The organism is Prevotella sp. HJM029, assembly GCF_000599605.1.
Taxonomy (GTDB): Bacteria; Bacteroidota; Bacteroidia; order Bacteroidales; family Bacteroidaceae; genus Prevotella.
Genome location: NZ_KK082672.1, coordinates 53,968 through 111,638 on the forward strand (window position 1 = coordinate 53,968; position 57,671 = coordinate 111,638).

At 48.3% G+C, this 57,671-nt stretch carries 50 protein-coding genes and 1 pseudogene (1 of these 51 running past the window's edge); 20 read left to right on the forward strand and 31 right to left on the reverse strand.

What is annotated here, in order from left to right; genetic code table 11:
• Positions 1-198 (forward strand): annotated as a pseudogene (locus X919_RS17145) (hypothetical protein); the annotation flags it as partial.
• Between the two features lie 30 nt (positions 199-228).
• On the opposite strand, the gene X919_RS16670 reads toward X919_RS17145, so the two are convergent.
• Both X919_RS16670 and X919_RS16675 read right to left on the reverse strand, forming a co-directional pair.
• Complete coding sequence (locus X919_RS16670; RefSeq protein WP_155949718.1) at positions 229-477, reverse strand: hypothetical protein; 249 nt, start codon at positions 475-477, stop codon at positions 229-231.
• A 184-nt stretch (positions 478-661) separates the two neighbouring features.
• Complete coding sequence (locus tag X919_RS16675; RefSeq protein ID WP_155949719.1) at positions 662-919, reverse strand: hypothetical protein; 258 nt, start codon at positions 917-919, stop codon at positions 662-664.
• Between the two features lie 269 nt (positions 920-1,188).
• Between X919_RS16675 and X919_RS0111225 the strand changes: the two genes are divergently transcribed.
• Positions 1,189-3,678 carry a YfhO family protein gene (locus X919_RS0111225; RefSeq protein ID WP_028900192.1) on the forward strand — a complete coding sequence of 830 codons (2,490 nt, stop codon included), beginning with the start codon at positions 1,189-1,191 and terminating at the stop codon, positions 3,676-3,678.
• Positions 3,679-3,847: 169 nt separating this feature from the next.
• On the opposite strand, the gene X919_RS0111230 is transcribed toward X919_RS0111225, so the two are convergent.
• Both X919_RS0111230 and X919_RS0111235 read right to left on the reverse strand, forming a co-directional pair.
• Positions 3,848-4,648: a GSCFA domain-containing protein gene (locus X919_RS0111230; RefSeq protein ID WP_028900193.1), complete on the reverse strand. Its 801-nt coding sequence runs from the start codon at positions 4,646-4,648 to the stop codon at positions 3,848-3,850.
• Between the two features lie 99 nt (positions 4,649-4,747).
• Positions 4,748-5,344, reverse strand: a complete 597-nt coding sequence (locus X919_RS0111235; protein WP_036917932.1) for a hypothetical protein — start codon at positions 5,342-5,344, stop codon at positions 4,748-4,750.
• Between the two features lie 335 nt (positions 5,345-5,679).
• Between X919_RS0111235 and X919_RS0111240 the strand changes: the two genes are divergently transcribed.
• On the forward strand, positions 5,680-6,381 hold the full coding sequence (locus X919_RS0111240; RefSeq protein WP_028900195.1) for a CPBP family intramembrane glutamic endopeptidase: 702 nt from the start codon (positions 5,680-5,682) through the stop codon (positions 6,379-6,381).
• Between the two features lie 643 nt (positions 6,382-7,024).
• On the opposite strand, the gene X919_RS0111250 is transcribed toward X919_RS0111240, so the two are convergent.
• Entirely contained in the window at positions 7,025-8,041 is a 1,017-nt protein-coding gene (locus tag X919_RS0111250) for an aspartate-semialdehyde dehydrogenase (protein WP_028900196.1), read from the reverse strand.
• A 143-nt stretch (positions 8,042-8,184) separates the two neighbouring features.
• On the opposite strand from X919_RS0111250, the gene X919_RS0111255 reads away from it, so the two are divergent.
• Genes X919_RS0111255 through X919_RS0111295 form a run of 9 tightly spaced genes read left to right on the forward strand, consistent with a single transcriptional unit; the run spans position 8,185 to position 17,100 of the window.
• Positions 8,185-9,066, forward strand: coding sequence for a CvfB family protein (locus X919_RS0111255; RefSeq protein WP_028900197.1), 882 nt, complete (start codon positions 8,185-8,187; stop codon positions 9,064-9,066).
• A 25-nt stretch (positions 9,067-9,091) separates the two neighbouring features.
• The gene (locus X919_RS0111260) at positions 9,092-9,886 is read left to right on the forward strand and encodes a polysaccharide biosynthesis/export family protein (RefSeq protein ID WP_172642736.1); all 795 of its coding nucleotides are present in this window, start codon (positions 9,092-9,094) and stop codon (positions 9,884-9,886) included.
• Complete coding sequence (locus X919_RS0111265) at positions 9,886-11,475, forward strand: GumC family protein (protein WP_253270138.1); 1,590 nt, start codon at positions 9,886-9,888, stop codon at positions 11,473-11,475. The genes X919_RS0111260 and X919_RS0111265 overlap by 1 nt, the downstream gene beginning before the upstream one ends.
• A gap of 9 nt (positions 11,476-11,484) precedes the next feature.
• A complete protein-coding gene (locus X919_RS0111270; protein WP_028900200.1) occupies positions 11,485-12,645 on the forward strand; it encodes an EpsG family protein in 1,161 nt (386 codons plus the stop codon).
• Between the two features lie 2 nt (positions 12,646-12,647).
• A complete protein-coding gene (locus tag X919_RS0111275) occupies positions 12,648-13,940 on the forward strand; it encodes an oligosaccharide flippase family protein (protein ID WP_028900201.1) in 1,293 nt (430 codons plus the stop codon).
• Positions 13,937-14,695 carry a glycosyltransferase family 2 protein gene (locus tag X919_RS0111280; protein WP_028900202.1) on the forward strand — a complete coding sequence of 253 codons (759 nt, stop codon included), beginning with the start codon at positions 13,937-13,939 and terminating at the stop codon, positions 14,693-14,695. Before X919_RS0111275 ends, X919_RS0111280 begins: the two co-directional genes overlap by 4 nt.
• A complete protein-coding gene (locus X919_RS0111285; protein ID WP_028900203.1) occupies positions 14,692-15,564 on the forward strand; it encodes an alpha-1,2-fucosyltransferase in 873 nt (290 codons plus the stop codon). The genes X919_RS0111280 and X919_RS0111285 overlap by 4 nt, the downstream gene beginning before the upstream one ends.
• Complete coding sequence (locus X919_RS15345; protein ID WP_371212594.1) at positions 15,512-16,492, forward strand: glycosyltransferase family 2 protein; 981 nt, start codon at positions 15,512-15,514, stop codon at positions 16,490-16,492. Before X919_RS0111285 ends, X919_RS15345 begins: the two co-directional genes overlap by 53 nt.
• Complete coding sequence (locus X919_RS0111295; protein ID WP_051502519.1) at positions 16,489-17,100, forward strand: sugar transferase; 612 nt, start codon at positions 16,489-16,491, stop codon at positions 17,098-17,100. Before X919_RS15345 ends, X919_RS0111295 begins: the two co-directional genes overlap by 4 nt.
• Before the next feature lie 279 nt (positions 17,101-17,379).
• On the opposite strand, the gene X919_RS0111300 is transcribed toward X919_RS0111295, so the two are convergent.
• The 5 genes from X919_RS0111300 to X919_RS0111325 all read right to left on the reverse strand — a co-directional run bounded on the left by X919_RS0111300 (position 17,380) and on the right by X919_RS0111325 (position 25,253).
• Positions 17,380-19,434 (reverse strand): RagB/SusD family nutrient uptake outer membrane protein, encoded by a 2,055-nt coding sequence (locus tag X919_RS0111300; RefSeq protein WP_028900205.1) that lies wholly within the window; start codon positions 19,432-19,434, stop codon positions 17,380-17,382.
• A 10-nt stretch (positions 19,435-19,444) separates the two neighbouring features.
• Positions 19,445-22,675, reverse strand: coding sequence for a SusC/RagA family TonB-linked outer membrane protein (locus tag X919_RS0111305; protein ID WP_028900206.1), 3,231 nt, complete (start codon positions 22,673-22,675; stop codon positions 19,445-19,447).
• Positions 22,676-23,057: 382 nt separating this feature from the next.
• Entirely contained in the window at positions 23,058-23,936 is an 879-nt protein-coding gene (locus X919_RS0111310) for a DUF6261 family protein (RefSeq protein ID WP_028900207.1), read from the reverse strand.
• A gap of 678 nt (positions 23,937-24,614) precedes the next feature.
• Positions 24,615-24,926, reverse strand: a complete 312-nt coding sequence (locus X919_RS0111320; protein WP_028900208.1) for a HigA family addiction module antitoxin — start codon at positions 24,924-24,926, stop codon at positions 24,615-24,617.
• 9 nt (positions 24,927-24,935) lie between these two features.
• Positions 24,936-25,253 (reverse strand): type II toxin-antitoxin system RelE/ParE family toxin, encoded by a 318-nt coding sequence (locus X919_RS0111325; protein ID WP_028900209.1) that lies wholly within the window; start codon positions 25,251-25,253, stop codon positions 24,936-24,938.
• 137 nt (positions 25,254-25,390) lie between these two features.
• Here X919_RS0111325 and X919_RS0111330 point away from each other — a divergent pair, with 137 nt between their 5' ends.
• Positions 25,391-26,140: a polyprenol monophosphomannose synthase gene (locus X919_RS0111330; RefSeq protein ID WP_028900210.1), complete on the forward strand. Its 750-nt coding sequence runs from the start codon at positions 25,391-25,393 to the stop codon at positions 26,138-26,140.
• 68 nt (positions 26,141-26,208) lie between these two features.
• Complete coding sequence (mfd, locus tag X919_RS0111335; protein ID WP_028900211.1) at positions 26,209-29,661, forward strand: transcription-repair coupling factor; 3,453 nt, start codon at positions 26,209-26,211, stop codon at positions 29,659-29,661.
• 607 nt (positions 29,662-30,268) lie between these two features.
• On the opposite strand, the gene X919_RS0111340 is transcribed toward mfd, so the two are convergent.
• The 9 genes from X919_RS0111340 to lysS form a co-directional block, all read right to left on the reverse strand.
• Positions 30,269-30,808, reverse strand: a complete 540-nt coding sequence (locus X919_RS0111340; protein WP_028900212.1) for a 2-oxoacid:acceptor oxidoreductase family protein — start codon at positions 30,806-30,808, stop codon at positions 30,269-30,271.
• Between the two features lie 14 nt (positions 30,809-30,822).
• The gene (locus tag X919_RS0111345) at positions 30,823-31,590 is read right to left on the reverse strand and encodes a thiamine pyrophosphate-dependent enzyme (RefSeq protein ID WP_028900213.1); all 768 of its coding nucleotides are present in this window, start codon (positions 31,588-31,590) and stop codon (positions 30,823-30,825) included.
• Positions 31,583-32,674: a 3-methyl-2-oxobutanoate dehydrogenase subunit VorB gene (locus X919_RS0111350; protein ID WP_028900214.1), complete on the reverse strand. Its 1,092-nt coding sequence runs from the start codon at positions 32,672-32,674 to the stop codon at positions 31,583-31,585. The genes X919_RS0111345 and X919_RS0111350 overlap by 8 nt, the downstream gene beginning before the upstream one ends.
• Before the next feature lie 14 nt (positions 32,675-32,688).
• Positions 32,689-32,919 carry a 4Fe-4S dicluster domain-containing protein gene (locus X919_RS0111355; RefSeq protein WP_028900215.1) on the reverse strand — a complete coding sequence of 77 codons (231 nt, stop codon included), beginning with the start codon at positions 32,917-32,919 and terminating at the stop codon, positions 32,689-32,691.
• Between the two features lie 42 nt (positions 32,920-32,961).
• Positions 32,962-33,141, reverse strand: a complete 180-nt coding sequence (locus X919_RS0111360; protein ID WP_004380147.1) for a tetratricopeptide repeat protein — start codon at positions 33,139-33,141, stop codon at positions 32,962-32,964.
• Positions 33,142-33,255: 114 nt separating this feature from the next.
• Entirely contained in the window at positions 33,256-33,996 is a 741-nt protein-coding gene (locus tag X919_RS0111365) for an HAD family hydrolase (RefSeq protein ID WP_028900216.1), read from the reverse strand.
• Positions 33,993-35,342 carry a glucose-6-phosphate isomerase gene (locus tag X919_RS0111370; RefSeq protein WP_028900217.1) on the reverse strand — a complete coding sequence of 450 codons (1,350 nt, stop codon included), beginning with the start codon at positions 35,340-35,342 and terminating at the stop codon, positions 33,993-33,995. The genes X919_RS0111365 and X919_RS0111370 overlap by 4 nt, the downstream gene beginning before the upstream one ends.
• Before the next feature lie 40 nt (positions 35,343-35,382).
• Positions 35,383-36,378, reverse strand: a complete 996-nt coding sequence (locus tag X919_RS0111375) for an NAD(P)H-dependent glycerol-3-phosphate dehydrogenase (RefSeq protein ID WP_028900218.1) — start codon at positions 36,376-36,378, stop codon at positions 35,383-35,385.
• Positions 36,371-38,110 carry a lysine--tRNA ligase gene (gene lysS / locus X919_RS0111380; RefSeq protein WP_028900219.1) on the reverse strand — a complete coding sequence of 580 codons (1,740 nt, stop codon included), beginning with the start codon at positions 38,108-38,110 and terminating at the stop codon, positions 36,371-36,373. Before lysS ends, X919_RS0111375 begins: the two co-directional genes overlap by 8 nt.
• A gap of 420 nt (positions 38,111-38,530) precedes the next feature.
• On the opposite strand from lysS, the gene X919_RS0111385 reads away from it, so the two are divergent.
• Positions 38,531-38,770 carry a hypothetical protein gene (locus tag X919_RS0111385; protein WP_028900220.1) on the forward strand — a complete coding sequence of 80 codons (240 nt, stop codon included), beginning with the start codon at positions 38,531-38,533 and terminating at the stop codon, positions 38,768-38,770.
• On the opposite strand, the gene X919_RS0111390 is transcribed toward X919_RS0111385, so the two are convergent.
• Together X919_RS0111390 and X919_RS0111395 are read right to left on the reverse strand one after the other, a co-directional pair.
• Positions 38,722-39,810 carry an AI-2E family transporter gene (locus X919_RS0111390; protein WP_028900221.1) on the reverse strand — a complete coding sequence of 363 codons (1,089 nt, stop codon included), beginning with the start codon at positions 39,808-39,810 and terminating at the stop codon, positions 38,722-38,724. The two genes, X919_RS0111385 and X919_RS0111390, sit on opposite strands and share 49 nt — an antisense overlap.
• 12 nt (positions 39,811-39,822) lie before the next feature.
• On the reverse strand, positions 39,823-40,404 hold the full coding sequence (locus X919_RS0111395) for a thymidine kinase (RefSeq protein WP_028900222.1): 582 nt from the start codon (positions 40,402-40,404) through the stop codon (positions 39,823-39,825).
• Between the two features lie 200 nt (positions 40,405-40,604).
• Between X919_RS0111395 and rsmI the strand changes: the two genes are divergently transcribed.
• Positions 40,605-41,315 (forward strand): 16S rRNA (cytidine(1402)-2'-O)-methyltransferase, encoded by a 711-nt coding sequence (gene rsmI, locus X919_RS0111400; protein ID WP_028900223.1) that lies wholly within the window; start codon positions 40,605-40,607, stop codon positions 41,313-41,315.
• A gap of 5 nt (positions 41,316-41,320) precedes the next feature.
• Positions 41,321-42,175: a Cbp1 family collagen-binding glycoprotein adhesin gene (locus X919_RS0111405; protein ID WP_028900224.1), complete on the forward strand. Its 855-nt coding sequence runs from the start codon at positions 41,321-41,323 to the stop codon at positions 42,173-42,175.
• A gap of 207 nt (positions 42,176-42,382) precedes the next feature.
• Here X919_RS0111405 and X919_RS0111410 read toward each other — a convergent pair whose 3' ends face one another.
• Both X919_RS0111410 and X919_RS0111415 read right to left on the reverse strand, forming a co-directional pair.
• The gene (locus tag X919_RS0111410; RefSeq protein ID WP_028900225.1) at positions 42,383-44,305 is read right to left on the reverse strand and encodes a heavy metal translocating P-type ATPase; all 1,923 of its coding nucleotides are present in this window, start codon (positions 44,303-44,305) and stop codon (positions 42,383-42,385) included.
• Between the two features lie 6 nt (positions 44,306-44,311).
• Positions 44,312-44,527 (reverse strand): heavy-metal-associated domain-containing protein, encoded by a 216-nt coding sequence (locus tag X919_RS0111415; protein WP_028900226.1) that lies wholly within the window; start codon positions 44,525-44,527, stop codon positions 44,312-44,314.
• Between the two features lie 202 nt (positions 44,528-44,729).
• Between X919_RS0111415 and X919_RS0111420 the strand changes: the two genes are divergently transcribed.
• The 3 genes from X919_RS0111420 to X919_RS0111430 are packed head-to-tail and all read left to right on the forward strand — an operon-like array spanning position 44,730 to position 46,970.
• Positions 44,730-45,290, forward strand: coding sequence for a LemA family protein (locus tag X919_RS0111420; RefSeq protein WP_004380170.1), 561 nt, complete (start codon positions 44,730-44,732; stop codon positions 45,288-45,290).
• Between the two features lie 4 nt (positions 45,291-45,294).
• A complete protein-coding gene (locus X919_RS0111425; RefSeq protein ID WP_028900227.1) occupies positions 45,295-46,305 on the forward strand; it encodes a M48 family metallopeptidase in 1,011 nt (336 codons plus the stop codon).
• The gene (locus X919_RS0111430; RefSeq protein WP_051502520.1) at positions 46,305-46,970 is read left to right on the forward strand and encodes a GDSL-type esterase/lipase family protein; all 666 of its coding nucleotides are present in this window, start codon (positions 46,305-46,307) and stop codon (positions 46,968-46,970) included. The genes X919_RS0111425 and X919_RS0111430 overlap by 1 nt, the downstream gene beginning before the upstream one ends.
• Here X919_RS0111430 and X919_RS0111435 read toward each other — a convergent pair.
• From X919_RS0111435 to dnaE, 8 genes are all read right to left on the reverse strand, one after another.
• Complete coding sequence (locus X919_RS0111435; RefSeq protein WP_028900229.1) at positions 46,967-48,190, reverse strand: anaerobic sulfatase-maturation protein; 1,224 nt, start codon at positions 48,188-48,190, stop codon at positions 46,967-46,969. The genes X919_RS0111430 and X919_RS0111435 overlap by 4 nt on opposite strands.
• Positions 48,191-48,519: 329 nt before the next feature.
• The gene (locus tag X919_RS17385; RefSeq protein ID WP_256380404.1) at positions 48,520-48,651 is read right to left on the reverse strand and encodes a hypothetical protein; all 132 of its coding nucleotides are present in this window, start codon (positions 48,649-48,651) and stop codon (positions 48,520-48,522) included.
• A gap of 225 nt (positions 48,652-48,876) precedes the next feature.
• Positions 48,877-50,436, reverse strand: a complete 1,560-nt coding sequence (locus X919_RS0111440) for a sulfatase family protein (RefSeq protein WP_028900230.1) — start codon at positions 50,434-50,436, stop codon at positions 48,877-48,879.
• Entirely contained in the window at positions 50,429-51,526 is a 1,098-nt protein-coding gene (locus X919_RS0111445; RefSeq protein WP_028900231.1) for a TerC/Alx family metal homeostasis membrane protein, read from the reverse strand. Before X919_RS0111445 ends, X919_RS0111440 begins: the two co-directional genes overlap by 8 nt.
• 4 nt (positions 51,527-51,530) lie before the next feature.
• A complete protein-coding gene (locus tag X919_RS0111450; protein WP_028900232.1) occupies positions 51,531-52,601 on the reverse strand; it encodes a Wzz/FepE/Etk N-terminal domain-containing protein in 1,071 nt (356 codons plus the stop codon).
• Between the two features lie 33 nt (positions 52,602-52,634).
• On the reverse strand, positions 52,635-55,097 hold the full coding sequence (locus X919_RS0111455) for an SLBB domain-containing protein (RefSeq protein ID WP_155949720.1): 2,463 nt from the start codon (positions 55,095-55,097) through the stop codon (positions 52,635-52,637).
• A gap of 255 nt (positions 55,098-55,352) precedes the next feature.
• A complete protein-coding gene (gene trxA, locus X919_RS0111460; protein ID WP_028900234.1) occupies positions 55,353-55,667 on the reverse strand; it encodes a thioredoxin in 315 nt (104 codons plus the stop codon).
• A gap of 99 nt (positions 55,668-55,766) precedes the next feature.
• Positions 55,767-57,671, reverse strand: partial view of a DNA polymerase III subunit alpha gene (dnaE, locus tag X919_RS0111465; RefSeq protein WP_028900235.1) — the 3' portion only. It continues 1,803 nt past the right edge of the window; the window shows 1,905 of its 3,708 coding nt (coding positions 1,804-3,708); its start codon lies off the right edge, out of view — the gene reads right to left on this strand; its stop codon occupies positions 55,767-55,769.

The following is a 57,671-nucleotide window of genomic DNA, read 5'->3' on the forward strand; positions in this document are numbered from 1 at the left end:
AAATGTATAACGGAGTTTGGTAGGGGCGGTGCCTATGTGCCCGCCCGTGTCGCCCCACAAGGGCGCATCCATCGTTCATCCCCCGCACACAATGCGTGTATTGGTTGGTATGGAAACGCCGCTACGCGGACGTTCGGGCGGGCACGCAGGCGCCGCCCCTACGGTTTCGTTTGGGTGGATTGCATGTGGGAGGGTTGATTTCGTTTGGGGTGAATTGCGTGTAAATGGTCATTTTATTTGTGTGGGATTGCGTGGAAAATTATGATGGAGTTGGGTAGGGGCGGTGCCTGTGTGCCCGTCCGTGTCGCCCCATAAGGGCGCATCCATCGTTAAATTCCCCACGCACAATGCGTGTATTTTTGGTATGGAAACGCCGCTACGCGGACGTTCGGGCGGGCACGCAGGCGCCGCCCCTACGGTTCCGTTTGGGTAGATTGTGTGTAGATGGTTGATTTCGTTTGGGAATGGATTGTGCATGGCCTACGCATTTCGTTTGGGTGGATGATGTGTGCGAATGCCCTTAACCCGCGTGTGCAAATGGTTGTGGGGAGAACCAAGCCTGTAGGGCTTGTACTTTTGATAGCCCAGGGTTGGCGACGATAGGAGCCTACCCTGGGTAAAGTCGTGGAGGGGAACCTATGCCATCGGCATTGTACTTTCTTTAAATCCATTTGCGTGCGGGGCAATCATCCGTTCGTTGCGAGTGGTAATAGTAATAGCGTGTGGCAAAAGAAAGTACAACCCACGTTGTGGGTAGCCCCCTCGTTTGCATTGTTACCCAGGGTAGGCGCGTTGCACTTGCCAACCCTGTGCTATCGAAAGTATAACCCCGATGGGGTAGGGGCACACCGCACGGTTTGATGGAGATGGGTAGGGGCGGTGCCTGTGTGCCCGCCCGTGTCGCCCCATAAGGGCGCATCCATCATTCATTCCCGCACATAATGCCGTGTATTTTTGGTATGGAAACGCCGCTACGCGGACGTTCGGGCGGGCACACAGGCACCGCCCCCTACGCATTTTGCTTGAGAGAGTTGCGCGTGGGTGTCCGCCTCTACGCAAGATTGTCCATCAAGGGCGCATTTGTTGCTATCTCTGTGCAGGGGTGGCACTTTCATTTGGCGTGGAAAAGGTGGTTTTCATTTTTATTTGTATCTTTGCAAGCAATAAAAATGTAAATCAAGAACAGTCATGGAACGTATAAAGACTTATTGGCCCGACGTGTTGGTTGTGGTGCTCTTTGCTGTCATCTCGTTTGCCTATTTCTTTCCGGCCGACTTAGATGGTCGCATTCTCTATCGGCACGATGCTTCGGCAGGGCGCGGTGCCGGTCAGGAGGTGTCGGAATATCACGAGCGGACGGGCAAGGTGTCGCGTTGGACGAATGCCACGTTTAGCGGTATGCCCACTTATCAAACGGCGCCTTCGTATCAGAGCACGGGTGTGCTGAACCAGGTGATGAAGGCCTATCACCTGTGGTTGCCCGAGAATGTGTGGTATGTTTTTGCCTATTTGTTGGGCTTCTACATTTTGCTGCGCGCTTTTGATTTCCGCTGGCATTTGGCTGCATTGGGTGCCATCGTGTGGGCCTTCTCGTCGTATTTCTTCATCATCATTGCCGCAGGCCACATTTGGAAAGTTATGGCGTTGGCCTATCTGCCGCCGCTGATAGCGGGGTTGGTGTTGGCCTATCGAGGAAAGTTGTTGCGCGGGTTCTGCGTGACGGCACTTTTCTCGGCCTTTGAGATTGATGCCAACCATGTGCAGATGACCTATTATTATTTGTTTGTGATTGCGGCCATGGTGATTGCCTATGGCGTGGATGCTGTGCGACGCGGGCAGTGGAAAGGCTTCTTGTGGGCTACGGGCGTGTGTGCTGCGGGCGCTTTGATAGGCGTTCTGCTCAATCTTTCGAATCTTTATCACACCTGGCAGTACGCACAGGAAAGCATGCGTGGCAAGAGTGAGTTGGTGAAAAAGAATGTAACCAACCAGACCAGTAGCGGTTTAGATCGCGATTATATCACGCAATGGAGTTATGGCATCGATGAAACGTGGACGTTGCTCGTGCCCAATGCCAAGGGTGGTGCGTCGGTTCCGCTGGCTGCCAATGCCAAGGCAATGGAGAAAGCCGACCCCAACTTTATGCAGATTTATCAGCAGATGGGGCAGTACTGGGGCGACCAGCCCGGTACGAGCGGCCCGGTTTATGTGGGCGCTTTTGTGCTGATGCTGTTTGTTTTGGGGCTCTTCATTGTGAAAGGACCGATGAAATGGGCGTTGCTGGGTGCCACTGTGCTGAGTATTCTGCTGTCGTGGGGCCACAACTTTATGCCTTTCACCGACTTCTTCTTGGACTATGTGCCCATGTATAGCAAGTTCCGCACGGTGGCTTCTATCCTTGTCATCGCCGAATTTACCATTCCCTTGCTGGCAATGCTGGCGCTGAAGCGCTTGGTGGATGAACCCGATTTGATGGGCAAGCAAATGCGGTGGGTGTATGTGAGCTTTGGCCTCACGGGTGGCATTGCGCTGCTGTTTGCATTCATGCCAACGGTGTTTTTCAGTGATTTCATTTCGGTTGCGGAATTAGAAGCACTGAAAGGTATTCCTGCCGACTATCTTGCTCCGTTAGAAAGCAATCTGCGCAGCATTCGCGAAGGCATTTTTGTGGCCGACTGCTGGCGCTCGTTCTGGATTATAGCCATCGGCATGGCGTTGCTGTTGCTCTATCGTTATCGCAAATTGAAGGACGAATACATGGTGGGTGCCATGGTGTTGCTGTGCCTCATCGACATGTGGCAAGTGAATAAACGCTATCTCAACGATAGCATGTTTGTTGAGAAATCGGCGCGCGAACAGGCACAGCCCATGTCCGAAACCGACCGACTGATTTTGCGCGATAAGGACTTAGATTATCGGGTGTTGAATTTAGCTTCTAACACATTCAACGAAAACGAGACGAGCTATTATCACAAGAGCATTGGCGGTTATCATGCTGCCAAGCTGCGTCGCTATCAGGATTTGATTGACAACTATATTGTGCCTGAAATGCAACAGCTCATGTCTGCGTTGGCAAAGGCTGGCGGCGACATGACCAAAGTTAAAGGCGATAGCATCTTTCCGGTGCTCAACATGCTCAATGCGAAATATTTTATCGTGCCGCTTCAAAACAACAAGACCGTGCCCATTCAAAACCCTTATGTGTTGGGCAATGCGTGGTTTGTCGACAAACTGAACTATGTGAACAACGCCAACCAAGAACTTGAGGCGTTGGGTAAGCTCAATTTGCGCCACGAAGCTGTGGCCGATACGCGGTTTAAAACTGTGTTGGGCGAGGCTACACCGCAAGATAGTACGTCGGTAGTGAAATTAACAGCCTACGCCCCCAACCAACTTACGTATGAGGTGAAGAGTGCAACGGGCGGCGTGATGGTGTTTTCGGAGATTTATTATCCCGAATGGACCGCCACAGTTGATGGCAAACCCGTTGAGATAGGACGTGCCGACTATGTGTTGCGTGCTTTGAAAGTGGATAAAGGACAACACCAAGTGGTGCTCACCTTCGATCCCAAGAGTGTGAAACAAACCGAAACCGTGGCCTATGCTGCCTATGTTGTGTTGTTGCTTGTGGTGCTCTTCGGGCTCTATGCAGAGTGGAAACGCAAGCAAAAATCGTAACCCTTACGGTTGCTAAAAATCAGCATCGGCGCACAACAGCAAAGTATGTTGTGCGCCGATGTTCTTTTGTTGTGTGGCAAACGCTTTTTGTTTTGCGGTTTAAGGTGCTACGATGGTACAGCCATTTCTGTTGCTGCTATCGCCATGCAGAAGCGCGTTGTTCACTCTTTTAACCTTTCCATTTCTTGAGAAAAGCCTGCTTTTGTTCTTCTGCTTTTGCTCGGAATGCTTTGTATGCGTCGCTTTCGGCATCAAAGGGACGATGGTTGAGTGCAGCTTTGATGGGCTGCCATTCACGCAAGTAGTCATGTGTCTTTGCGCTGAAATAAGCCTTGCTAAAGGCTTCCCAAATATAGTTCACGGCTTGTCGGGTGGGATGGAGCATATCTTCGGCATAAAACCGATAGTCGCGCAAAGCATCATTCATGATTTCATAGGCAGGAAAATAGTCTGCCTTCCCAACTTTCACTAATTCATGCGTTGCCAAAAGCAAAGTGGCTTTGCTCAATTGGCTTCCGTGAAAACCATACTTTTGATAGCGAATGGGGCTTACCGTGAGCACGATTTTCGCGTTGGCGTTGCGATTTTTCACCTGTTGAATAGCCTCTTCCAAAGCCTTGGCGCAGTCAGCGACGCTCAATTCCTCTTCCTGAAACCAACTTTGTGGTTGTTTTTTGCAGTTGTCTACAATCTCTCCCGTACGTTTCAGCCGATAAACATGGTTAGTACCCAACGTGAGTATCAACACATCAGGTAGCACTGTTGTGTCGGTTAGCCATTGTGTAAGGCTGTGTAAAATGCTTATGGGATTATACATCACACCATAAGGGTTGCAAGTTATAGAGAACAGGGCCTCCTCAAACTTCCGTCCTATATTGTCGGCAAAACACGAACCTATGCATAGGATGTTATCGGTTGGTGCAATCTTCCAGGCGGAGGAGTTGATTTCTACGGGAGTATACCATTCCATAAGCTAAATTTTGAGTTAAAAAATAAAGGGGCAAATCGTTTTGTCGACTTTGCCCCTCCATGTTCTTTGTAAAATCTGAATGCTGCGATTAGCGAGATATTACTTTGCAACAGTAAACTTAGTAGCCTTGCTAATAGCTTCTTTCGCAGTCTTCATTTCGCTGCGCAAATAATCAATAGCTTGGCGTGCAGCGTCAATCTTTGCTTTGTAAGCGTCTTGCTCTTGAGCCAATTTGTTCTTGTTTGCTTCAGCCTCTTGCGCTAATTTAGCCTTGCTTGCTTCCTGAGATTGACTCATTTGAGTCTTATACTTCTCAGTTACTTGCGCCATTTGTGCCTTGCAATTTTCGATTTCCTGTTGGAGACTTGCAATCTTTGCTTTGTAGGTGTCCAACTCTTTTGTCATTTGTGCTTGGTTTGCTTCTTGCTCCTGTGCAATCTTAGCTTTGCTTGCCTCCTGAGATTGGCTAATCTTAGCTTTGCTTGCTTCGAGAGACTGGCTCATTTGCGTCTTGTAAGTCTCAATCATTTGATTGAGCTGAGCAATTTTAGCTTCACCTGCATCTAAATCATAAGTTACACCTTTTGCAGTGTGTTTGATTACAATACCCTTTACATCAGTCGAATCTGCTGCCGTTGCAGCAAAGGCCATAGCTGCTGAGCAAACTAAGGCTAAAGTCAGAAAAACTTTTTTCATATTCTATAATTATTTTGTGGAGTTATAAATCCTGCTGCAAAATTAGTCTTTTTTTAAAGATATAACAAGTTTTTGCGCAAATCTTTTCTCTTTCCTCCATAAAAAGGGGGGTATATTCATTGAAATCGCCATTTTCTCAAACCTCTGTTTATATTATAGATGGATTAGGAGGTATGATTACTTCAAATAAAATAGGTTTAGTGTTTAATGACCGGTTTGGATTAAAAAGAAAGTTTGTGAGGGGAGATTTTAAATAATTTCCAACAAAGTCTATAATAACCACCTTTTTTGTATCTTTGCAACAAGTCTATAACAATCGAAGCGTTAAAAGGGAAATGGCGAATATAAAGGAACTGCTGAAGCGTAAGGGGCTACCTATCCTTCTTTTCTATCTTTGTGCTGTTGCATGCAGAAGCATAGCTGTTTATGTGTTACCTGCAATAGTTCCTGATGGTCTACATTCTTTATGGCAGCAGCTCTGTGAAGGATTAGGCCCCACGTTAGGGGCTTTAGTCGTTATGTGTTTCTTTAAAAAGGAATTATTTTGTAGTATCATGGGAGCTTCACCGAAGCGTAGTGTTTTCTGTATTCTTTTTCCTATTTTGTTATTACTCCTGTTTGATAGAACGAACGGCCTTAAAGGTGCCTTTATATTTTTAGGTTGTGTGTCCTATGCCTTTCTTGAAGAATTTGGTTGGCGTGGTTATCTAATGGGGGAGCTTGCTAACTGGAAGCGCCCCTGGCGTATTCTATTTATGACAACACTTTGGTTTTTTTGGCATGTAAATGTGCCTTTAGGCATCAATGGCTGCATCTTCTTTGCGATTCTGTTGTTGTCTTCGTGGGGATTGGATCAATTGGCTAACGATACCCATTCTCTTGTTCTTTGTGCCTGCCTCCATGGTGTTTTTAATCTATTCAAACACAATAATGGCCTTTTAGATTATAGGCTAACAATCGTCCTCCTTGCTATTTCTATCCTATCTTGGTTTGTCGTTTGGTATTATCCTTTTCATAGGCAGAATACGCAGCCGTAATCTTTAAGCCTTTTACTTGTGAATAGGGAACATCACCAAAAGTTGTAATCCTTATCATATATTTTATTCGATTTATTGGATTGTTACGTTGTAAATATTGTGTGTTTTTATGGGTGAGGCTTATAAAATATGTATCTATTCGCTCTTTGTTGTATAATAAGTGTTAAAGAAGTACGTTTTCTTATAGAATTATTTGGAAGTATAGTCTGTATCACATATCTTTGCATCGTGTTTTTCATGGTATTAGATTTAAGGTTAACAAAGATTGGGACTCAGCGGAGCCCCTTTTTTTATGCTCTTACTTTTTCGAGCCTTCTGTGTAACTTCAAATCTGTATCTCCAATCCTTTGTAAAGTGAAGAGATTGCAATGGCTGCGTCAGTTGCATGAATATTGAGGGAGGAAATGGGCATTTCCTTTTTTATCTCTTGCTTTATTCTCATTCCACTTATTCCAAAAATCCCTTTCCTCAAGCGTCCTTTTGCGTAGAAAGCACCGCAAATTAGGAGGGTATGTGATTGTTTTTAACTGAAAACAAAAGCGGGTATACTTCATGAGGCATACCCGCTTTTCTTATCCTAAACAAGATATTTCCGAGGATAACATTCTAAAGCATGAAATGACCTTTCAGAAATTGATTCGTATTATTTCTTTATGGCCTGTTGTTTCACCAAATACTCGGCTATTTGCACAGCATTTAATGCCGCACCTTTACGTATTTGGTCGCCTGTAAGCCACAGCGTGTTGCCATAGTCATCGGCCAAATCTTTACGCACACGACCCACGTAGACATCATCTTTCCCTGCACTTTCCAACGGCATGGGGTAGATATAATGCTGCGGATCGTCAACCAAAGTCACACCGGGAGCAGCCTTTAAGGCCTCGCGGATGGCCTCTACATTCAAGGGCTCAGCTGTTTCAAACCACACACTCTCACTATGTGAGCGCAAAGAACTCACACGAACGCAGGTGGCACTCGTACGAATGTCGCTGTGCATAATCTTGCGTGTCTCGTTAAACATCTTCATTTCCTCCTTCGTATAGTCATTCTCCATCATCTTATCGATTTGTGGAATCACATTATAAGCCAACTGATGGGGGAACTTTTTAATCGTTTTAACTTCACCCTCATCCACCAATTCGCGATATTGTTGCTCCAATTCGGCCATCGCAGCAGCCCCAGCTCCACTGGCACTTTGATAGCTTGCGATGTGCACTTTTTTAATATGACTCAGCTCTTCGATAGGCTTCAACACCACAACCATCATGATAGTGGTGCAATTGGGGTTGGCAATGATGTGACGAGGGCAATGCAAAGCGTCCTCAGCATTCACTTCGGGAACCACCAATGGCACATCGTCGCACATGCGGAACGCACTGGAGTTGTCAATCATCACCGCTCCATATTGGGTAATGGTCTTTGCAAATTCCTCAGAAACACCTGCTCCAGCCGAGGTTAATGCGATGTCAACATCCTTAAAATCGTCATTATGTTGCAATAATTTCACCTCATATTCTTTACCCTTAAACGTATATTTCTTTCCTGCACTGCGTGAAGAACCAAATAAAACCAATTCATCTAAGGGGAAATTACGCTCATCAAGAATGCGCAATAATTCTTGGCCAACGGCACCACTGGCACCAACAATCGCAACTTTCATTGTTTATTTTCCTGTTTAATGTTATTTAATTCACACAAAATTAATATATTCCACGCAATAAAGGCAAGAATAAGGGGAAAAATTCAAGATATGTAGGCAAATTGATTAACTTTGCATCTATAAAGATAAAGAGCAAAGAAAAAATGGCTAACGATATTAAATTAGGTGATTATAATGTGCTCCGTGTGAAAGAATTGGCACGACGCGAAGGTTATGGCGAAGTGTTTGGACTCTATTTAGATGGCGGTCGCGAGGGAGATATCCTCATGCCGCAGAAATATGTGCCCGAACATGTTCGTGTAGGCGACGAGATAACTTGTTTCATCTATTTAGACCAAGAGGAGCGTCCCATTGCCACTACCGAGCAACCCCTTGCAAAGGTTGGCGACTTCGCTTATTTAGAATGTGCCTGGGTTAACGAATATGGCGCCTTTTTGCACTGGGGCTTAACGAAAGATTTGTTCTGTCCGTTTCGCGAACAGAAGCGAAAGATGGAGATTGGCAATCGCTACATTGTGCATGTCCACATTGATGAAGAGAGCTATCGCATTGTGGCCAGTGCAAAGGTTGAACGCTATCTCAAGGAAGATATGGCCGCAAAACATTTCAAACGCAATGAAGAAGTTGACATTTTAATCTGGCAGAAAACCGAATTAGGTTTTAAAGTCATTGTCAACAACCAATATCCCGGGCTCATTTACCAAGATCAAATCTTTAAATCTATCCACACTGGCGACGGCATGAAAGCCTATGTGGCACAGCTTCGCACGGATGGAAAGCTCGATATTACCCTGCAACCCACGGGCATTGCCGCTGCTGAAGACTTCTCGTCGGTGCTCCTCCGCTATTTAAAAGAGAATAATGGCTATTGCGTTTTGGGCGACAAGAGCGCCCCCGAAGCCATTAAACATCAGTTTCAAGTAAGCAAAAAGGTCTTTAAAAAGGCTATTGGCGACCTCTATAAAAAACACCTTATCACGATAGAGGCCGATGGCTTGCACTTAGTTTCGCCAACAAATGTATAATTTCTCGCATCTTAGAACAGCTAAAATGATACAACTGCAAGTGAAGAAACGCAATACCTTCCAACATATTTTAAGCTATAGCCTCGCCGTGATAGGGGCGATCCTGTTGTTCGCCAGCTGCAAGACCCCTCGCAACCTCACCTACATGCAAGGTGCTTTTGATGCACAGCAGTCTGCCGCCACGCACAGCATCCGTCTGATGGCTGATGATAAAGTTTCGATTTTTGTAAAAAGTCGCGATGAGGTGCTCACCCAACATTTCAATATTTCGCTGCCCAATATGCAGCAGGTGCTCACCTATACGCTCGACAATCAAGGCAATATCGATTTCCCGATGTTAGGAAAGGTAGCACTTTTGGGGCTCACCCGTGCGGAAGCTGCACAGCGCATTAAGAGCCGTTTGGTGCAGGAATTTGGCGCAAAGGATGTGGTTGTCACCGTCGACTTTAGCAAACTCACCTTTTCTGTGTTGGGCGAAGTGAATAAAGCAGGTAATTTTGACATCACCAAAGATCGCATCACTATTTTCGATGCTTTAGGGATGGCGGGTGATATGACCATCTATGGACAGCGCGATAGCGTGAAAGTGTTTCGCGAAGTCGATGGAAAGCCTGTTGCCTACACGCTGAATTTGGCTTCAGCTCCTCAAGTTCTGCAGTCGCCAGCCTATTATTTGCAACAGAACGACGTGGTTTATGTGCCTGCCAATCGCACCCGTCAACGGCAAGCTACCATCAATGGCAACACACTTCAGTCCACTTCTTTTTGGGTTTCAGTCGCCTCATTGCTCGCCACGGTTGCAGTTTTAATCTTTAAATAATGCCGTTGCTCATGTCTACCACCACACCAGGTTTCACACTCCGTCAATATCTTGCTTTCTGTCGGCAAGCAAAGAAATGGTTTTTCATCTCCGTTGCGTTTTGCATGGCTGCTGCTTTAGGCTATCTTATGCTCAAAAAACCTGTTTATGAGCGTAGCACACAACTCATGGTGCGTGAAGATGCAACGCCCAGTTCAAAACTCACTGCCGGGCTAAGCATGATACAAGGCTTGGGAGGTATGTTGGGAGGGAGTGCCAATGTCAACAATGAGCTGCTTGCACTCACTACACCTTATAATATAGTAGAAGCCATCAAGCGATTGCATTTGGATGATACCTACACCGAAGGCAACCTCTTTCATCGCACCACCTTATATGGTTCTTCGCTGCCTATTCGGATAGATGCCAGAGGACTAATGCCCGAAGACAAGCTACAGATGGAGATAAAAATAGCGCAAGGCAACATCGAACTCTCTCATATCAAACGAAATAAAACAGCTTTCGATGGTACCTTTCGCGGACAAGTGAATGGCATTATTCATACACCCATTGGCCTTGTGGCTATTCTCCCCACACGGGTTTACACGGGAAAAGAAAGTCAAACGATAACTTTTCGCCATACACCGCCCGTTGAAGTGGCCGATGCCATGACCAAAAAACTTGATGCAGGTATCGCCGAAGAATTGGGGTCGGTGATTGATTTGCGCTATGAGGATGTCCTTCCGCAACGTGCAGAGGACTTTCTTCGTATGCTTGTAGCCGTTTATAACGAGCGATGGATGGGCGATGAAAATCAATTAAATGCTTCAACCACACGTTTTATCGACAACCGTATTGCAGAGATTACAACCGAGTTGGGCAAATCAGAGACGACCATCACGGCCTATAAAACCAAGCACAACCTGCCCGATGTGGTCGAAACGACCAAGTTGGCCATGGAGACCTCGACAAAGATGAGCAGCGAGTTGGCCACCCTTCGTGGACTTAGGGCTGCGGCAAGTGATATGGAACGGTTCTTGAATCAGCATGCAAACGCGAACCAAACGTTGCCCGTTAATCTGCTGAACAACGATAAAACGCTTGCCATGCAGGTGGAAAACTACAACCAGTTGCAGTTAGAACGCAATCGGGTAGCGGCCAATAGCAATGCCTCAAACAGCATTGTGCAGGGCATGGATAAGCAATTAGCGGCACTTCGGTCGTCAATCCATGCGAGTTTGCGCACCAATATGCAGCAAATTGATCAGCAAATTGCTACCTATTACCAGCTGAAAGGAGCTAATGATGCACAAACAAAGTCGAGCCCACAGCAAGCAAAGTTCTTGCTTTCGGCCGAGCGACAGCAGAAAATCCAGGAACAGCTCTATATTTTTATGTTGCAAAAGCGCGAAGAAAACATCCTCTCTCGTGCCTTTACACCCTATAAAGTGCGGGTGCTTTCGCCCCCTATGGGCAGTTTGAAACCCGTGAAGCCCCATAAACTGATGGTGCTGGTGTTGGCACTTCTCATGGGGTGTTGCATCCCTTTGTTTGTGATTTTCCTGCGCATGAATGTGCAAATGCTGTTGCACGACGAAGCTCAATCCTAACCATTCATCATGCTTGTTGTCGTTCTCTATGCGCTGTTGTTTCCTCTTGTGAGCCTCACCTCCAAGGTGTTTGTGCACGTCCGCACGCAGAAAGTTTTCCAAATGCTGTTGTGTTTCGTGCTGCTCTTTGGCTTTTTTGGCTTTCGCGACATCACAGTGCTGAACGACACGCCGCATTATTATGGCTTCTACTACCTCAAATCGCTTTACACAAGCTATCGGAATGAGTCGATATTTGCATTTCATTTGAGCGACAAGTTTGAGTATGGCTTTCAAGTGTTGGTGCATTTCCTCATCAAATATGTTTCAAGGTCTCCCTATACAATCATTATCTTCTCGGCCTTTGTCATCACTATCAGCAACTTATGGTTTATTCAACGTAAGACACAAAATGTGGCAATAACCTGCTTTTTCATGCTGATAGGTTATGTCTTTTTCATGCAATATTGTGTCATTCGGCAGGCTTTTGCCATCGCTATCTTCTATGTGGCCTATTGTTGCTATCTTGAAAAAGGGCGGAATAAAGGCTATTGCCTGCTCATATTGCTTGCTACGTTGTTTCATACCTCGGCACTTGTGCTGCTGTTGCTTCCACTGCTCAAATGCATTCGCCCCACAAAGCACCACACTCTGTTGCTGTTGGCCGGTGCTTTGTTGCTTACCCTGTGCCTTTTCCAACTGCTTTCGCTTTTCGGGTTGCAAGATAGTGTTTATTATAAGGTGGCGCTACAAAAAGAAACCCTCTCCATCTTTGGAATGATTGAATTAGCCATTATGGGAACAACTGTGGGCACTTGCTATGGACTTCATCGGCGCATGCATTGCAAGGCAGTTGATCGAAATGTGTATGCTGTATTCGTTTTAGCACTCAGTGTGGCCATCATGCTGCCGGTATTCAGTTTCTTTTCGCGCATCAATGACTATCTTTGGCCACTGATCATTGTGATTTTTTTGCGCTATGTGCACTCCCAGGCCATTGGTTCTGTGGCTGTTTCTCATCCTCAATACCACTTGGCACAGCGCGTGGCGGTGCTTTTTATCGGCTGTGTTTTTGTAGCTCGCATCGCCGTTGTCAGCACTTTTCGTCCCGAATGGCTGCACTTGGTGCCCTATCGGTTTTATGATTTCAGCAATCATTACCATTATTATCATCTTTATCCGCAGAAATAACCATGAGAAAGGGGCGTTTAACAGCATTCCAATCTGACCTTGCGCGGCGCATGTTCCATGGTGCATTTTGGTCGTTTTCGGGTACGGCAATGGGGAAATTGTGCCTGCTGGTGGCGGGTATTCTTTGTGCACATCTCTTGAAACAAGAGGTGTTTGGGCAGTTGGGCATGATTCGTTCCACTCTCAATATCTTTATCGTTTTTGGTGCATCGGGCATTGGTGTGACCGCCACGAAGCTGATTTCCACCTATCGAACCAACGACATTCCGCGCCTGCTGCGTATGACCCGACTGACATTTCAATTGGCTTGGGTGATGGCTTTGGTGCTCATGGTGTTTTGTTTTGTTTTGGCTCGACCGATTGCACGGCACATACTCCATGCCGAACACCTCACGTTTGAACTACAAATTGCCAGTGTGTTGTTGCTGTTTTCTATCTTATACGGCGTGCAAAATGGTGTTCTTACGGGGTTAGAACAATTTAAAATCATGGCGCGTAACACGTTTGTTGGGAGTTTGTTAGAGGCTGTTTTGATGGTTGCTGGTGCCTATTTCTGGGGACTGATGGGGGCTATTGTCGGTTTAGGCATAGGCCTTGGAGCACTCTTTTGGGTCAATCGGCTGTCGATTAAAAAGCACTATGCGCAATATGTTGTTGACGAAATACATTCCCCTCACACGCCAAATGATTGGTCAATGCTACTGAACGATTGCATACCAGCTACTCTATCGGCGTTAATGGTGACCCCCACCTTTTGGGGAATACGCACCATCTTGCTACAACATGACGGTTACAACAGTTTGGCTTTGTTTGAGGCGGCCGATCAATGGAAAGTGATGATGCTGTTCATTCCCACAGCTATCAGCCAGATTGTATTACCCATTTTGACGAGCATTCGGCAACAGCGGCAGCAATTTCGTCATGTCCTGTTGGCCAATATAGCGCTCATTGTGGGCATCTCATCCATGATAACGCTGGTGGTTTTGCTCTTGGGTGGTCCCATTATGCAACTCTATGGCAAGGGCTTTTCAGACAAAATGCCATTGGTTTATTTGGCACTCTCCAACATTTTCTCGGCCTATTCGAACATCATAGAGATGTCAATCTACAGCAAAAACAAGATGTGGCAGGCCTTTGTAATTAATCTTTTCTGGGCCATAGCCTTATTGATTTCAGCCTATGGGTTGGTTGAACGCGGGCTGAATGCCACCGGAATAGCGTTGGCTGTGCTGATAGCCTATGGTTTAAAGTCGATACTGGCGACCCTTTATCTCACGTTGTTTTTAAAAAGATGAAAGATTTTTCGGTTGTCCTTCCCACCTATAATCATGTTGCTTTGGCGCGGCAAGTCATCGTTTCTGTGTTGAGGCAGCGCCATGTGAGCATAGAATTGATCGTTACAGACGACTCGGATGATGATGCCATTGCGCAGTTATGTGGCGAATTTCAGTCGGCAAACATTCGTTATTTTAAGCATCAGCGCACGGGCAATGCGGTGGAAAATTGGAATGCGGGGCTGCAAAAAGCGCAGGGAAAATATGTGGTGTTGCTTCACCACGATGAGGCTTTTGTGAGTGATGACCATTTGTATCGGGTGAAAAAAGCATTTGAGCAACAGATGCAGGTGGTGGTGACGAATATCCAAGTGGAGGTCGGAGGTCGGCGAAAGAACCGTTTTCTTCCGAACCTTATCAAGCGTTGTAGCCTGCATCATCCCACATTACTTTTTGCTTGTAACACCATTGGACCATGCGCTTGCGTAGCAGTGGTGCGCGAGTTGCTGCCGATGTTGGATGAAAAGCTTACGTGGTTGGTGGATGTGGAATGGTATTTTCGGTTGCTCAGGCATGCAAAAGTTACTTATCTGCCCGCATGCTTTGTACGTTCTCAGCATGGACATGCGGAGCAAATTACATCCAAAATAGACATTATGCAGGCTTTGCGACAAGACCAAACCACCATCAAACAGAAGGACTATTACAACCGATGGATAGGCTGGGCGTTAGGAATGCAATGCTGGCTGCAACGTTTTAAAACGCAAAAGCAATGAAAATCGTGAGAATTATCGGTGGATTGGGCAATCAAATGTTTCAGTATGCGTTGGCTTTGGCATTGAAGCGACGGCATGGAAACGAAGAGGTGAAGCTCGACCTCTCGGCCTTTCGAGGCTACGAGAAGCACGGAGGCTTTCAATTGGTGCAATGCTTTGGCACCACTTTGCCCGCAGCCACATGGCAAGAGGTAGCGCAGTTGGCGTGGTATTATCCGCATTATCAGCTGTGGCGCATAGGGCATCGTGTGCTGCCTGTGCGCAAAACGATGGTGAAGGAACCAGAAAATGACGCTTTTTTGCCTGAAGCCTTGCAAAGAAAGGGTGATGCTTATTATGAGGGTTATTGGCAGGATGAGCGCTATTTCAGCCACTGCCGCCCGGCCATCTTACAAGCATTCACATTCCCTGCATTTACAAATCCACGGAACTTAGCCGTGCAGCAGCAGATAAACACCACGGAGAGTGTGGCGATACATGTGCGACGAGGCGATTATTTGCACGATGTGCTGTTTCGAGACGTATGTGGGCTGACTTATTATCAGCGTGCGATAGCTACCATTTTGCAGCATGTTGTGCATCCTGTGTTCTATCTTTTTTCAGATGACATGGCTTGGTGTCGGCAGCATATTCAACCGTTGTTGCAAACCAACGAAGCCGTTTTTATAGACTGGAATAGTGGGAGTGCCAGCATTTGCGACCTGTACCTGATGACCCTTTGTCGGCATCACATCATCGCTAATTCGTCTTTTTCATGGTGGGGCGCCTGGCTTTCGTCACATCAAGCGGGCTGGATTATTGCGCCAAAACGATGGTATGCGCAGGACGGAAAGGTGTCGCCAGCTGCTGAGAGCTGGTTTAAATTATGAATTTCATCATGGTACTTTTTCAATAAAAACATCTATCTTTGCAACTACATCTGGTGTCGTTATGTCCTTTTCTGTTTTAATAGCCGTTTACAACCAAGAGCAACCCCATTTTCTACAGCAAGCTTTAGAGAGTTTGTTGCAACAGACATGGTTACCCAACGAGGTGATTGTAGTGGAAGATGGACCGCTGACCTCCGCTTTAAATGAGGTGTTGGCACACTTTCAGCGGCAATATAAAGCGTGCAAACGCATTGCGAAACCGCGGCAAGAAGGGTTGGGATTGGCATTGAATGAGGGGCTGAAACATTGTCAACATGACGTGGTGGCGCGCATGGATAGCGATGATATTTGCATGCCACAACGTTTTGAAAAGCAGCTGTCTTATTTGCAAACTCATCCAGAGGTGGATGTCGTGGGGAGCTGGGTGGCCGAGTTTTCAACCACACCCGCGCAGGTGATTTCGGTTCGTTGTGTGCCCGAAACCCACCAAGCGATTTGGCAATTTGCACATTTTCGCAATCCCATGAACCATCCTACCGTGATGTTTCGTAAAGTAAAGGTGGTGCAAGCAGGTGGCTATCGCCATATGCCAGCTTTTGAAGATTATGACCTTTGGGCGCGCATGTTGCAGCAAGGGGCGTGCTTTCATAATTTGCAAGAGTGTCTGTTGTGGTTTCGTCTTAATGCGAATACGTTTCGTCGGCGAGGAGGAGTAAACTATATTGCTGCAGAAATGCACTTCCAGAAAGGCTTGGTTCGCCTGCGATTTCTCACGCCAGTGCAGGCTTTTGGTAATATGATGATGCGACTTGGCGTGAGGCTCCTACCTGCTTTTTTGAGGAAGAAGTTCTATCTGGCACAGCTTCGTATAGCAGCTTCGACAGTTGTTTGTTCGCCAGATATGGTGAAGAAAGGAGGGGATATATGACTATTTCCGACGCATCATCTCGCATGAGCATCTTCCTAAAGCGGCTTTTCGATATTTTTCTTGCGCTCTCGATGCTCATCGTCTGCATACCACTACTGCTTTATTGCTATTGGTTGGTGTGGCATGAACATGATGGTAGCGTGTTTTTCAAGCAAGAACGCATCGGCCGTTATGGAAAGCCCTTTATGATGTATAAATTTCGTAGTATGACAATGGATGCCGAATATCAAGGTCCAGCGCTCTATCAACCAGGAAAAGATACTCGGCTCACGATGGCAGGAGCCTTTCTACGTGCCCACCATCTTGATGAATTGCCACAACTTTGGAATATTCTGTGTGGTGACATGAGCTTTGTGGGGCCGCGACCTGAACGGCAATTCTATATTGATAGAATAATGATTAGAGACCCACGCTATGCACAATTATATGCTATCCGCCCAGGAGTGACGAGCTATGCCACGTTACACAATGGCTATACCGACACCATGGAGAAGATGCTCATGCGCTTGAAATGGGATTTATATTACTTGCATCATCGCAGCTGGCGGCTCGATTTTCACATCCTCTCTACAACTTTTCGCTATATGCTTGTTGGAAAAAAGTTTTAACCCTGCAGGGGAGTATTCAACTGCAAGTTCTTTTTATGAAGCGCATGGCACCCAAACTTTTTGTCACACTTATTGGTATCGAGTTGATTGGCGTGATTTAGACAGATTACTCTCCTGGGGCTCAAATGATTATCAAACTTAAGAAGTATCCATTCTGAAGCTCAGAATGGACGCCAAATAAAAAAAACAGACATTCCGATGCATCGGAATGTCTGTTTTTTTTATTCATAGGATGCATCGTTGTTATACGTGCATCTGTGAACTTAAATTCTTACACCTTTATTGTTCGGCTGGCGAATTGGCCGTTGTAGGCCAGTAAAGATTCTGATAGAGATAGCTATTTTCAACCGTTCCGTCAGGCGAGCAGAGCCTCATCTCTTCAACAGAGAAGGGAGCAAGGTAGTGTGCCTTGTAGAAGGTATACCCATTGTAGAGATTGTAGCTGTTATTAATCTGATAAGGGTGGATGTACTTTGAGAGGCTTTGTGCCGACATGGTGGCTTTGGCTGTTCCGTCAGCAACGATGAGGCTCTGACCATTCTTAACAAATGCAGGGTTATTGTGCATGTTGTCCCAGAAGTTAGCACCTTCAATTTGGTAGTTGTGCACCTGGTCTAAAGCAGCCCAACGCGTTAAATCGTCATCGCGGAATCCTTCACCTGCCAATTCGCAACGGCGCTCACGGCGAATAGAATAGAGTGTCGCATCGACGGGATTTCCTGCAGAGAATGCTCCCCAGTCATAGGATGGACGGTTGACATTGGCTTCATAGGTCATGTCGGTGTTAGCAATGGTGGTAGCGATAGGTGCAGTGATGCCCGCACGTGCCCTCAAAGCTGTCCAATATTGATTGGCTGTGGCATCGATATTTCCATTGCGCAGATAGCTGGCCTCTATGTAGTTAAGCATAGCTTCCTCTACACGAATGAGGATTTGGCCAGAGACATCCGAGAAGCTTTGTCCCAATTGCATCGCAGGATTGTAGTTGTAGAACTTGCGTTGGCGATAGCCTGTGATATCTTTCTCTTCTTGTGCACTGGTGATGATGTTAGCAATGTTGAATTTCACCTTATTCACATGTTGCGAAACGGGTTTGTTACGATTGGCCAAATCGATGCTGGCTTGGTCGATGGCTAACACATCCGATTCTCCAAAGACGAATAGTTGCAAGCGTTCATCGCGGTCTTCTTTTGCCAAATCGATGGTTGCATCGCCATGATAGCCTGCGCCAGATGCATAGATAGGTAAGCCATTTTTCATGAGGAATGATTCAACCAGCCCGCGTGTCCATCCTGTTGCGGAGCCTGTGCGGAGCTTGTTCGAAGTGAGGTGAGCCACAGATAAATCGGCATAAAACTGGCGCCACATCAATACTTCGGGAACGGTTGATAGGTCAGTGCTAGCAAACATATCGTAATAAGGATTCCAACCATTATATTGTCCGATGGACGACGGATTCATAACATGACTGTTTTGTGTCGTCAAGGGTACCGCATCACAAACTTGTTTGGCAGCGCTCATGGCTTGGTCGAGGAAGAAGTTCACCTCATTGTTTTGGTTGATGGTGAAACTTTGGTTCCAAGATTTGTTCTTTCCAGGCCAGTTTGCATCGCCTGGTACGCGTCCTGTGCCACGATGATATTTCTCGAAGGTGGCTTCGTAGAGTGCTATGCGTGACTTGAATGCCAAAGCAGTGTATTTATTAATACGCAATTTGTTGGCTATAGACACTTGCAACTTACTGATGGCGTTGTCCATATCGGAGAGAATCTGTCGTGCCACCAAGTTGCGAGGTTGTCGTTTGCTGGCAGCAGCCAAGTCTTGGTCGACATTGAGTTCGTTGAGCTCGATGGGGAAATCGCCATAGGTTTTGAGTTTGTCATAATAGAGCATGGCGCGGATGAAATAGGCCTCGCCCATGTATTGATTAATCAAATTGGTGTCTCCTGTCACCTTGCCAGCTGCAATTTTAGCTTCACTTTCGTGGATAAACTTGTTGACATCGCGGATAGCATTGAAGCCAATTCCACCAGATGTAGGTACCAGCCATTGGTCAGGTAAGAACATGGCGCGGTTACCATTGACTGCTGCCTGGTTGTCGGTTCCATCGTCGAAGGTAGCAATTCCAGCAAACCATCCACTATTATTCGGGAAGATGGTGCGATAATAGTTAAAAGTGAAGCCACCCAATTGTTCTGCCGTCGTAAAATAATTGTCGGGCGAAATCTGGTCGAGAGGCGGACGATCTAAGAAATCATTACATGAAGTCAGTAACAAAGCTGCACCGCAAAGTGACAAGCCTGTGTTGAAAATATTTTTAATGATACGTTTCATACGTCTTATTTTAGAAGTTGAGATTTAAACCAAATGAGATAGCACGCTGTAGGGGATAAAGTTTACCTGGTCCCCAGTCACCGCCAGTTGCTTCTGGATCGAAAATCTTATTCATCTTGGTGAAGGTGCAAAGATTCTCGGCCGAGAAATAAACACGCACGCGGTTTACACCGATTTTTCTTACGAGTATAGTAGGAAGTGTGTAGCCTAATTGGATATTCTTGATTCGCATATATGCAGCATTTTGCATGTAGCGATCACTGGTTTGGAAGTTCTTTGAGCCACTACCGAACAATGGTCGAGGATAGAAGCCGTTGGGGTTGGGACCAAAGTTGGTATCTGTTGCAGGACGCCAATAATCTAAATGCTCTTTGAATGCAGCTGCTTGCCACAAACCAACGTTGGCACCAACGCTGTAGGGTGATGAATCCCAGAAATCGCGTTTGAGTACTCCTTGCATAAAGATGAGGAAATCGAAACCTTTCCAAGTGGCATCCAAGGTTAGACCGAAACGATAGCGAGGTGTGGTGTTACCAATTATTCTCATGTCGCCCGTATCGTCATAGGTTCCATTGCCATTGTTTACTTTCTTATCGCCATTTAAGTCCTTATACATGATGTCTCCGGCAGCCCAGTTTGAGCCCCAAGAGGGTTTGTTGTTGACAAGCCAATCATTCATTTGTTGGTCGGTCTGCGCAATGCCTTCCACTTCATAGCCCCAAATGTTACCCATTCGTTGCCCCTCACACCAGCGTGAAAGCAGACGGTTAGGGTTGTGGTAACGTGTGATGGTTTGGTAATCGTCAGAAAGGACTAATTTGGCGCCATAGTTCACTTGACCGATTTGGTCGCGCCATCTCACTTCTAACTCCCATCCATTAGAGCGCATATCGCTATTGTTTTCAGCAGGTTGTGTTGCACCTAAGATTGATGGTTTTGCGGGTGCAGGTCCCACCATATTTTTGGTTGTGCGTACAAAGTAGTCGAAGTTTCCTTGCAAGCGGTTGTTAAACAAGCCAAAGTCAACACCGATATTCCATGACTGGATACGTTCCCATGTGAGGAAAGGTGAAACTAAGCCAGCCACACCAGCCACATTGATGCGTGAATTATTGAGTAGCCAGCTGGATGCTGTGGCCCATGCAGGCTGTCTCAAGAACCAAGGATAGAGTGCAGTGATATTGGTGTTGCCGAGTGCACCCCATGAGCCACGTAGCTTCAACACTTGCACTGTGTTGGTGAGCGGCTTAAAGAAGGCTTCGTTGGCAATGTTCCAACCAAGAGAGAAAGAGGGGAAGACACCCCATGTCTTATCGCCAATGAAGCGAGAAGAGCCATCACGACGGATAGAGAATTCAGCCAAATAGCGATTGTCGTAAGCGTAGTTTGCACGAGCGAAAACGCCCATCGTAGCCCACTGTGTATCGCTGAAACTGGGATTTACCACCTTGTTGGTAGCATTGTTAAGAGTGGGAACTTCAGGGGTGATAAGGTCGGCACGTGAGGCACCTAAGAGGGTGTAACGATTTGACTCCATATCCAAACCTCCGAGCACTTTGATGTCGTGTTTCTCGTTGAGTGTAAATGCATACTCGGTGTAGAAACGCCCGTTGAAATAGTTGTTCTTCGACATTTCGTCGCCAACATTTGATTTTCCAGGAGCATAGTCACCGCTCCATGCTGCAGCTACAGGGAGGTTGTTGGGATCATAGTAGTAGATGGGCAATACATCCCAATGGTTGACATAGTTGGTGATGTTATAGTTGCCTTCCAAACGAATTTTCCAACCTTTTAGCGGGGTAAATTCCAATGCCAATTGCTGGAAGATTTTGTCGGTTGAAGTTTTGTCTAAACCACCATTCTCCATTTGCAGGATTTCGTTGCCGTGCACATAATGTCCGTGTGGGTCGTAGACAGGGTTTGTGGGCCATCGACGTGCGATGTTGTGGAAGAAGAGTCCTGTCATATAACTTGGACGATGATAGTTCTCACGACTCCATTTGTTGTTATAACTAACGGTGAACCAGTCTTTCAGTTTAGCCGTCACTTTGGCAGTGAAGTTGTAGCGATTCATCACATCCTCGCCATGGCGAATGAGGCCATGTTGGTTGAGCAGCGAGCCGCTGAGATAATAGTTCACATTCTTTGAGCCGCCGCTTAACGACACGTTATGCTCTTGTGAAGGAACACCTTTCTTGTACATTTCCTTAAACCAATCGGTGTTGGCCCATGAGCTATTGTACATGCCCCAGGGCTCGTTGGCAGCATAGCCACGCCATGTGGTGGGCACTTCTTCGCCAGGAGCAGGTGTGCCATTGATGTTGTTTTTAATCTTGGTCAACATTGCATTGTCGAAGGGCACAGCCTCGCCATTATTGGTTGCTGCATCATTCCAGTAGCGTGCAAAGTCGTAGGAATTGGGCATCTCGGGAACTTGTGTTGCAGTGGAGAATCGCACGTTGCCGTTATAAGATACATTCATGCGACCATCGTGCCCACTCTTGGTGGTGACTAAGATGACACCAAATGCTGCGCGCGAACCATAGATGGCGCTCGAAGAGGCATCTTTCAGCACAGATATACTTTCGATGTCGTTGGGTGAGATAGAGTAGAGGTCGCCTTCAGAGCCATCGATGAGCACTAAGGGAGCTGCGCTCGAGCCGCCGTCGATGGTACCTGTTCCGCGGATGTTCATGCTGAGCTTTCCATTGAGGGCGCCACCAGCATTACCCACGTTGAGGTTCAAACCTGGGACGGCACCTTGCAAAGCTTGTGCTACGCTGGTGACAGGACGTGCTGCGAGAGTTTTAGCGTTCACTACAGACACGGCTCCAGTGAGGTTTACCTTCTTTTGTGTACCATAAGCCACAACCACAACATCGTCGAGGGTTCCAGCATCTTCTACCATGTTCACGGTGAGTTCTTTGCCGTTCCACACCACACGTTGCGTCTTGTAACCAATGTAGGACACGGTTAACGTTGCGCCTGGCTTCACACCTGCGAGGTCGAACTTGCCGTCGAGGTCGGTGATTCCGCCTTTCTTTTGTCCGTTAATGGTTGTGGTAACCGATGCACCAATAATCGGTGCACCTTGTGCATCAACCACCACACCTTTGCAGGCGTTTTGTTGTTGCACCATAGCCACAGGCAACGCCGATGAGGCCATTGCAGGACTTACGTTCGCGCCCAGCAATGCTAAGGCGAATAACGTTTTGTTTTTGTTACGTTTTAAGTACGTCATTACGTTAGATTTTAGTTCTTTACTTCGTTTCTAAATCTCTAAAAAGTAGCCCGTTTCAGGGTTGTTTAATTGTTTTGTTAAAAGTACTTAGCTTCCTAAGATCGTTATAGATGGAAGGATTAAAGTGAGAGCAAAGATAATGTGTATTTAGTAAGTATGATTTGTTTTTTTTGTTAAAACGTGTTAAGACAACGCGATTTTAGTCTTTTTCTCGCTTTTTCTACTAAAGAATTTTAAAGGAATGGTAGGCAGAACGTGTCATTTTTGGATAGGCGGAGTGGATATAAAAAGGTTGGCGCGCGCATCGCTGCGCACGCCAACCTCTAACTTTAAATTTTTACACATATGAAAGATGAAAGAAAAAAATCCCCTTCATTTTGGGTTATTTCTTTGGCGTCACTTCGGCGCTACCATGTTCGGCAGGCTTGGTGTCGTCGGGTTTAGGGGGCACATTGGTCTCGGGTTTCTTGCCAGTTTTCCCGCCTTCTTTGGGTTTCACCTCAGCTGCTCCCTGTCCTTTTCCGGGCTTTTGGGGTTTATCGGGTGCTGGGTTGTCGACTGTTGCCTTGGGCATCACCTCGTTCTCATAGCGTTCTATGCGCTCATTGATGAAATTCACAAAGGGCTCAAACCCTTCGGCCATGCCGAGGCTGATGAGCGAATTGATGACATCTGCGAGGCGTCGGTAGGCCGTGTCGCTGTTGCGGCGTGCCTTTTTCAATGCTCCGGCTTCGGTGGCCGAGCGTTCTTTGTCGCGCACGTTGAGCAGCTCTTCAACTTTTGTGTTGGCCAATTTGAGTTGCGTCACATAGATGCCGAGCCCAAGTTTGCTCACGTGTGGGGCGTTTTTGCCTTCGCAGTCGCTAATCAGGTTGTTGATAGCGCCCGTTTCGCGGTCGAGCTGCATGTCGGGGTTGATGTCATAGTCTTTGAGATTTTGCATGAGTGCGCGTGCGGCGCTGGCCATGTCGGGCAGGGGAAATCTCAGAAAACCTTTCACTGCTTGTTTGAAACCCATGAGCACGTTGTCGCGCACGCGGTCGTTTTCGGCGATGGCCTCGGTGTTGAGGTTGGCCTTCTGCGGAACATACAACTCATCTTCTTTTTTAAATGCCGTTTTCAGTTCCTCGATTGCTGTTTTGGCAATGGTGTTGCCAGTGATTGCCGTTTCGGTGGCTACTTGTTCTACAACGGTTTTCATGAATTGAAAATGAACTGCGTTGTTAAGATTCACCAGATTTAGGCTTTTAATCTTTTTCATAAAATGTTTATATTTAAGTGGGCAGAAAACGAAATAAGTTCGAATCCTTAGTGCCCGGGTTAATCTTTTTGTGCGATTTCTTGCAAGATTGTTTCTCCCTGTTTGGGTTGGTGCAGTCATAAGTCTATGCCTGTGCTTCCCTGTTTGGGTTGATGAAAGCATAAGTCTATGCCAGTGCTTCCCTGTTTGGGTTGGCGCAGTCATAAGTCTATGCCAGTGCTTCCCTGTTTGGGTTGGCGAAAGCATAAGTCTATGCCTGTGCTTCCCTGTTTGGGTTGATGAAAGCATAAGTCTATGCCAGTGCTTCCCTGTTTGGGTTGATGAAAGCATAAGTCTATGCCAGTGCTTCCCTGTTTGGGTTGGTGGAGTCATAAGTCTATGCCTGTGCTTCCCTGTTTAGGTTGGCGAAAGCATAAGTCTATGCCTGTGCTTCCCTGTTTGGGTTGGCGAAAGCATAAGTCTATACCTGTGCTTCCCTGTTTGAGTTGGTGCAGTCATAAGTCTATGCCAGTGCTTCCCTGTTTGGGTTGGCGAAAGCATAAGTCTATGCCTGCTTCACCCGTGTTCATTTTGTCAGAGATCGCTTTTCTGATGGTATCGCGTTCCATGGTTGTGGTTGTGCGATGTTGCAAAGTTGCAAAAAGTTTTTCGAAAGCGCAAGAAAATGCCCCGTTTTTTTTATAACAGGGCGGCTCTGCAGGCTATTTCTTTCAATTTATGGGCTAACGATTTGTCGGTTCGTGCTGTTTGCAAATCATATTTCGCTTGCAATCGCATGAGACTATCGGCGGGTATGTTTAAAGCGGCTTCAAACTTGAGTGCCATTGTAGTGGTGAGTGCACTATGGCCGTTGAGCATATCGTTGAGTGATGAATAACTGATGCCAATGTATTCGGCAAATTTTCGTTGTGGGATGTTGCGCGCCTCGAGCTCGTCTTTCAGAATCTCACCGGGATGTGTGGGGAAAGCGCCATAACCTAAACTGTCCATAGCTAAACTTTATTTGTAATGGTTTGATAATTCTAATATGTTGCAGATGGTGATAACCTTTTCTTGCCTGATAATTTCTGAAGCAAATTCTATGCGATACTGATTGTTTATGCGCACAGACTCGCGACGGCTGCCCTTTCCATGTAGCACTTCGTAGTTAAGTGCTTTGAAACGATATAAATCTTCAGTGCTGTGCAATGACTCCATTAAGTTGAGCACCTGAATATACTTGCGCACAATCTGTGGTTGAAATCGGTGCTTCTTGTCGCTTGCCTTTCCTTTATAGAAGAGTTCTCGCAGATAGTCTTGGGCAAAGGTTATTTCCATTTTGCAGTGTTATGTGTGCAAAGATAGCTATTTCCTTGCAATAAAACGGAGGGGCGGGAGGTCTTTTTTGTCGCGAGGGGGGCTGTAATCGAAAAAAAATAAGTAAGTTTGCACCGAGAATTAAAAACGAGAAAAGCATGCAAGAGAGCGATTCGATAGTGATTATCCCCACCTATAATGAAAAGGAGAATATCGAGAAAATCATTCGGGCGGTGTTTGGGTTGGACAAGTGTTTCCACATTTTAGTTATCGACGATGGCAGTCCCGACGGCACGGCATCCATTGTGCGCGGGCTCATGCAAACGGCGTTCGAGGGGCGATTGTTTATCATCGAGCGCGCTGGGAAACTGGGTTTGGGCACCGCTTATATTGCAGGGTTCAAATGGGCGCTGGAGCAGGGCTACGACTATGTTTTCGAGATGGATGCCGATTTTAGCCACGACCCCAACGATTTGCCGCGGCTTTATGCGGCTACCCACGACGAGGGCTACGACATGGCCATCGGTTCGCGCTATGTGAGCGGTGTCAATGTGGTGAACTGGCCCATGGGGCGCGTGCTCATGAGCTATTTTGCATCGAAATATGTGCGCTTGGTTACGGGCTTTTCGGTGCACGACACCACGGCTGGCTTTGTGTGCTATCGTCGGCGCGTGTTAGAAACGATTCCTTTGGACGAGGTGCGTTTCAAGGGCTATGGTTTTCAGATCGAGATGAAGTACACCGCTTATAAGATAGGTTTCAAAATCAAAGAAGTTCCCGTGGTGTTTGTCAATCGCCGCGAAGGTGTGAGCAAAATGAGCGGCAGCATCTTTGGCGAGGCTTTCTTTGGTGTGATGCAACTGCGCTTGGACGGCTGGTTGCGCAAATATCCCACGCCGAAAGCTTAATTTTTTCCTACGACTTCACTGCTGCGGGCCGATAGCACATGGTGGCGCAGCCGTTTAAATCAACAATTTTGGACATACAATCTCTGCAACAACGCTATGCCAAGTCAGCTCAAGTGGGCGCGCTGGCCAAACTGCTGCGTACCTCGACGCGTGGAACTATTTATGCCGACGGACTTGTGGGCTCGTCGGCGCCGCTGGTTTTTGCCGCATTGGCCGACAGCGTGCCCTCGACTTTTGTCTTTATCTTGCAAGACGAGGAAGAGGCGGGCTATTTCTATCACGATTTGCAGCAAATCAAAGGCGACGACGAGGTGTTTTTCTTTCCGTCGAGCTTCAAGCGTGCCGTGAAATATGGGCAGCGCGACAGTGCCAACGAAATATTGCGCACTGAGGTGCTTACGCGGCTTTCAACCCATGCCGACGCTGCTGCACCATTGCTCGTAGTGAGCTATCCCGAGGCGCTGGCCGAGTGGGTGGTGGCCAAACAGCAGTTGAATGAGCGTCGCCTGTCGCTGAAGGTGGGGCAAGCAATCGATTTGACCGAGGTGGTGCATGCGTTGCGCGAGTTGGGCTTCATCGAAACCGATTACGTCTATGAGCCCGGCCAATTTGCCGTGCGTGGCAGCTTGCTCGATGTCTTCTCTTTCAGTTGCGAAGACCCTTTTCGCGTGGATTTCTTTGGGAAGGAGGTTGATTCCATCCGCACATTCGAAATCCAAGACCAGCTTTCGAAGACCAAATGCAATGCCGTGGAAATCGTCCCCGAGTTGTCTACGTTGGAGGCTCATCGCGTTTCGTTTTTCAAATTCCTACCCGAGAACGCTGTCTTGGTGACCAAAGATTTTGCTTTTGTGAGCGAAACGGTGGAGAAAATCTATGAAGAAGGCTTTTCAGAACAGGCACTCACTGAAAAGTTGGCGGGTGCCACCGAGATGGAACAGCAAGAAATCAGGCAGACGTTCAGCAAAACCCAAGCGCTGGTGCCGGCCACAGAGTTTGTCGCTGATGCGGCGACTTTCCGACGCATTGAAATCGGGACGCTGCCCAAAACGTCGCGAAATCGTGCAGAGGGTAGGGAAGAGGCGTTTAGCGTGGTGGCGTTTCACATCACGCCCCAACCGTTGTTCCATAAGAATTTCGATTTGCTGGTGACCACCTTTGACGATTATTTGCGTCATGGCTACATGCTCTACATCCTGGCCGACAGCGAAAAGCAGACGCAACGCCTGCGCGACATCTTTGCCGACATGGGTAGCGCGGCCGCCAAAAATATTCGCTTCGAGGCGGTGAACAAAACGCTTCACGAAGGGTTTACCGATGATGCGCTCAAGCTGTGTTGCTTCACCGACCATCAAATTTTCGACCGTTTCCACAAATACAACCTCAAGAGCGATGGTGCGCGCGCCGGAAAAATGGCCCTCACCATGAAGGAACTGCAAGAGATGGAGCCCGGTGACTTCATCGTTCATGTGGATTTTGGTATCGGCAAATTCGGCGGTTTGGTGCGCGTGCCCACCGGCAACAGCTATCAAGAGATGATACGCATCATCTATCAAAACAACGACAAGGTGGATGTGAGCATCCATTCGCTCTATAAAATCAGCAAATACCGGCGTGCCGACACGGGCGAACCACCACGTTTGAGCACACTCGGGACGGGTGCGTGGGAACGACTGAAGGAGAAAACCAAGAAGCGCATCAAGGATATTGCCCGCGATTTGATAAAGCTCTATGCCAAGCGCCGGCAGGAGAAGGGTTTTGCCTTTGCCAAAGACAGTTATTTGCAGCACGAGTTGGAGGCGAGCTTCCTCTACGAAGACACGCCCGATCAGAGCAAGGCCACGCAAGAGGTGAAGGCCGACATGGAGCGTGCTCGCCCCATGGATCGCTTGGTTTGCGGCGATGTGGGCTTCGGAAAAACCGAGGTGGCCGTGCGTGCCGCCTTTAAAGCGGCTTGCGATGGCAAGCAGGTGGCCGTGCTGGTGCCTACGACGGTGCTGGCCTATCAGCATTTCCAAACTTTTAGCCATCGGTTGAAGCATATGCCAGTGCGCGTCGATTATCTCTCACGTGCGCGCTCGGCCAAACAAACCCATGCCGTGCTGGCCGATTTAGCCGACGGCAAAATAGATATTCTCATCGGCACTCACAAGCTCATCGGCAAGCAAGTGAAGTGGCACGACTTGGGTTTACTCATCATCGACGAGGAGCAAAAGTTTGGTGTTTCTACCAAAGAGAAATTGCGGAAACTCAAAACCAACGTCGACACGCTCACCATGTCGGCCACGCCCATACCGCGCACGTTGCAGTTCTCGCTGATGGGAGCGCGCGACATGAGCATTATCCGCACGCCGCCGCCCAACCGCTATCCCATCCACACCGAGCTTTCCACCTTTGGGCATGAGGTGATTGCCGACGCCATCAATTTCGAAATGAGCCGCAACGGCCAGGTTTATTTTGTGCACGATCGCATCAACGGCTTGCAAGAGATAGCCAATCTCATTAAAAAATATGTGCCCGACTGCCGCATTGCCATCGGTCACGGGCAGATGAAACCCGATGAGTTAGAAGAAATCATCATGGGCTTCATGAACTACGATTACGACGTGCTCCTCTCGACCACCATCGTTGAAAACGGCATCGATATCAGCAATGCCAACACCATTATCATTAATGATGCGCATCGGTTTGGCTTGAGCGACCTTCACCAGATGCGCGGACGCGTAGGACGCAGCAACAAAAAGGCGTTCTGCTATCTGTTGGCACCGCCAAAGAGTGTGCTCACGCCCGAGGCGCGCCGCCGATTGGAGGCTTTGGAGAACTTTTCCGAGCTGGGGAGTGGCTTTCATTTGGCCATGCAAGACTTGGATATCCGCGGCGCAGGCAATTTGCTGGGTGCCGAGCAAAGCGGTTTTATGGAGGATTTGGGCTACGAAACCTATCAGAAAATTCTCTCGCAGGCCGTTACTGAACTCAAAAACGAGGAGTTTGGCGAGATTTATCGCAACCAAATGGCCGAAGGTGCAGCCGTCAGCGGTGAAGAGTTTGTGGACGATTGTGCCATAGAGAGCGACCTCGAGATGTATTTCCCCGACAACTATGTGCCGGGCAGCAGCGAGCGCATGTTGCTCTATCGCGAATTAGACAACATCGAAACCGACGACGACCTCCATGCTTATCGTCAACGGCTTGTCGACCGTTTTGGTCCTGTGCCTCATGAGGGTGAGGAGCTGATGCAGGTAGTTTCGCTGCGCCGCTTAGGTAAATTGTTAGGCTGCGAGAAAATCATCTTGCGACAAAGCCTGATGACGTTGCAGTTTGTGTCCAATCCCAACAGCGCCTACTACCAAAGCAAGGCTTTCGAGGGTGTCATTCATTACGTGGGTAACCATGCCCGCCAATGCGAATTCAAGCAAATGGGCAACCGCCGCCTGCTCAAAGTGTCGGGCATAGCAACGGTTGAAGCGGCTGTCAAAGTGTTGCGCCAGCTGCAAGCAACATCGTCTGTAAGCAATCCTTGATTATCATCATCGCCCAACCTCTTGGGCGAGTTGCCTTTCTCAAAAACGGTTGTTCGTGCCTCCCCGAACGCTTGTTTTTCTTAAAAATGGTTGTTCGTGCACCCCCGAACGCTTGTTTTTCTCAAAAACAGTTGTTCGTGCACCCCCGAACGTTTGTTTTTCTCAAAAACAGTTGTTCCGCACCTGCTGAACGCTTGTTTTCCTCAAAACCGGTTGTTCCGCACCTGCTGAACGCTTGTTTTCCTCAAAAATGGTTGTTCCGCACCTGCTGAACACTTGTTTTTCTCAAAAATGGTTGTTCCGCACCTGCTGAACGCTTGTTTTCCTCAAAAATGGTTGTTCCGCACCTGCTGAACACTTGTTTTCCTCAAAAATAGTTGTTCCGCACTTGCTGAACACTTGTTTTTCTCAAAAATGGTTGTTCCGCACCTGCTGAACGCTTGTTTTTCTCAAAACTGGTTGTTCCGCACCTGCTGAACGCTTGTTTTTCTCAAAAACGATTGTTCCAACCCCTTGGAACGTCCGTTCGGGCTGCTTTAAAACCGAGAGAGCATGTCCCAATGGGCATGCTCTCTCGGTATCTGTTATCAAAAATGTGTGCTGTTGTTTATTCGTTAACGAGCTTCATCCCTTCTTCTACGGCCTGCATGTTGAGGGGGATGAGGCCGTGATGGCGTTCGGGAAGCGTCTTGTAGAGTGCTTTTTGCAGCCCATCGGTGCTCACAATGGGGCACACTTTGAGCAATGCACCGAGCACAATCATGTTAAACACTTTGGCATTCTTCATTTCTGCCGCCTTGTCCATTGCGTCAACACGATAAATGTGTATGTCGTCGCGTTGGGGCGGATTGACAATTCCAAAGCCATCGTAGATGAGTATGCCACCGGGTTTGAGCTTGGGCATGAACTTGTCTAACGAGGGTTGGTTGAGCACAATGGCTACATCATATTTACTGAGGATGGGCGAGGAGATGCGCTCGTCGCTCACAATGACGGTGACATTGGCTGTTCCGCCGCGCTGTTCTGGGCCGTAAGCAGGCATCCAGGTCACTTCTTTATTTTCGAGCAGACCCGAATAGGCTAAGATTTTGCCCATGGAGAGCACGCCCTGTCCGCCAAAGCCTGCGATGATAATTTCTGTTTTCATAAACCAAGTTGTTGTTAACCTTGCGTAGTATCCTTGAGGTCGCCCTTGGGATACTTCTTAAACATGTTTTCTTGCATCCATTTGTTAGCATCTACGGGCGACATTTTCCAACCGCTGTTGCAGGTGGACACAATCTCAACCAGGCTCGAACCTAAGCCTTTCATCGATGCTTCAAACGCTTTTCGAATGGCTTTCTTGGCCTTTTGAATGGCTCCCACCGTTTCGACGCTTTGGCGCGTCACGTAGCAAGTGCCTTCTAATCGTGAAGCTAAATCGGTGAGGTTGAGTGGATAGCCATGCAAATCGGGCTCGCGTCCATAGGGGCATGTTGCGGTCTTTTGACCTAACAATGTTGTCGGAGCCATCTGCCCACCCGTCATACCATAAATGGCATTGTTGATAAAGATGATGGTGATGTGTTCGCCGCGGTTGAGGGCATGAATAGCTTCTGCCGTGCCGATGCAGGCCAAGTCGCCATCGCCTTGATAGGTGAACACCAAGCGATCGGGCCACAAACGTTTCACACCTGTTGCCAAAGCCGGTGCGCGACCATGAGGCGCTTCTTGCCAATCAATGTCGATATAGCGGTAGGCAAAGACGGCACAGCCCACGGGACTGATGCCCACAGCCTTGTCTTCCATGCCCATCTCGGCAATCACCTCGGCTACTAATTTGTGCACCACGCCATGCGAACAGCCTGCACAATAGTGCATAGCCGTGTCGTTCATGAGGGCAGGCTTCTCGTAAACTAAGTTCTCGGGTGAAATAATATCGTTATTCATTGCTCATCAGTTTTGTTTGAATTGCGTGTACAATCTCTTCGGGGTCGGGCACAATTCCTCCCAATCGACCGAAGTGTTCCACAGGAATGCTATTTCCCAAGGCAATCTTTACGTCTTGAATCATCTGTCCGGCATTGATTTCGGCAACTAAAATGCCACGTTTTCCCTTTGCTGCCTTTTGCAGTTCTTTCTCGGGGAATGGCCAAAGCGTAATCGGACGGAACAGGCCTACTTTAATACCTTGCTTGCGTGCAGTCTCCATGCTCTTCTCGGCGATGCGCGAAGCACTGCCAAAGGCCACGATGATGTAGTCTGCATCATCGCAGTTTGTCATCTCGCAGCGTGTCTCCGTGTCGCGAATTTGCTGGTATTTGGCTTGCAAATGCAAATTCTTTTGCTCCATCACCTCGGGCATCAATTCCAACGATGTGATGATGTTGGGTTGGCGATTGCGCGTTCTTCCCGTTGAAGCCCAGGGACATTCTTTCAAGATTTCTTCCTCGGTGCGGCGGGGTTTCATTGGCGGCAGCACCACCTTCTCCATCATCTGACCAATCACACCATCGCTCAAAATCATTGCAGGATTGCGGTATTTGAACGCTAAGGTGAAGGCCAAATCAACAAAGTCGGCCATCTCTTGTACCGATGCAGGAGCCAAAACAATGACGTTGTAGTCGCCATTTCCACCGCCACGCGTAGCCTGATTATAGTCGCTCTGGCTGGGTTGGATGGTTCCTAAGCCCGGACCTCCGCGCTGCACATTGACAATCACGCCGGGGAGTTCGGCTCCGGCCATGTAAGAAATGCCTTCTTGCATGAGCGCAACACCTGGACTTGAACTCGATGTGAGCACACGTTTGCCGGCTCCGGCACCGCCATAAAGCATGTTAATCGATGCCACTTCGCTCTCAGCTTGCAGCACCACCATGCCCGTTGTCTCCCAAGGCTTAAGCAAAGCCAAGGTTTCGATAATCTCACTCTGTGGGGTTATGGGATAACCAAAATAGCCATCGGTGCCGCAACGGATAGCCGCGTGGGCAATGGCCTCGTTCCCTTTCATTAATTTTACTTCTTGATCTTCCATAGATTTTTCTCCTTTCAATCAATTTTCTTTCGATAAACCGTAATGCATCCGTCGGGGCAAACGACACCACAAGCCGCACAGCCGATACAATCATCGGGGCGGATGGCTTCTACATACGGATAGCCATGAACATTGACTTTCTTTCCTGCCAGTTCAATTACAGACTTGGGGCAGGCCACAACGCACAGCGAGCAGCCTTTACACCGATCTGTATTGACAACAATGGCACCAACAATTTTTCCCATAATGTGTTCTATACTATGTGTTGTTAACGTGGATGGCGAGCTTCAAGGATTATAAATGTCTTTGCAATAAAAAGCATAAATGTCACGTAACATCTTGTATGCCTCCGCTGCCGGACTCTCGGGGTCAAGTGCCATGGCTTCTAAATAAGCTTCCATGGCTTGCTTGTAGTTTCCCTCGCGGCGAAGTTGGTTGCCTCGCTCATAAAATTCTTCGGCTGTCATCTTTACCTAATGTCTTTGTTGGTGACAAAAATACAAGTAGAAAAGATGTATAGAAGAATGTGAGGACTGATTTTAAACTATATTAAAGTTGTTTTGCTAAAAAGTGCGCACACACTACTTTGAGTGTGCAAAAAAGGAACTAAAGTTATCCCAATCACCACTAAAGGATTTGATTTTGTCATAAAGCAGATTGGCTCCTTGTTCAAGAAGTGCCGCGTTGGGCAATGGTCCGCTATTGATAGCCACAGTAAAAATGTGTGCATTTGATCCAGCTTTCACGCCCAAAGGGGCATTCTCCACCACGATACCTTCAAAAGGTTTCAAGTCTCCGGCCTTCTCAAGACCTTTTAAATAGGGGTCGGCAAAGGGCTTGCCACGCGTAACGTCATAGGCTGTGGTGATGTGTTCCTCGTCTAAAAAATGACTGAAGTCGTGCAATAAGCGCTGAATAAGTGAGCGCTGTCCGCTTCCCGTTACGACATTTACGGATAGACCAGCTTGCCTAATTTTCTCCATCAAGGGGATGACACCTTCAAAGATGGGAGCTTCGGGCATTTCGTGAAAGATGCGACTCTTTTCGTCATACATACGTTGTGCCTCCTCCAAGGTGATGTTACGCCCTTGCTGTTCTTGCACAAATTGTCGAATGGTATCCACCCCTCGTGCGCCTTCTGTGGCATAAGCGTCGGCCGTTGTGAAATGAATGCCAAACTTTTTCATGCTTTCTTGCCATGCGATAGCATGATTGGGCATGCTGTCATAGAGCACACCATCCATATCGAAAAGCACGGCTTTAGGACTGAAAGTCCCAAAGCCGTTGCTCGAAAGATATTGTTTTATTTGCGTCTCAATCATGCTAAGCGCTCACGAATAGCTTTGCTCTCGGCCTCATAGCCTGGCTTGTTGAGCAGCGCAAACATATTCTTTTTATAGGCTTCCACACCGGGTTGGTTGAAAGGATTAACTCCGAGCAGGTTGCCACTGATGCCACAAGCTATCTCAAAGAAATAAATCAGCTGCCCGATATAGAAGGCATTGAGTTGTGGAATGCTTACCTTGATGTTGGGAACGCCGCCATCGACATGTGCCAACTGGGTGCCCAATTCGGCCATCTTGTTCACATCGTCCACGCGTTTGCCTTCAAGGAAGTTCAGACCATCGAGATTTTCATCATCGTGGGGGAACAACAATGTCTTTTCGGGGCGCTCAATGCTAATTACCGTTTCGAAAATCGAGCGCTCACCTTCTTGAATCCATTGTCCCATGGAGTGCAAATCGGTTGTGAAATCACATGCTGCGGGGAAAATGCCCTTGCCATCTTTGCCTTCACTCTCGCCATAGAGCTGTTTCCACCACTCGGCAAAGAAATGAAGTTTGGGCTGGAAGTTCACCACAATTTCAATCTTCTTGCCAGCTTCTTCGTAGAGTGCATTGCGCACAGCGGCATATTGTGCAGCAGGATTTTCGGCAAACGGAACATCGGCTGCGCAAGCCTTTTCCATCGCCTGTGCGCCCTTTACTAATTCTTTCACGTCGAAACCTGCGCAGGCAATGGGCAACAAGCCCACCGGTGTCAGCACCGAGAAGCGACCACCCACGTTGTCGGGAATAACAAAACTCTTGTAGCCTTCTTTGTCGGCGCAAATGCGTGCAGCACCTTTCTTGGCATCGGTTACTGCCACAATCACATCTTTGGCTTCAGCTTTACCACGTTGTGCTTCGCATTGTTTCTTCAACAAGCGGAACGTGAGCGCCGTTTCGGTGGTAGTTCCCGATTTGCTGATGTTGATGACACCAAACTTCTTGTCCTTCAGATATTCGGTGAGTTCAAACAGATAGTCCTCGCCAATGTTGTTGCCTGCAAAGAGGATGGTTGGATTTTTCTCATCATTCACCAACCAAGCGAAGCTGTTGCCAAGTGCTTCGATTACTGCACGCGCGCCCAAATAAGAGCCGCCGATGCCAGCAACGACTATCACCTCACATTTGCTGCGCAACGTGTTGGCAACAGTTTGGATGTCGTTTAAGAAAGCATCGGTGATGCTTGATGGCAAATGCAGCCATCCTAAAAAGTCGTTACCCGGGCAAGTGCCGTTTTCAAGCGATGCTTGCGCAGCCTTAACTTTACTTTCATACGCAGCCACAGCGTTTACTTTCAAGAACTGTTCTGCTTTTGTAATGTCTAAGCTAATATTCTTCATTGTTTTTAATGCTTGCGACTTCAATAGGTGAAGTCATGTGTTATCTAAATTTCTTTGTGAGTGTTTGAATTTCGGTCTTCACTTCAGCTCGTTCATAGAGGATGCGATAGACGGTTTCGAGAATCGGCATATCTATTTGTAGCGTTTTATTGATTTCGTGCATACATTTCGTGCCGTAATAGCCTTCGGCAATCATTTCCATCTCAATTTGGGCACTTTTCACCGAATAGCCTCGACCAATCATTTTGCCAAAGGTGCGGTTACGGCTGAATTTGCTATAGGCTGTCACGAGCAAATCGCCCAAATAGGCGCTGTCGTCAATACACCGCGGCGTGGCATTTACCGCTTCGAGGAAATGGTTCATTTCTTGTATGGCGTTGGAAAGGAACACCGCTTGAAAGTTGTCACCATATTTTAGGCCGTTACAAATACCAGCGGCGATAGCATAAACATTCTTCAGCACGGCAGCATATTCAATGCCAACGATGTCGGTAGAGCATTGTGTTTTGATGAAAGCATTGTGTAGCAGTTTGGCCACAGCTTGTGCCTTTTTCTTGTCGGTGCAACCTATAGTGAGATAGGACAATCGTTCCAAGGCCACTTCTTCGGCATGTGAAGGGCCGCCAATACACGCAATATTGTCGTAAGGCACCTGCCACACCTGATGAAAATACTCCGAAACAATCATGTTTTCATCGGGCACAATCCCCTTGATGGCCGTCACGATGAGTTTATCGCGCAGAGGCACCGTCAACTTCTGAAGATGCTGTTTCAAATAGGGTGATGGCGTGACGAAGATAAGCGTGTCATATTGCGCCACAATGTCATCAAGATTGCTCGAGAAAGTAATCTCCTTTACATTGAAATGTGCGGTAGTTAGGTAGTCGGGGTTGTGGCCTAAACGCTTAAAAGCCTCAATGCGCTCGTCATGGCGCATATACCAACCGATGTGATGTGTGTGGTGCATCACCAACTTGGCAATGGCTGTGGCCCACGAACCGCTACCAATGATTGCTATGTTTCCGCAGCTATCCATTTGCGCCGTCAATCCACTTCTGAATATTTTCTAATGCAGGCTTTTCGTAGCCTAATTTATATTTCTTGTTGATCTCCAGCAATTTTTGTTGCAGGCCTTGCGCTTTCTCGTCTTTCAAATCGCTGATGAGGTTGAAACCTGCTTTACGCAACACATAGACCCAATCTTCGGCTACGCCCAAGGCCGCCCATTCCTTCACGCTGCTTTGCGGCAGTTTGGCTTCGGGTTTCATTTGCGGGAAGAGCAACACCTCTTGGATAAACTCCTTGCCTGTCATGAGCATGCAAAGACGATCGATGCCGATGCCGATGCCCGATGTGGGGGGCATGCCATATTGCAAGGCACGCAAAAAGTCCTGATCGATAATCATAGCCTCGTCGTCGCCTTTGTCGGCCAATTTCATTTGCTCTTTAAAACGTTCTTCTTGATCGATGGGGTCGTTGAGCTCAGAGTAGGCATTGGCCAGCTCCTTGCCGTTCACCATGAGTTCGAAACGCTCGGTGAGGCCGGGTTTCGAGCGGTGCATCTTCGTGAGCGGGCTCATCTCCACGGGATAATCGATGATGAAGGTGGGTTGGATGAAAGTGCCTTCGCAGAACTCACCAAAGATTTCGTCGATGAGCTTGCCTTTGCCAAACGAGGCGTCGATGCCTTCTAATTTCAGCTCGTCAACGGCAATATGGCGTATTTCGTCTTCGGTTTTATCCGACAAATCAAAGCCTGTCTTCTCCTTGATGGCCTCGAGAATGGGCAAACGGCGGAAGGGCGCTTTAAACGAAATGACGTTTTCGCCGTTCTTTACCTCGGTCGCGCCGTTGTTCACCGCGCGGCAAATGGTTTCTAACAGTTGCTCGGTGAAGCGCATCATCCAGTTGTAATCTTTATACTGAACGTAGAGCTCCATGCAGGTGAACTCGGGATTGTGGAACTTGTCCATGCCCTCGTTGCGGAAGTTTTTGCCAATTTCATACACGCCCTCGAGGCCACCCACAATCAGCCGCTTCAGATAGAGCTCGGTGGCGATGCGCATATACATGTCAACGTTGAGGGCATTGAAATGCGTGATGAATGGGCGTGCGCTGGCACCGCCAGCAATGCTTTGCAAGGTGGGCGTCTCCACCTCGGTGTAACCATGCTCGTCGAAGAAGTTGCGCATGGTTTTGAGCACGATAGCACGCTTGAGGAACGTGTCCTTCACACCCTCGTTGACCACCAAATCAACGTAGCGTTGACGGGCGCGTAGCTCGGGATCGTCGAATTTATCGTAGGCCACACCATCCTTATATTTCACGATGGGCAGCGGTTTGAGGCTTTTGCTCAGCAGAGTCAGCTCTTGGGCGTGCACGCTCACTTCGCCTGTCTGCGTGCGGAAGACAAACCCTTTCACGCCCACGAAATCGCCAATGTCTAAGAGTTTTTTAAACACCTTATTATATAAATCCTTGTCGTCGCCCGGGCAGATGTCGTCACGCGAGATGTAAACCTGAATGCGGCCACGGCTGTCTTGCAACTCCATGAAGCTGGCTTTTCCCATGATGCGGCGGCTCATCATGCGGCCTGCAATCACCACTTCGCGTTTCTCTTCGTCGGCATCGAATGCCTTTTTGATGTCAACCGAAAAAGCATTGGTGGGAAACTCGGCTGCTGGATAGGGATTGATGCCCATTTCCTTGAGCTCTTGAAGACATTGTCTGCGAACAATTTCCTGTTCGCTTAACTCTAAAATATTCATTGTTATTTCGTTGCTGTTTTTTATTTTCTGCATGCAAAAATACGAAAAAAAACTGAGTAACGTCGCCTTTTCTATGCCAGTCTTCGCTTTTTGAAAGTTTTTCGGCGGCTGAAATTGTATAAAATGCGATGAAACAATTTTGTATATTGTTTGCAGTTCGCCTGCAAAAACAATGCATTTTCGCGCGATTATTGCAGTTTACCTGCGAGTATTATGCAAATTTACATCTTATTTGCAGTTTACCTGCAAGCAATGTTCATATTTGTTTGCTATTCGCAGTTGTCCTGCAAATAGAACTCATATTTGCAAGTTATGTGCAGTTGTGCTGCAAGTATCATGCGTATCTGTGCATTATTTGCAGTTCACCTGCAAATATGATGCGTTTTTTTGTGTTCTTTACAGTTATCCTGCAAATAGAATATGGAAATAAGCATTGTTTGCAGTTGTCCTGCAAATGATGTGCAATCGTTGGAGAACGTGTTTCTTTATGAGAACAAGGCGGCACGCAATGGTTTCATTGCATGCCGCCTTGTTGCTGCTTTGCCCGAAGGGTTGGGGGATTATGCCGCTTTGTTTTTCTTGCTCGTAGCGTTTGGGATGGGGCTTGAAAGCTATTCTTTTGGTTCCTCTTGTATTGGGGGTATCTCATGCGTCACATAGCGTTGCCAATAAACCATGACGAGCGTGGTGAGCGGCAATGCTACGATGAGCCCAATGAAACCAAGCAGGGCGCCCCACACCGAGAGCGACAACAACAGAATGGCGGGATTGAGTCCCATGGCTTTGCCCATAATTTTTGGGGTTACAATCATGTCGGTAATCACCTGAACGACGGCAAAAACGAGTAGCGCCAAGCCGAAAACCACCCAGAAGCTTTGGCCCGTATTGGCGGCCTTGAGCATAGCTAAGAAGGCTGTGGGGACGAGGGCGAAGGTGTGCAAATAAGGCACCAAGTCGAGGATGCCGATTAAAATGCCTAAGCCGATGGCCATGGGAAAGCCGATGATGGTGAAGCCGATGCAGAACATAATGCCCATGCACAGCGCCACGAGCCCTTGGCCGCGAATGTAACTATTGAGTGCCGTCTTGGCGTCTTGTGACAGCTCGTGCCAAAAGGGACGATATTTCTTGGGAAAGATTTTAATCCAGTTGGCCGTGAGATATTCGTAGTCCAAGAGGATGAAAAACGTGTAGAGCAGCGTGATGAGCGATGCTACGATGCTGAGCAGGATGCTGGCCGTTTGGCTCACCAACGTGAAAACCTTGGGCATAGCGGTGTGGAGGGCGTCGCTGAAGTTCTTGCTATGCAGAAATTCGGTGATTTGTTTTTGGTTGCGTTCAATCCAGTTCGAGATATATTTTGTGAGGTCGTTGGTGTGGGTTGTTTGGTGTAACCATTGCGAGAGAATGTCCTGCACCTTGTTGGATTGCTCCATCATGGGCGGAATGATGAAATAGAGCATGCCGCCGATGACAACCACGACCATAAGGAAGGCCACGATGATGCTCAGTGCCCGTATGCGCAGATGGAGCCTATCTTCGATGAATTTCACAATCGGATAGAGCAAATAGGCCAACAGCCATGCGATGAAGAATGGCAGCAACACGCTGCTCAGATAGTTGAGTAGTAGCAGAACTGCAATGACAATGGCGCCGATGCCTGCCCAACGAATAAACCGGTCGAATGTAATCTCTTTCATCTTGAATGCTTTTTATTTTTCCTCGCGAATAGCCTTCTGGAAGCAATTTCGGCAAAGTGGCTCGTATTCTGTTTGCTCGCCCAGCATCACGCGGTGGGCATTGGCCACTAACCGATGGCTCACATAGGCTAATGCGCCACATTTCACGCAGATGGCGTGCACTTTAGTTACTTCATCGGCCACCGCGCAAAGTGCTGGTATTGGGCCAAAGGGCACTCCTTGGTAATCCATGTCTAATCCTGCTACAATCACCCGCACACCGCGGTTGGCCAGCGCATTGCACACGTCGACCAAGCCATCGTCGAAGAATTGTGCCTCGTCGATGCCCACTACGTCGATGTCGGCCGTGAGCAACATCAATGCCCCCGATGCGTCAATCGGCGTGGAATGAATGCTGTTCTGATCGTGACTCACCACGTCGTCTTCAGAGTAGCGTACGTCTATGGTTGGTTTGAAAATCTCAACCCGTTGTTTAGCAAACTTGGCACGCTTCATGCGGCGGATGAGTTCTTCGGTCTTTCCCGAGAACATCGAACCGCAAATCACTTCTATTCGTCCGCGACGACAGGTTTCTCCGATTGAATTTTCCATCATAATGTGTGCAAAGTTAAGAAAAAAAACGAAAACCCATCGGCTTGCATCTAAAAAGAAAAGCCGCCGCCATTGCCATGCGCGCAATTCTTTTGTTTTTAAAACATATCTTTTCAGTTGTATTGTTAGATTTTTAAAAATTGCAAAGAAACGCAGGCTTCTGTTGGGCGTCATGCAGATTTATTATATATTTGCGACACGATATGGGAACATTATATATTATACCCACGCCTGTTGGCAACATGGAAGATATGACGTTTCGAGCCATTCGCTTGTTGAAAGAAGCCGATTTGGTTTTGGCAGAAGATACCCGCACATCGAGTGTCTTGTTAAAGCATTATGACATAAAAAATCGGTTGATGGCACACCATAAATTCAATGAGCATGGCACGGCTGCTCCTATCGTAGAGCGTTTGAAGGCGGGTGAGACCATTGCTTTGGTGAGCGATGCCGGCACACCAGGCGTCAGTGACCCTGGATTTCTATTGGCGCGTGAGGCTGTTAAGGCAGGCATTGAAGTGCAAACCTTGCCTGGTGCCACAGCCTGCATTCCAGCTTTGATTTCGTCGGGCTTGCCTTGCGACCGTTTTTGTTTTGAAGGTTTCTTGCCGCAGAAGAAAGGTCGCCAAACTATTTTGCAAAGTTTGCAAAATGAGCCACGCACGATGGTATTTTATGAATCACCTCATCGGCTTGTGAAGACGCTCAAACAATTTGCCGAGGTCTTTGGCAACGACCGCCAAGTGAGTGTGGCGCGCGAAATCTCTAAGCTCCATGAGGAGCATGTGCGTGGCACTTTGGCTGAAGTTATTGCTCATTTTGAGGAAGCTTCACCACGTGGCGAAATTGTTATCACATTAGCCGGATGTAATGTAAAGAAAACTAAAGATAAACAATTAAAATTAGAGGAGTAAAAGTTATGAAAAAAATGCTATTCTTATCGGTCAGTGTTTTGTTGCTGACCTTTGCAAGTTGCAAACAAAACAAGAGTGAAAATGCCTCCAGTAATGCACACGAAAATGATTCCTTAGAGCAGATTTTGTCGCAGAAGGATTCTGAAATCAACGACATGATGGCTTTGATGAATGAGGTACAAGAGGGATTTCGGCAGATTAACGAAGCCGAGAATCGTGTCACCATTGCGAAAGATGGTGAGGGAGCTGACAAGAAACAAATGTTGCGTGACAATGTAAAATTCATTGCAGCAACGATGCAAAAGAATCGTGAGCTCATTGCAAAGTTGCGTCAACAGCTTTCATCGAGTTCGTTAAAAGGAACACAACTCAAGGCCACCATTGACAATTTGGTGAAGCAATTGGATGAGAAGGATCAGCAGTTGCAACAGTTGCGTGCCGATTTAGATGCCAAAGACATTCACATTGGGGAATTGGACGAAACCATTAGCAATCTCAATACGAATGTGAGCCACCTCACTACGGAGAGTAAACAGAAGACCGAGACCATCAATGCACAGGACAAACAGCTCAATACGGCCTGGTATGTGTTTGGAACAAAAAGCGAACTTAAGGAGCAACGCATCATCGCTGATGGAAAAGTATTGCAAGGCAACTTCAATAAGAACTATTTCACGAAGATTGATATTCGTGTAGATAAGGTTATCAAACTTTATTCAAAATCGGCTAAATTGCTTACCTTGCACCCTGCAAGCAGCTACACTTTGGCGCGCGATGCCAACAAGCAATTTGTGTTGACGATTACCAATCCTGAGATTTTCTGGAGCACAAGCAAATATTTGGTTATTCAAGTGAAATAGTGGGGATATCACTCGTCATTGTCCTTAGCCCATTTTTAGGGTGATGCAGTGCGAGCTAAATTCCAAAAATATTCAAAATAAAACCCGTTGAATAGTAAAGTGCTATCCAACGGGTTTTTGTTTTATGCTTCTTACCTGCAGTCGCTATGTTAATTTGAGCGTGCAAATAGCATGCGTCCGTTTCATGCCCCAAACGAGTTTGATGGCTTATGCTGTTACGAAACGTAGACGAAGGCTGTTGAGCACCACACTCACACTCGAGAAGGCCATGAGCGCGCTGGCCCAAAGGGGCGTGATTTGCCAGTCGATGCCGAAGGCATAGAGCACACCGGCAGCCAACGGAATGCAAATGAGGTTGTAGATGAAAGCCCAGAAAAGGTTTTGTGCAATCATCCGCACCGTGCGCTGACTCAGGTCGAAGGCGCGGGGAATGTTGCGCAGGTCATCGCCCATGAGCGTCACTTGTGCCACATCCATCGCCACATCGGTGCCTCGCCCAATGGCCATGCTCACGTCGGCCAAGGCTAGCGCCTGCGTGTCGTTGATGCCGTCACCAATCATGGCTACGGTGTGACCTTCGCGTTGCAACTGGCGCACAAGGTTCTCCTTGTCTTGTGGTAGCACCTTGCTTTGATAATGTTCAATACCAGCTTTGTTGGCCCAATAGTGGGCTGCCTCCTCTTTGTCGCCACTCATCATGTAGACCGCGATGCCACGTTCCTGCAAGGCTTTCATGGCTTCGGCCGCATGGGGCTTCAGGGTTTCGCGCGCTTCTAAATCAAGGTTGTCGGCTTTGGTGAAGTCGATGGCTTGATTGGGCAAAGTGAGTGTGCCCGTCTTGTCTATCACGATGGCATCAACCTTGCGCATGCGCTCCAAGGCGGTAGCATCCTTGATGAGCACTTGCAGTTCGGCAGCCTTACCGATGCCCACCATCAGCGCCGTCGGCGTGGCCAATCCCATGGCACACGGGCAGGCAATGACCAGCACAGCGATGGCCGAAAGGATGGCTTGTGGCAGATGATCCGCGCCGCCCGCAACGAGCCAGATGACGAAGGTGAGCAAGGCGATGGCCGTAACAACGGGCACAAACACGAGCGCCACCTTGTCAACGACGCGCTGCACAGGCGCTTTGCTGCTCTGGGCGGCTTGCACCATGCGGATGATTTGTGCCAAAGCGGTGTCTTCGCCAATCTGTTGTGCCTTCAATCGCAGCTTGCCTTGACTGGGGATGGTGCCTGCCAACACCCGACTCCCCACGCGCTTTTCGGCAGGAGTAGGCTCGCCCGTAATCATGCTCTCGTCGACATAGGCCGCATCGGCGGTCATAAAACTCTCGGCCTGCGTCACGATGCCGTCGACAGGTATCTTCTCGCCCGCGCGCACCTCTAACACATCGCCTTTCGCAATGGTGGCGATGGGCACCTCGTCCACGTGGTCGCCATCCACCAAACGTGCCGTTTTGGGTTGCATTCCCATGAGGCGGCGAATGGAAGCAGCGGTGGCATCCTTGGCACGTTCTTCTAACAGGCGCCCCGTGAGCACAAAGGTGATAATCATCACGCTGGCATCGAAATAGGTGTGCCATGCGATTCCACGACTACCCCACAGCGCATCGCCCCAGAAAGTGTTGATGCAGCTAAACACGAAGCTGATGCCGGTGGACAGCGCAACGAGCGTATCCATGTTGGCCGTGAGATGGCGCAACTGCTTAACGGCGTTGATAAAGAATTCGCGTCCGCAATACATGAAATTGGCCAATGCCAGCAATAAGGCCACTTGGTTGGCCATATCGCGGCTACCAAGTGGCAACCAATGCATGGAAATCGCCATGACCGAGAGGGCAAAGAGCCACGAAAGCAGCGTGCGCCGGCGCAGCAACGTGTAGGCGCGCTGCTCGATTTCGGCCACACTGCGGTCGTTCTCAATAACTAAGTCGTAGCCGATGTCGTTCACGGCCTGCTTCATTTTCTCCAACGAAATGGTGGTGGGGTCATAGTCGATGAGCGCCGAACGTCCCGGCAACGACACCGAAGCCGAGCTGATGCCAGCCAAGGAGTTGAGCTTTTTCTCAACGTTGGCCGAGCAAGCCGAGCAGGCCATGCCCACCACAGGGATAGTTTTCTTCATATGCGTTTACTCTAAAATCAGTTCATAATGCCCCGCCTCGTCAACGGCTTTCTTGATGGCTTCGGCCGAAACCTTTGCAGCATCGAAATCAACGGCCACGTTGGCGGCATCCAAATGCGCCTCAGCCTTTTCTACACCCGGCAAAGCCTGGATAGCCTCTTCCACATGTGCTTTGCAATGACTGCACTTCATTCCTTCAACTTTAAATGTTTTTGTTGCCATAATCTATTCTCCTTTGTTTTTTAATTTATCGTAGGCAAAGGTAGTGTGTTTTTGGGTAAGGCACATTACAAAATTGTGGATAGTTGTTACAATATTCTGTTACTATGGGATAGGCTTTTTCCAAATATTTCTTAATAGCATGGAGATTGCCGCAGAATTTGTGGTATATTTGCAAGCAAACTCATGCAAAAAACAAAGAATTATGACAGGAATTATTATTCTCATTGTCGTGGTGCTGTTGGCACTGTGGCTCATTTCGATTTACAATCGTTTGGTGAAGTTGCGGAATAACCGCGAGAATGCATTTGCTAACATCGACGTGCAGTTGAAGCAACGCCACGACCTTGTGCCGCAGTTGGTCGCAACGGTGAAGGGCTATGCCACACACGAGCGCGAATTGTTGGAGAAAGTGACGGAAGCACGCGCGCAAGCTATGGGCGCAACGACGATGGACGACAAGATAGCGGCCGAGAATTCGCTCACCGCAGCCTTATCGGGTTTAAAAGTTTCGTTGGAGGCTTATCCTGATTTGAAAGCCAACCAAAACTTTTTGCAATTACAAAACGAGCTGGCCGACATCGAGAATAAGTTGGCTGCTGTGCGTCGCTTCTTCAATTCGGCTACGCGCGAATTGAACAACGCTGTGCAAACCTTCCCATCGAACCTCATTGCGGGCATGTTTGGTTTTAAAACCGAACCGATGTTTGAAATACCCACCGAGCAACGCGCCGAATTGGACAAAGCACCCGAAGTAAAGTTCTGAGCCGATGGAATATGTAGGCATGCAAACGCAAATCAGCCGCAACAATCGCCTGACGTGGCTGTTGCTGGCAATGTTTCCGCTCATCATCCTGGCTGTGGTGTGGGCGTTCTTGGCGGTGCTCCACTATTTTGAAGGTGGCTATTACGATGTCAACGGCGAATGGACGAGCACGCTCGACGTGGCCACTGTGAATGCCTATTTCGTACAGGTGTTGCCGTGGGTAGTAGGCATCGTGGGTGTGTGGTTTGTCATAGCCTATTACAGCAATGTTTCGATGATTCAGCATGCCACAGGCGCGCGACCCATTAGTCGGCAGGAAAATCCACGCTTGTATAACATTGTGGAGAACCTCTGCATGACTTGCAACATGGATATGCCGAAGATTAACGTGGTCGATGACCCGCAACTCAACGCATTTGCGAGTGGCATCAATGCAAAGAGCTACACGGTGACGGTGACAACGGGGCTGATGGACTTGCTCGATGACGACGAATTGGCCGGCGTCATCGGCCACGAACTGACGCACATTCGCAACCACGATACGAAGCTGCTCATCGTGAGCATCGTGTTTGTGGGTATCATTTCAACCGTGATGTCGATGATGGTGCGCATCATGTATCATACATTTCTCTACGGAGGCCGCAGCAGCGGGCGCGGTAACAGCGAGCGTAGCAACCGCGGTGCAGGCATCATCGTGGTGATGCTCATCGGTTTGGTGCTTTGCGCCATCGCCTATCTCTTCACGCTACTCACGCGCTTTGCCATCTCACGCAAGCGCGAATACATGGCCGACGCGGGCGGGGCTGAGCTGTGTGGCAATCCGTTGGCATTGGCTTCGGCACTGCGCAAGATTGAACACAACCCGGGATTAGATAACGTTTCGCGGCCCGACGTGGCACAGCTGTTCATCATCCAGCCCGACGAGATGAAGCAAGGCATCATGGGTTTCATGAATTCGCTCTTCAGCACGCATCCCGATACCGCGAAACGCATCGCCATTTTAGAACAATTTTAATGAAACAAACCATTATGCGATTCCCCTTGCGCTGGGCTATGGCGCTGTTGCTCTTCGTCGTGATGGGACGAGAAGTCGCCATGGCACAGGCGCAATCGCCACGCAAAACAACGCCGCTGGTGGTGATGTTGGGCGACGAGCGCACCTCACAAGCGGGCAACTGGAATAAACTTTTGGGTTGGAAAGGGGTGCAAAATGCAGGCGTGGCCGGCGAGACGCTTGCTGAGACGGGTGCACGCCTGAACACCATTTTGCAGCGCAAACCGCAAGCTATTTATGTGATGCTTGGCTGGCAGGAGGTGTGTGCAGGAGCATCGGCCGACGAAATCTTTGCCGCGTGCCAAACGCTGATTGACCGCATCTGGGCACACGCCGCCACGACGAAGCTGTATGTGCTGAGCCTGCTGCCCATCAACGAGCGGCTGACTACCGACAAAAACTTGATCGATAAGAGTGCGGTGGTGGCCGAAGTGAACCAAAAGTTGCGCCACTATTGCCAAACGAACCACATTGCCTACATCAACTTGTTCAAACAATTTGTGTTCCACGGCACCTACACGCTGCAAGATGCACTCACCACCGACGGCGTGCATCTCGCGCCCATGGCCTACAAGCGCTGGGCTTTTTTCCTGAAAAAGTTCACCGCCACAGCCGAGCAATCTTAATCCCTCGGGGAAAACACCTGTTGCATGACATTGGCTGGCGCACGATGATGCGCCAGTTCGTTTTTCATGAAGTCCATATAGGGTGCCGCATGCGCAAAGAACTGCCGATAGCCCGCACAAAGATAATTCAGGCCGGGCTGGCCATAACAATCGGTCAGGAAGCGGTTGCGCGGGCACTCCCCATGACAAGCAAACTCAAACCGGCACTCGCGGCACTGCCGTGGCAACTGCTCGTGCTTCAAGCGCGCGAAGGCTTGCTGCTTTGTGCCATACATCATTTCGCAGAGCGTCTGGTGGTTGAGATTGCCCAACCGATGCTCGGGAAACACGAAATGGTCGCACGAATACACATCGCCGTTATACTCCATCACGCCCGCGTGGCCACATTCCTTGGCCAACGTGCAGACGCCCGGCGCCACGCCCACCCAGTTGGCCAAGGTGGCATCGAAAAGCTGAATGAAATAGTCGCCCACATCATGGTGCACCCACGCATCGAACAGCTGGCAAAGAAAGCGCCCCCACTGTTGCGGCGTAACCGAGAAATCGGTCAGCGTGCCGCCCATCTGTGTGCCAGCTGCCAGCGTGAGGCCGTCGTCACGCGTCACCATGCGCTCCACCACGGGTGTGAATTGGATGTAGTGGCAGCCGATGGATTTAAAAAAATCGTAGAAAGCCAACGGCTCATCGGCATTGAGATGGTTGACCACGGCCAGCGCGTTCCATTCCACCCCATGCTTGTTGAGCAAACGAATGCCGCGCATCACCTGCCCAAACGAGGGTCGCCCGGCGGCGGTGCGCCGATAGGCATCGTGAAAATCCTGCCCGCCATCGATGGACACGCCCACCAGAAAGTTGTTTTCTTTGAAAAACGCGCACCATTCATCGGTCAGCAACGTGCCATTGGTCTGAATGGCATTGTCGATTTGTCGCCCCTGCGCATAACGCTTTTGCAGCGCCAACGCCCGCCGATAAAACGAGATGGGGCGCATCAAAGGCTCGCCGCCATGCCAGGTGAAGAGAATTTGCGGCGTGAGTTGCGCCTCGATATACTGCTGGATGAAGCGCTCGAGCAGCGCGTCGCTCATCACGTGGTGCGTGGGCTCGGCATAAAGACCGCTCTTTTCTAAGTAATAACAATATTGGCAGCGCAGGTTGCAATGCGACCCGGCCGGCTTCACCATGACATACATGGGGCGCGAAAAAGGAGCTATCGTTGGCATCGAAGATGATTTTTTTAGTTGCCTACAAAGGTACGGCTTTTCGGTCGTCGCCAACACTTTTCGTTGTGGAAAAACGCCGCGTCGGAATTTCCCGATGACCCATTTTTTTTCATTTTTGGCCTTGCTATTTTTCCAGCAAGCCCATTTTTTTGATTTTTAGCCCTGCTATTTTTCCAGCAGCCCCATTTTTTTCATTTTTGGCCTTGCTATTTTTCCAGCAAGCCCATTTTTTTGATTTTTAGCCTTGCTATTTTTCCAGCAAGCCCATTTTTTTCATTTTTAGCCTTGCTATTTTTCCAGCAAGCCCATTTTTTTCATTTTTAGGCCTGCTATTTTTCCAGCAGCCCCATTTTTTTCATTTTTAGGCCTGCTATTTTTCCAGCAAGCCCATTTTTTTCATTTTTGCCGCGACTTACGCGTAAGCAGCTCTGCTTTTTGCTTTTTTGCCTTGACTTACGCATAAGCAGCCCTGCTTTTTGCTTTTTTGCGTTGACTTACGCGTAAGCAGCCCTTCTTTTTGATTTTTTGCGTTGACTTACGCGTAAGCCACCCTTCTTTTTGCTTTTTTGCCTTGACTTACGCATAAGCAGCCCTTCTTTTTGATTTTTTACCTCGACTTACGCGTAAGCAGGCTCATTTTTTTTATTTTCAGGCCGACTTACGCGTAAGCTACGCCAAACGAGGCGTCATTGCGCCTGCCGTTCGCGCTCGCGTTGCAAAATGCCTTGCAGTTTAAACACCTCTTCGGGATGTTGCAACGCCACATTGTCGCGCTCATAAGGGCTGGCCGTCATGTCGTAGAGTTGCGGCGTGGGCGCGTTGCCCGTTTCAATCTTCGGCCCCCACGTAATCATTTTCGGCCCGTCGTGGGGCTCGATGTAGCGCCAATGGGGCGTGCAGACCGAGAGCACATGCGCGCTCGACTGGCCAAGCACGTAGTTGCGGCCGATGCTGTCGGTGCCCAAGAAGGCGGGCAGATAGTTGCGGCTGTCGGGCGCACTGCCCTTGGGGAGCGTGGCGCCGATGAGCGTTTGCAGCGAGGCGAAGAGGTCGATTTGGCTGAGCAAGGCCTTCGATTTCATGCCACGGGGCACACGGGCAGGCCAGCTCACGATGAGTGGCACGGCGGTTCCGCCCTCGAAAGCGCTGTATTTGTTGCCGCGAAATGGGCCGGCGGGACGATGGCCGTGCAACAATTCCTCGGCTTGGTCTTGATAGCCATCGTCGACCACGGGGCCATTGTCGCTCGTGAGAATGATGAGCGTGTTGTCGGCAAGGCCCAACTGGGCGAGGGTTTTCATGATTTCGCCCACCGACCAGTCGAATTGCACGATGGCATCGCCGCGCAAGCCCATTTGGCTTTTGCCGCGAAAACGTGCGTGGGGAAAGCGGGGCACGTGGACATCGTTGGTGGCAAAATATAGGAAGAAAGGCTCGTTGCGGTGGCCTTTGATGAAGTTCACGGCGTGGCTGACGATGGAGTCGGCAATGTTTTCGTCCTTCCACAGCGCCTTTCCGCCGCCTTTCATGTAGCCAATGCGGCCGATGCCGTTGACAATCGACATGTCGTGGCCATGGCTCGAGCGCAAGTTGTAGAGCAGTTCGGGGTGCGTGGCACCGGTGGGTTCGCCGTCGAAATTGCGCTTGTAGCTCACCGATATGGGATGCTCGACGTCGTAATTGGCCACGCGTCCGTTCTCGATAAACACGCAAGGCACGCGGTCAGCCGTGGCAGCCATGATGTAATCATAATCAAAGCCAATATCGTGGAGCGCTTGCGGCAGCGGCGCATTCCAGTCTTGCTCGCCCGCCTTGTCGCCCAATCCTAAGTGCCATTTGCCGATGGCGGCGGTGGCGTAGCCCTTACTCTTAAACATATCGGCCAGCGTGAACTGGCTGGGCCGAATAATCATGCTCGCATTGCCCGCCGCAATATCGGTGTCGTTGCGTCGCCAAGCATATTCGCCCGTGAGCAACGAGTAGCGCGATGGGGTGCTTGTGGCGGCAATGGCGTGGCCGTTGGTGAACTGGATGCCCGCTTGTGCGAGCCGATTGACATGGGGCGTCTCAACTCCTTTGGCACCATAGCACTGCAAGTCGCCGTAGCCCAAATCGTCGGCTAAGATGACAATCACGTTGGGCAGCTTGCGGTTTGTGTCGGCATTGCCCTTCCGCTTCGCCATCGTGAGCAAAGGAAAACTCGCTGCAGAGGTGAGCAAAGCCACCGTGAAGATGTTTTTATTCATGGTTTTCCGACGCCTTTGGTTTTTCCTTCAGCACCAATGACGCAACAATGCTAATCGTAATCACCGCGATGATGAAGAAGAGTGAACCCACGGCACTGATTTCAACATACTTGTGGATGAGCAGTTTCACGCCAATGAAAAGTAGCAAAAGGCTTACTCCCACTTTCAGATAGCGGAACTTATCGGCTACCGCAGCCAATAAAAAGAACATGGCGCGCAGGCCGAGGAGCGCAAAGATATTGGAGAAGAACACCACATAGGGGTCGAGCGACACCGAGAAGATGGCGGGAATGCTATCGAAAGCAAAGATGATGTCGCTGAATTCAATTACAATGACGGTGATGAGGAGTGGCGTGAGGCAGAGCAAACCATGTTGTCCGTGTTCCACCAAGGTGTAGGTGGAGCCTTGCTTTTTGGCACGCACAAAGAAGTGATCGCCCACGAAATGAGGATAGACATGGAAATATTTCGATAGAAATTTCACCATGGGGTGGTGTTGCACATCCATTTGTTCTTGTTTGTTGCGGTCGAGATACATCTTTATTCCGCTGTATACGAGGAATAGACCAAAGATGAGCAACACCCATTCGAAGCGCTGAATGATGGCAGCACCTGCGAAGATGAAGATGAAGCGCAGCACGATAGCCCCCAGAATTCCCCAGTTGAGCACGTGCTGATATTCGGTGTTCTTAACGCCAAACGAGGCAAAAATCATCATCATGACAAAAAGATTGTCCACCGAAAGGGTTTTCTCGATGAGATAGCCCGAAAGATAGGAGATGGTCATGTAGTGGCGATAGCTTTGCACGCTGGCCTCAAAATGGTTGGGATCGAGCGTTAAGTGGCGTGCATACTTCGCCGCAACAGTCTGCAAATCGGCATAGTTTTGAATGCCATGCACCATGTCGCCAAAGAACCAAAGGAAGGCCGAGAACACCAAAGCCAAACCAATCCAAACGAAGGTCCACGTGGCAGCTTCTTTTATACTTACGACATGGGCTTTTCGATCGATAACCAACATGTCGAGCACCAAGATGGCAATGATGAATGCAACAAAGCCTATGAGAAAAATATTTTCGATAGAGAACATACGATTAAGATAATCCAAGAAGTTGTTTGAGTTGATTTTCGCGCCACAATGCGTAGAAAGTGGTGCCAAAGAAAGCGGCGAGCAGCAACACCAACAGGATGCGGCTACCATGTGGTCCCGCCTTTTGGATGGGGACGGTGGCACTCTGAAGCGTGATGAAAGCAGGCGTCACGTCTTGCAATTTTGCATAGGCCGATTGCAAGTTGGCCGCCAAAGAGTTGTAGGTGTTGAACTGCAACTGCATGTCATTTTCCAAATCTTCGCCTTTACTGCGCACACTTTCAAGAATTAAATCCTGGTTGCTATCGCTGAACGAGCCATATAGTTGGCGTGCCTTTTCATAGCGTTGTTTCGCCTCAAGGCACAGCCGCTTCGTACTCTCCAAATCGTTGCGTGCTTTGTTCGTGCGATATTTTGTAATGAATTCTTGTAGACGTGCCTGTACCGAATCGGCCATTGTAGCGGCAATCAGTGGGTCTTGGTCGGTGACATTGATGGTGATGACGCCCGTTTTCTCATCGACATCACACACCACATTCCTTTGAATTTGCAGCATGATGGCTGTTTGTTGGCGTGTCAGCATAAAGGTGTTGAGCTTCTGCTTTCCGATGGTGTCTTTCGAGGCTAAGAGCCTGCTCCACCAGGGTTTCACTTGGTTGCGCAGCAAATAGTCATAATAGGTCATCATCTTCGTGTTGTCCTTGCGATGCACTTTAATATCAAAGAGACTGGCTTTGAAGTCTACCGAATTCATGAGGTCGGGATAGAGGTTGGGCGTAATGGCATCGGCATCTTTCGAGCTGCTTCCTCCTATGCGCATGCCGAAAGTCGATGCTAACGAACTCAGCGCGCTGCTACCCGATGTTCCTGAAGCTAATTCGGGTGCCAGTGTCACCTGGCATGTATAATAGGGTGGGAGAGAAAGAGCGATAACCACGCCAATGATTGCAGCTACAGCAAGTGACAGAATATAGGCAAGTTTATGCTTCAGTAGTGCTGTAAACAATGCTTTGAAATCAATGGCTGCATTGTCGCTCTCTAAATCTGGCTTTATAGGGTTGTTATCTTCGTTCATAATGAATATTTAGTGTTTACGGATGACATTACTTTATTTGATGATATGTGCAATGGAAGCAACTAAAGTAGCCAAAGAAGCAATGCTGGTGCTGATGCTGAGGAAGCCTGCCAGCCCGTTCCCCGTTGGTTTGGGTTTGCTGGGTACCACAATTTCACAGCCAGGTTCAATCTTATGTTTTCCAGCCTCGCTCACTGTTCCGTTTTGATAGATGATAAACGTTTTTGATTTCTTGGCGCGATTGCCAAATCCACCCGCTTGATTGATGTAATAACGATAGCCCTTACCGGCTTCGTATGCCACCGTGTTGGGATACATCACGTCTCCGGCTATCTTCACGGTTCCGTTGTATTCGGGTACAAACAAGCGATCACCTTCGCGCAACACAAGGTCGAAGTTAGAGCCAGGGTTTTCAATAGCTTTATCTAATTGAATGCCTACATAATAGGTTCTGGCCGAGTCGAGCATGTGTACGTTGATTGAGTCTCTGTCGTTTTGGCTGTTCACCAAGCGCATCACGCTCTGCATGCGAATGCGCTCCTCTTCATTAATCACGCGCTCCAAACGCGCACCACGAATATAAGCCTCGGTAGTGATGCCACCAGCCATCTTCACCAAATCGCTCAGCCGTGTGTTCTTCTGTGGCAAGGTGTAGCTACCTTCAAAGTTCACTTCGCCACGCACCTGCACATTACGTTGTGTCTGATAGCCTGGGCTACGCCGCACATAAACCTCATCAAAAGGCTCAAGTGTGAACCCTTGCTTACCACTGATAACAAAACCATCTTTAAGGGTGAGAGTGAATGTCTGCGCAATCTGCTTACCTGAGACGGTCGCACCTGCATTGGCGATGCGCCGAGAGACGTCCACACGTGCCGTAGAAGCAGCATCTGTAAGGCCACCTGCCTGCATAATAAAGTCCTCAATGGTTTCGTTGTCAGCATAGGGGTAGGTTCCAGGGAAGAGCACTTCGCCGTGGATGGTGAGTGTGCGGGCCTTCATGCGGTCGCTCTGTGTGGGAATAAAGAGCACATCTTCGTTTTGCAATGGAATGTCGGCGGCCGTTCCCTCCATAATTCCTTTCACATCAACAGCTATTACCTCTAACGAACGGTCGGCCTTCATGCGATGTAACACAGCGTGTTCGGCATAGGCATCCTCGGTAGTTCCTTCGGCATGTTGAATGAGTGTGCGTACACTATTGATGTCTTTGCCCAATTGGTAAATGCCTGGACGAAACACTGCGCCTGTCACCTCAATGCGATTCTCATAGCGATTGAGAATGGTATCGACCGAAACCTGGTCGCCATCAGTCACACGAAAATTGTTCATCTCGAATTCATTCACATTGAACACCGATTTTCCTTTGCCCGAAGCACGTAGCAACCGAACCGATTTTTTATAGGCATCGCCTGCAAAGCCACCCGCATAGCGCAACAAGGTGCTCACACTTTCGTTGCGTCGCATCTCGTAGGTCATCGGGCGTTTTACTGCACCTTGCACGTCAACCAGGCAGTCATAAGGGCCTACAACGATGACATCATTATCATGCAAGCGAATATTGCCCACCAAACGCCCATTGAGAATGTAGTCATACACATCGACCACCGTTACTAAACGCCCACCACGATAAACCTTGATATTGCGCAGTGTGCCCAGCTGGTTGATGCCCCCCGCCATGTAAAGTGCATGGAAAACACTGGCAAAAGCGCTGATCGTATAGGTGCCAGGCACCTTCACTTCACCCATTACGTTCACAATGATGGTGCGCGTCTGCCCCACAGTGGTTTGAATTTGACTGCTGCTGAAACGTGTTCCCAGTGTGCGACGTATCTTATCGTTGGCTGCAGCCACGGTCATGCCACTCACAGCAATGGGACCATAGCCAGGAACCGTCACCGTTCCTTCGGGCGAAACAACCAATGTCTCTGTCTTTTGTGAAGCGCCAAAAATGTTAATCACAACTTCGTCACCCGGACCAATCGTATAGTTGGTGGGTGTCGCAATATTCATATTAGGCTCGAAGCTCAGCAGTTTATTATTAAAAATGTCACGACCAAACACTTTTCTCCCATCAGGAGTCAGTGCTTCAGCCAGTAATCCCATTTGTGCTAAAGAATCGTTGCGCTCGGCCAGGCGATTGGCATTAGCGTTGGAATACGAAAAGTTGGGTGCTGTATTGTTTTGCTGTCGCGAACTAATGTCATTGTTATTGCGTAGCAAAGTAGCTTTGTTTGCATTGTTATTTACACCATTTTGCCCAGTATTTTGTTGTTGATATTGATCGCGGATGCGGCGTATCTGACTAATGTCCACTCCTCGTTGCATTAATTTTGTTACGATTTGTGCATTCGAGGTGCCAGCTTTCACCTCTCTTTGATAGAAGGACAAGACCTGACTATCGTTCATTTGTGCATATGAAGTGAGTGTGCAAAGGCAGAGTAGGAAGCCCCCAAGAAGTCGCTTCACCGCTATATCAATCGTTTTATTCATCATGTCGGCGCAATGGTTTGTTTTGAATTTGTTGCAAATTTATAAAAAAATGTGTGGCTTTAAAAATCTTTTCCCTGAAATTAGCCTTCAACACTTCTTTTTATACGATTAACTTTTGTATGATTTTTTGTTCCAGAAGGAGGATATCGCGGTTGGTGCTATATAATAAAAAAGCTACACATACAGAGTGATGTGTAGCCTTTTTGGGGTATGTCGTTCCTTTTCGGTAGAGGAACGAAGTTTAAAAAGATAGTGCTTTTACAAGAGAGTTTTGAACTTCTCTTCGATGATGTTTTTGTTGGCTGCGCCTACAAATTTGTCAACAAGCTCACCATTTTTGAAGAAAAGGATGGTGGGGATGTTACGTACTCCATAGGCTGCAGCAATTTCATCATTTTCTTCGACATCACATTTGCCTACAACTAATTTACCATCATAGTCTTTTGCTAACTCAGAAATGATAGGACCCACCATGCGACAAGGCCCACACCAAGTAGCCCAGAGGTCGACTACTAAGGGTAAATCACCATTTTTGTAGCTCTCGAAATTCTCGTTTGTAATAGTTACTTCCATTTTTTATTCTTTTTTTTATTGTTAATATAATCGATGTTGATAGGGGTATATGGGCAAATACTATGCCATGAAGTCTTGCGTGGCAGTATTTCAGCTTTTCTAATTGACATGATAGGTGATGCCAGGAGCTGTTTTGATGAATGAGAGGAGTTTATGGGTAATGTCGATGGTGTGGCCTTTTGAGCGTAGCATGATGCTATCGTTGTGCTCAGGATCGAAGATTTGCACATAGAGTTGCACTTTTCCTGGCGTGTCTTCGATAAGGGTCGACAAATCTTCTGCCATGTCATCAGTGAAATCGTTGCTGTTGATGGAGAGTGTTATTTTCTCCAAGCGTTTCTCTTTTACGGTTTGCATGTATTGAATGTCTTGTACACGCAAGTCGTAGATGTTGCTATCGCGATAGCGTTGTTGACATTTTGCCGTGATATAGACGATGCAACCTTCACTTAGCATACCTCGCCAACGTCCCCATTCTTCTCCGAAAAAGGCCAATTCACCGCTACCTTCGAAATCCTCAATGGTAACAAAGCCACAAGGATTGCCGTTCTTTGTGAACTTTGATTTTACACCAGTGACGATACCTCCTAAGATAATACCATCTTTTTGAATGAGTGCTTCTTTCGTAGCAAGTTCTGTACAATGAGTATTACAGAGGTTGCGTAACACAATTTCATAGTCATCGAGTGGATGAGCACTGAGATAAATACCTACCAATTCGCGTTCGCGATTGAGGCGTTCGATGGTACTCCATCCCTCTGTTTTGGCGGGTATAGGGTGGGCAATCTCCACAGAACTACTGCCACCAAAGAGTGAATTCTGGGCTTCACGTTGTTCTTGTTGATAGAGTTGCCCATAGCGGATGAGAGTTTCTAAGAAAACATCATTCTTGGCACCTACCGAGAAATAGGCCTCACGTGGCAGCCCAAAGCAGTCAAAGCCACCGCTAAGAGCCAGCGATTCGAAAGCTTTTCGGTTGACACAGGTGTAGTCTGCACGCTCTGCGAAGTCGTAGATATCTTTGTAGACACCATTTCTCTCACGTTCGTTGACAATTGATTGTGCTGCAGCTTCGCCCATTCCTTTAATGGCCGATAAACCAAAACGTATCTCACCGTGCTTATTTACGCCAAAATCAGAGTAGCTTTCGTTCACGTCGGGACCTAACGTTGCAATCTTCATGCTTTGACATTCCTCCATCAGCTTGGTGATTTCCGTAATCTGGCTGAAGCGTCTTGTCATTAAAGCAGCCATGTATTGGGCTGGATAGTGTGCCTTCATGTAGGCCGTTTGATAGGCCACCCAGGAATAGCATGTGGCGTGTGATTTGTTGAAAGCATAGGATGCAAACTTCTCCCAGTCGCTCCAAATCTTTTCTAATATTTGGGGATCATGACCATTCTTTGAGCCTTGTTCGATAAATTTCGGCTTCATGGCGTCAACGATGGCTTTCTTTTTCTTACCCATAGCCTTACGCAGAGCATCACTTTCACCGCGTGTGAAGTTAGCCAACTGGCGTGAAAGCAACATCACTTGCTCTTGATAAACAGTGATGCCATAGGTGTCCTTGAGGTATTTTTCCATGCAAGGAATGTCGTAGGTGACGAGCGAAGGATCTTGTTTGCGTTTGATGAACTCAGGAATGTAGTCCATAGGTCCAGGCCGATAGAGTGCATTCATCGCAATGAGGTCTTCGAAAACAGTGGGGTGGAGCTCACGAAGATATTTTTGCATGCCTGGCGATTCAAATTGGAATGTGCCGATGGTGCGCCCCTGTTGATAGAGCTGATAGGTGAGTTCGTCGTCAATAGGGATGGTGTCGAGGTCGACTTCATCGCCCGTTGTTTTCTTCACAACCTTGCAAGCCTCTTTTAACTCAGAGAGTGTCTTAAGCCCTAAGAAGTCCATTTTTATCAGCCCTGTCGATTCAATCACGTGACCATCGTATTGAGTGACTGCTGTTTTCAGTCCGGCAAAGTCGGGGTCATCAGCCGTAGAAACGGG

Bases quoted from the DNA above. Each gene is read 5' to 3' on its own strand.
- X919_RS16670 (WP_155949718.1), bottom strand. From the start codon at position 477: ATGCACAATCCATTCCCAAACGAAATCAACCATCTACACACAATCTAC.
- X919_RS16675 (WP_155949719.1), bottom strand. From the start codon at position 919: ATGCGCCCTTATGGGGCGACACGGGCGGGCACACAGGCACCGCCCCTA.
- X919_RS0111225 (WP_028900192.1), top strand. From the start codon at position 1,189: ATGGAACGTATAAAGACTTATTGGCCCGACGTGTTGGTTGTGGTGCTC.
- X919_RS0111230 (WP_028900193.1), bottom strand. From the start codon at position 4,648: ATGGAATGGTATACTCCCGTAGAAATCAACTCCTCCGCCTGGAAGATT.
- X919_RS0111235 (WP_036917932.1), bottom strand. From the start codon at position 5,344: ATGAAAAAAGTTTTTCTGACTTTAGCCTTAGTTTGCTCAGCAGCTATG.
- X919_RS0111240 (WP_028900195.1), top strand. From the start codon at position 5,680: ATGGCGAATATAAAGGAACTGCTGAAGCGTAAGGGGCTACCTATCCTT.
- X919_RS0111250 (WP_028900196.1), bottom strand. From the start codon at position 8,041: ATGAAAGTTGCGATTGTTGGTGCCAGTGGTGCCGTTGGCCAAGAATTA.
- X919_RS0111255 (WP_028900197.1), top strand. From the start codon at position 8,185: ATGGCTAACGATATTAAATTAGGTGATTATAATGTGCTCCGTGTGAAA.
- X919_RS0111260 (WP_172642736.1), top strand. From the start codon at position 9,092: ATGATACAACTGCAAGTGAAGAAACGCAATACCTTCCAACATATTTTA.
- X919_RS0111265 (WP_253270138.1), top strand. From the start codon at position 9,886: ATGCCGTTGCTCATGTCTACCACCACACCAGGTTTCACACTCCGTCAA.
- X919_RS0111270 (WP_028900200.1), top strand. From the start codon at position 11,485: ATGCTTGTTGTCGTTCTCTATGCGCTGTTGTTTCCTCTTGTGAGCCTC.
- X919_RS0111275 (WP_028900201.1), top strand. From the start codon at position 12,648: ATGAGAAAGGGGCGTTTAACAGCATTCCAATCTGACCTTGCGCGGCGC.
- X919_RS0111280 (WP_028900202.1), top strand. From the start codon at position 13,937: ATGAAAGATTTTTCGGTTGTCCTTCCCACCTATAATCATGTTGCTTTG.
- X919_RS0111285 (WP_028900203.1), top strand. From the start codon at position 14,692: ATGAAAATCGTGAGAATTATCGGTGGATTGGGCAATCAAATGTTTCAG.
- X919_RS15345 (WP_371212594.1), top strand. From the start codon at position 15,512: ATGCGCAGGACGGAAAGGTGTCGCCAGCTGCTGAGAGCTGGTTTAAAT.
- X919_RS0111295 (WP_051502519.1), top strand. From the start codon at position 16,489: ATGACTATTTCCGACGCATCATCTCGCATGAGCATCTTCCTAAAGCGG.
- X919_RS0111300 (WP_028900205.1), bottom strand. From the start codon at position 19,434: ATGAAACGTATCATTAAAAATATTTTCAACACAGGCTTGTCACTTTGC.
- X919_RS0111305 (WP_028900206.1), bottom strand. From the start codon at position 22,675: ATGACGTACTTAAAACGTAACAAAAACAAAACGTTATTCGCCTTAGCA.
- X919_RS0111310 (WP_028900207.1), bottom strand. From the start codon at position 23,936: ATGAAAAAGATTAAAAGCCTAAATCTGGTGAATCTTAACAACGCAGTT.
- X919_RS0111320 (WP_028900208.1), bottom strand. From the start codon at position 24,926: ATGGACAGTTTAGGTTATGGCGCTTTCCCCACACATCCCGGTGAGATT.
- X919_RS0111325 (WP_028900209.1), bottom strand. From the start codon at position 25,253: ATGGAAATAACCTTTGCCCAAGACTATCTGCGAGAACTCTTCTATAAA.
- X919_RS0111330 (WP_028900210.1), top strand. From the start codon at position 25,391: ATGCAAGAGAGCGATTCGATAGTGATTATCCCCACCTATAATGAAAAG.
- X919_RS0111340 (WP_028900212.1), bottom strand. From the start codon at position 30,808: ATGAAAACAGAAATTATCATCGCAGGCTTTGGCGGACAGGGCGTGCTC.
- X919_RS0111345 (WP_028900213.1), bottom strand. From the start codon at position 31,590: ATGAATAACGATATTATTTCACCCGAGAACTTAGTTTACGAGAAGCCT.
- X919_RS0111350 (WP_028900214.1), bottom strand. From the start codon at position 32,674: ATGGAAGATCAAGAAGTAAAATTAATGAAAGGGAACGAGGCCATTGCC.
- X919_RS0111355 (WP_028900215.1), bottom strand. From the start codon at position 32,919: ATGGGAAAAATTGTTGGTGCCATTGTTGTCAATACAGATCGGTGTAAA.
- X919_RS0111360 (WP_004380147.1), bottom strand. From the start codon at position 33,141: ATGACAGCCGAAGAATTTTATGAGCGAGGCAACCAACTTCGCCGCGAG.
- X919_RS0111365 (WP_028900216.1), bottom strand. From the start codon at position 33,996: ATGATTGAGACGCAAATAAAACAATATCTTTCGAGCAACGGCTTTGGG.
- X919_RS0111370 (WP_028900217.1), bottom strand. From the start codon at position 35,342: ATGAAGAATATTAGCTTAGACATTACAAAAGCAGAACAGTTCTTGAAA.
- X919_RS0111375 (WP_028900218.1), bottom strand. From the start codon at position 36,378: ATGGATAGCTGCGGAAACATAGCAATCATTGGTAGCGGTTCGTGGGCC.
- lysS (WP_028900219.1), bottom strand. From the start codon at position 38,110: ATGAATATTTTAGAGTTAAGCGAACAGGAAATTGTTCGCAGACAATGT.
- X919_RS0111385 (WP_028900220.1), top strand. From the start codon at position 38,531: ATGGAAATAAGCATTGTTTGCAGTTGTCCTGCAAATGATGTGCAATCG.
- X919_RS0111390 (WP_028900221.1), bottom strand. From the start codon at position 39,810: ATGAAAGAGATTACATTCGACCGGTTTATTCGTTGGGCAGGCATCGGC.
- X919_RS0111395 (WP_028900222.1), bottom strand. From the start codon at position 40,404: ATGATGGAAAATTCAATCGGAGAAACCTGTCGTCGCGGACGAATAGAA.
- rsmI (WP_028900223.1), top strand. From the start codon at position 40,605: ATGGGAACATTATATATTATACCCACGCCTGTTGGCAACATGGAAGAT.
- X919_RS0111405 (WP_028900224.1), top strand. From the start codon at position 41,321: ATGAAAAAAATGCTATTCTTATCGGTCAGTGTTTTGTTGCTGACCTTT.
- X919_RS0111410 (WP_028900225.1), bottom strand. From the start codon at position 44,305: ATGAAGAAAACTATCCCTGTGGTGGGCATGGCCTGCTCGGCTTGCTCG.
- X919_RS0111415 (WP_028900226.1), bottom strand. From the start codon at position 44,527: ATGGCAACAAAAACATTTAAAGTTGAAGGAATGAAGTGCAGTCATTGC.
- X919_RS0111420 (WP_004380170.1), top strand. From the start codon at position 44,730: ATGACAGGAATTATTATTCTCATTGTCGTGGTGCTGTTGGCACTGTGG.
- X919_RS0111425 (WP_028900227.1), top strand. From the start codon at position 45,295: ATGGAATATGTAGGCATGCAAACGCAAATCAGCCGCAACAATCGCCTG.
- X919_RS0111430 (WP_051502520.1), top strand. From the start codon at position 46,305: ATGAAACAAACCATTATGCGATTCCCCTTGCGCTGGGCTATGGCGCTG.
- X919_RS0111435 (WP_028900229.1), bottom strand. From the start codon at position 48,190: ATGCCAACGATAGCTCCTTTTTCGCGCCCCATGTATGTCATGGTGAAG.
- X919_RS17385 (WP_256380404.1), bottom strand. From the start codon at position 48,651: ATGCGTAAGTCAAGGCAAAAAAGCAAAAAGCAGAGCTGCTTACGCGTA.
- X919_RS0111440 (WP_028900230.1), bottom strand. From the start codon at position 50,436: ATGAATAAAAACATCTTCACGGTGGCTTTGCTCACCTCTGCAGCGAGT.
- X919_RS0111445 (WP_028900231.1), bottom strand. From the start codon at position 51,526: ATGTTCTCTATCGAAAATATTTTTCTCATAGGCTTTGTTGCATTCATC.
- X919_RS0111450 (WP_028900232.1), bottom strand. From the start codon at position 52,601: ATGAACGAAGATAACAACCCTATAAAGCCAGATTTAGAGAGCGACAAT.
- X919_RS0111455 (WP_155949720.1), bottom strand. From the start codon at position 55,097: ATGATGAATAAAACGATTGATATAGCGGTGAAGCGACTTCTTGGGGGC.
- trxA (WP_028900234.1), bottom strand. From the start codon at position 55,667: ATGGAAGTAACTATTACAAACGAGAATTTCGAGAGCTACAAAAATGGT.